Raw genomic sequence first — 57,671 nt, 5'->3', positions numbered from 1 at the left:
TTCGCGCGCGGGCGACCGTGGAGAGCAACGCCCGGGGTGACAAGCAGTCGATCGTCATCACCGAGATTCCCTACCAGGTGAACAAGGCGCGGCTGATCGAGAAGATCGCGGAGCTGGCCCGCGAGAAGGTGATCGAGGGAATCTCCGATCTGCGGGACGAGTCGGACCGCGAGGGGATGCGGATCGTCGTCGAGCTGAAGCGCGGCGAGGTGCCGGACGTCGTCCTCAACAATCTGTACAAGCACACGCCGCTGCAGAGCACGTTCGGCATCATCATGCTGGCGATCGTCGGCGGCCGCCCGCGCGTCCTGAGCCTGCTCGACATCCTCGAGCGGTTCGTGGAGTTCCGGCGCGAAGTGGTCCGGCGCCGCACCGAGTTCGAGCTGCGGAAGGCGGAGGCGCGCGCCCACATCCTCGAGGGATTGAAGATCGCGCTCGACCGCCTGGACGAGGTGATCAGGCTGATTCGGGGCTCGAGAACGCCCGCCGAGGCCCGCGACGGCCTCATGACGCAGTTCGGGCTCTCACAACTGCAATCGCAGGCGATCCTCGACATGCAGCTCCAGCGCCTCACGGGCCTGGAGCGGCAGAAGATCGTGGACGAGCTGCTGGAGCTGCTGAAGACGATCGAGCGGCTGCGCGCCGTTCTGTCGAGCGAGGAGCTGCTGCTCGGGATCGTGGTGCAGGAGCTGAAGGGGATCCAGGAGAATTACGGCGACGAGCGGCGCACGGAGATCATCGAGGAGTCCGGCGAGTTCCGGATCGAGGACCTGATTGCCGAGGAGGACATGGCGATCACGGTCACGAACACCGGCTACATCAAGAGGACGGCGATCTCGTCGTACCGCAAGCAGGGGCGTGGCGGCAAGGGGCGCATCGGCATGCGGACGCGTGAAGAGGACTTCGTCACCCACCTCTTCGTCGCCTCCACGCACGCCTACATCATGATTTTCTCGGACCGCGGTCGCGCCTACTGGCTGCGGGTCCACGAGATCCCGGACGTCGGCCCGGACGGGCGGGGGAAGGCGATCGCGAACCTGGTCTCCATGGAGGAGGGTGAGCGAATCGCGGCCCTCCTGGCCGTTCGCGAGTTCCCGGCCGACGAGGGCCAGGGCTTTATCGTGATGGGCACCCGGCACGGCGTCATCAAGAAGACCGGCCTGTCGCTGTTCCGGAATCCCAGGAGCGGTGGCATTATCGCCATGGGCATCGAGGAAGGGGACTCGGTGATGGCGGTCGCGCAGACCTCCGGCGCCGATGAAATTTTCATCGGCACGCGGGACGGAATGGCGATACGCTTTCCGGAGTCAGACGTTCGTTCGATGGGCCGGACCGCGTTCGGCGTCCGCGGCATCTCGCTGCGCGACGGCGACGAAGTGGTCGCGATGGAGGTGGTGCGCCAGGGGGGCACGCTGCTGACCGTGACCGAGCATGGCTACGGCAAGCGGACGGAAATCGACGAATACCGGCTGCAATCGCGCGGCGGGCTGGGCATCATCAACATCCAGACCACCGATCGGAACGGGCGGGTCGTCGGTGTGGCGTACGTCGTGAGCGGCGACGAGCTCATGCTGATCAGCCAGCAGGGCAAGGTGATCCGGATGTCGACCGACGACATTCGCATCATCGGTCGCGCCACGCAGGGCGTGCGCCTGATTGAGACGGAGGAGAACGACAAGGTCGTGTCCATCGCCCGCCTCGAGGAAGAAGCGGAACGCGAGGCGGACGAGGGCACGCAACCGCCGCCGGAGAACGGCGGCGCCTAAGGAGCGCCACGCGCGTCCTGGAGGAGGTTGTCATGCCGCGACGGTTCGTGCTCACGGTCGCTGCGGCGCTTGCCGCGGTCTCCGCACTCGTTTCTGCATCTGCCTGCTCGGGCTACTCCGGCGAGCAGCAGATTCTTCGGAAATACTTCCAGGCCAACCAGCTCCGCGACCAGTCCACGGTCGGGAACGTCGCCACCGTCGAGTTCGATGCGACGACGGACGGCACCGTTCAGAGCTTCGACGTCACCGGCGTCAGCGAAGAGCGGCGCCGGACGCTGAACATCCGCCAGTACGCGGAGGAGTTCCGGAAGGCCAAGGAGGACAACGACGCGTTCAGCAAGGAAGTCAACAAGTACCAGAAGGACAACGCACAGGAGATCGACCGCGTGACGCGCGCCGCCGGGCAGAACAAGCCGCTCCGCGGGAAGGATGCCGAGCTGCACGCGTCGTGGTCCAAGTGGGTGGCCGATCGCGTCGAGCACACGCAGCGGCTCGCCGAGACCCGCCGCAAGCTGTCGACGGAAACCAGGGTCGCCGAGCTGAGCACGTTCAACTCGCTCAAGCCGATCGACATGACCGAGTACGACGGCGAGCTGATCTCCAAGGACGTGACGGTCACCGCGAAGGTCAAGAAGCCGCAGGGGGAAGTCGTCGACCGCATCCTCGTGGTGACGATGGAGAAGGCGACGCTGAAAGGCCCGGCCGGCGAGCGCGACGGCCGCTGGATCATCACCGACATCAAGGGGAAATAGCCGTCGCGCGATCGCGCTGCGCGATGCTCGTGGCGCTCCTCACCGTGGCATGCGGCGGCCGCGCGGAAGAACACCTTCTGCGCGGCTACTTCGACGCGTGCGCCGCGGCGGACGACGTCGCGCTGGCAAACGTCGCCCTGGTCACGCTCGATCCGAAGCGCGATGGCGCCGTCGGGCATTTCCGCCTGGCCGGCATCAGCGCTCCGCGACGGCGCCCCGCCTCGACCAGCTCTCATGTCACCCGCCTGAGCCTGGCCGATCCCCTGCACTCACACGACGACACGACCGCCACCCTGGTCAGCAGGACGGTGACGCTGCGCGCGCAGGTCCATCGCGCGGGGACGGTCGCGGAGCGGCCGATCGAGGTCACGATTGAGCGCGCGGAGACGGGCGGCGCCGTCGGACGCTGGATTGTCGTCAGGCTCGTTCTAGACGGGCGTATCGTGCCAGCAGCTTCTTCTGGCCGACAGTCAGGAACCGCACCGTGATCTTCTCGTCGTCGTTATGGGCTTCGACGGACACCACGGTGCCCACGCCGAACTGCGGATGCCGCACCCGCATGCCGGCTTTCACGCCGGACAGCGACGACTGGTCCTCGTCCTCGTACACGTAGGTCCCCTTGGCGGCGGGTTCCTCGTGCCAGCGGTCCGGCCGGCGGCCGCGGCGCCCGTAGGGGTTGGTGCGGAACTCGTAATGTGAGTGCGCGAACGATTCCTGTGTGGGGGCGGCCCACGCCGGCGTCATGACCTTCAGCAGGTCCGGGGGCATTTCCGCGATGAAGCGGGACGGCTGCGTGCCCTGGTACTCGCCGAACACCCGTCGGCGCGCCGCGCCCGTCAGCACGAGCCGGGCCTGCGCCCGCGTCATGCCGACGTAGCAGAGGCGCCTCTCCTCTTCGAGCTCCTCGAGGTCGTCGCTCGATCGCGAGTGCGGGAAGAGTCCCTCTTCGAGGCCGGCGAGCACGACCACCGGAAACTCGAGCCCCTTGGCCGCGTGCATCGTCATCATCCAGACGCGGGCGTCGCGGTTGCCCGCCTCCTCGTCCGCTTCCGAGAGGAGCGACAGCCGGTCCACGAAGCCGCCGAGCGAAGCCTCCTGGTCCCGCGACTCGTACTCGCGCGCGGCGGAGACCAGCTCCATCAGGTTCTCGATTCGACCCTCGGCCTCCTCGGACTGCTCTTCGCGCAGCTCCCGAAGGTAGCCCGTCTGGTCGAGCATCTTTCCGATGGCGATCGAAACGGCCTCGCGTCGCGCGACCTCGGCAAGGCCCGCGATCAGATCGCGGAACGCGCGCAGGGACGCGACCGCGCGGGGCGGAAGCGACTTCTGCTCGATCGCGTACACCAGCTTCGCCCAGAGCGAGCGCGACGAGGAGGACTCCTGGAGGCCCGCCACCAGGAGCGGCGGCGTATCGCGCTCGATGTCGGACGGCTCGACGGCCTGCAGGCCGTCGAGCACGCTCTTGCCGATCCCTCGCGCCGGCACGTTGATCACCCGGCGCAGGCTCACGTCATCGTGAGGGTTGATGATCAGCTTGAGGTACGCGAGGGCGTCCTTGATTTCCTTGCGCTCGTAGAAGCGGACGCCGCCGATGATCTTGTACGCGATCCCCTCGCGCATGAGCGCGTCCTCGATCACGCGCGACTGTGCGTTGGTCCGGTACAGGACGGCAATCGTGGACTCGACATCCTCGGCGCGCGCCTGCCGGATGGTGCGCATGATGAAGTCGGCTTCCTCGATTTCGTCGCCGCCGCGGAAGTACGCGATCGGCTCGCCGCCCGAGCGGTCCGTCCACAGCCGCTTGTCCTTGCGGTTGCGGTTCCTGCCGATCACGGCCGACGCGGCGTCGAGGATCACCTGCGAGGAGCGGTAGTTCTGCTCGAGGCGCACGACCTTCGCCTCGGGGAAGTCCTGCTCGAAATCGAGGATGTTGCGCAGGTCGGCGCCGCGCCACTTGTAGATCGACTGATCCGGGTCTCCCACGACGCACAGGTTGCGATGGATTGCGGCGAGCCGCTTGATCAGCAGGTACTGCGGGCGGTTCGTGTCCTGGTACTCGTCGACCATCACGAACTTGAATTTCCGCGCGTACCTGGTCCGCACCGCCTCGGACGCCTCGAACAGATCCACCGTCCTGAGCAGCAGGTCGTCGAAGTCGAGCGCGTTCGCATCGGCGAGCGCGCGCACGTAGAAGTCGTAGATCTTCGCGATCTGCTCGTCGCGCAGGCTCCAGCCGCCGCCGCGCAGCTGCCCGGGGCTCTGCATCTGGTTCTTGGCGCTGCTGATCCGGCCGAGCGCCTGGCGCGGCTGCAGGCTCTTGTCGTCCATCCCGAGCTGCCGCATCGCCTGCTTGACGACGGCGACCTGGTCCGAGGAGTCGTAGATGACGAAGTCGCGCGTGAGGCCGATCGCGGGCGCCTCGCGCCGCAGGAGCCGCGCGCAGAGCGCGTGGAAGGTGGAGAGCCAGACCGTGCGGCTGTCGTCGCCGATGAGCGCCTGCACGCGCTCGCGCATCTCGTCGGCCGCCTTGTTCGTGAAGGTGACGGCGAGGACCTCCCCGGGTTCGGCGAAGCCGTTGCCGATCAGGTACGCGATGCGGTACGTAATCACGCGCGTCTTGCCCGATCCGGCGCCCGCCAGGATCAGCAGCGCGCCGTCGGTGTGCAGCACCGCTTCCTGCTGCGCGCCGTTAAGGGAGGACAGGAAATCCATCCAGGATCAGATCAGAAAGAGAACGATCGAGTATATCGTCTCGCGCCTCGCCACCAGCGTGTGAGCGCTGTCGCGGTCATTTCTGCCCTGCCGGCGGAACCACCACACAGCCGCACCTGGCGAGGCGGCGAATATTGCTTTCGCTGTTTCCCGACAGGTACGCAATTGCTGACATAACCCGCTCCGAACGTGCGGTCTGAGCTCGGCTGTCGCAAGGGCTGTGCCTGGCGGTCTGCGGGCCGTGCTACGATCATCCTTCAACCATGTCATCGACTCTCCTCCAGAAGGTCTGGCAGCAGCATCGCGTGCGCGTGCTGCCGAACGGGCACGACCAGCTGTTCGTCGGCCTCCACCTCGTGCATGAGGTGACGAGCCCGCAGGCGTTCGACATGCTGCGCGCGCGCGGGTGGAACGTGCGGTTCCCGGAACGGACCTTCGCCACGATCGATCACATCGTCCCGACCGAGGACCAGCGACGGCCGTTCGCGGATCTGATGGCCGAGCAGATGATGGCGTCGCTCGAACGAAACTGCCGCGAGCACGGCATCCCGCTGTTCGACATGGGCACCGGCCGGCAGGGAATCGTGCACGTGATCGGGCCGGAGCTGGGGCTGACGCAGCCGGGGATGACGATTGCGTGCGGCGACAGCCATACGTCCACGCACGGTGCGTTCGGGGCGATCGCCTTCGGGATCGGCACCTCGCAGGTGCGCGACGTGCTGGCATCGCAGTGCCTCGCGATGGAGCCGCTGAAGGTGCGGCGGATCAGCGTCACGGGCCGCCTGGCAGAGGGCGTGTACGCGAAGGACGTCATCCTGTCGATCATCCGCGAGCTGGGCGTGAACGGCGGCGTCGGCTACGCCTACGAGTACGGCGGCGACGCGATCGAGCGGATGTCGATGGACGAGCGCATGACGATCTGCAACATGTCCATCGAAGGGGGCGCGCGGGCGGGATACGTGAACCCGGACGAGACCACCTTCGCGTACCTGGAAGGACGGCCGTTCGCGCCGCAGGGAGACGCCTTCGAGCGCGCGAAACGGTGGTGGCGCTCGATCGCGTCGGATCGCGACGCGGCCTACGACGACCTGGTGCACCTGCGTGCAGAGCACATCGAGCCGACGGTCACCTGGGGCATCAACCCCGGACAGTCGGTCGGCGTGAGCCAGAAGATTCCCGCCGAGCGCGACGTGCCCCCCGAGCAGAGGGGCTCCACGGCGGAAGCGCTGGCCTTCATGGGACTGCCGGCCGGCGCGCGCATTGCGGGCACCCCGATCGACGTGGCGTTCATCGGGTCGTGCACCAACGCGCGGCTGTCCGATCTGCAGGAGGCCGCGCGCGTCCTGCGCGGCCGGCGCGTGGCGTCCCGCGTCCGCGCGATCGTCGTGCCGGGATCGCAGGCCGTGAGGGCGGCCGCCGAGCGAGAGGGGCTCGACCGCGTCTTCCGGGACGCGGGCTTCGACTGGCGCGCGGCCGGCTGCTCGATGTGCCTCGCGATGAATTCGGATCGATTGAACGGCCGGGAGATCTGCGCCTCCTCGTCCAATCGCAATTTCAAGGGGCGGCAGGGGAGCCCGACAGGACGGACGCTCCTCATGAGCCCGGCCATGGTGGCGGCCGCCGCGGTGGCTGGAGAGGTCGTCGACGTGAGAACGCTCCTGCTCCCGGCAGCGGAGGTGACCGCATGAGTGCCGTCGCGCGAGTGACCGGCCGCGCGCTGCCCGTGCGCGGCGACGAGGTCGACACGGATCGCATCATCCCGGCGCGCTTCCTGAAGGCGATCACCTTCGAAGGGCTCGAGCGACATCTGTTCGAAGACGACCGCGCGGCGCGCCCCGGTCATCCGCTGGATGACCCGCGGTTCGCCGGCGCGACGGTGATGATCGTGAACCGCAACTTCGGGTGCGGATCGTCACGCGAGCACGCGCCGCAGGCCATCTACCGCAACGGGATTCGGGCGATTGTGGGCGAGTCATTCTCCGAGATCTTCTTTGGCAATGCCGTCGCGCTGGGGCTCCCCTGCCTCACCGTCCGCAGGACGGATGCTGCGGCGCTCATGGACGCCATCGAAGCGGATCCGAGCCTCGTGGTGACCGTGGACCTCGAACAGGGTGCGGTCGCGGCCGGCACGCTGCGCGTCGGCGCAGCGCTCCCCGATGCGGCGCGCGACGCCTTCCTCACGGGCGCCTGGGACGCGACCGGACTGCTGCGGGAGCGCCCTGAGGACGTGCAGGCCCTGGCCGCCAGGCTCCCTTACTTGAGAGACTTCGCGGCCGTCTGAGCCGTCTCGAGAAACGCGGCCGCGGCGTGCGAGCGCTCGCCCGCCTGCCGGTAGATGAGCCGCACGTGACGGGCAATCCGGAGTTCCGGCACCCGTACCGCCGACAGCTGGCCCAGCGCCAGCTCCGACAGCGCACAGCGCCGGGGCAGCAGCGCCACGCCCATCTTCATTTCCACGGCACGCTTGATCGCATCGAGGCTCGGCAGCGCCATCGTGATGTTGACCGGCGCGTGCCGCTCCTCGTACGCGCGCAGGACGCGATCGCGCGCGGGAGAGGGGTCGTTGTGGGCGATGACCGAATCGCGGCCGACCTCCTCCAGCTTCACCGTCCGCCGCCTGGCGAACGGGTGCGAGGGAGACGTCAGGAGCACGAGCTCGTCGGACCCGATGACGAGCGACTGCAGGCCCCGCTCCCCGGGATGAAACGTGAGCACGCCGAAGTCGAGCGCGCGCGACAGCACCTCGTGCGCCATCTGCCGCGCGGGCACGCGCCGCACGTCCACCTGCACGCCGGGATACGCTCCCTGAAACACCGCGACGAGCGGCAGCAACGTGTGCACCGCCGCCTCGTTGGAGCCGATCAGCACGCGCCCTCGCTGGACGTCCCGCAGCTCCAAGATGGCGCGCTCCGCCTCGGCGGCCAGATCGAGCACGCGCTGCGCGTACTCCCGGAACGTGACGCCCGCCTCGGTCAGCGTCCCGTCGCGGGCGGAGCGGTCCACGAGCGGCTCCCCCAGTTCGTCCTCCAGGCGGCGGATCGCCTGGCTGATCGCCGGCTGGGTGCGACCGAGCTTGCGCGCCGCCCGCGAGAAGCTGCGCTCGGCGGCCACGGTGACGAACACCCGAAGTTCCTGGATTTCCATAAGGTAATTTTATCAAATATTAAACATTATAAATTTGCCAGCATGGCGGCGCCGGGCGTACAAACACTAGGTCATGAAAGAACGTCTGCTGGTGTTTGATACCACCCTCCGTGACGGCGAGCAGGCCCCCGGTTTCTCGATGCGCATCGACGAGAAACTGTCGATGGCGCGGCAGCTGGCGCGGCTGGGAGCCGACATCATCGAAGCGGGTTTCTCGATTGCGTCGGACGCCGACGCAGAGGCGGTCCGGCGGATCGCGCAGGAGGTGCGCGAGCCCCGGATCGCCGCTCTGGCGCGGGCGTGCGCCGCGGACATCGACCGCGCCGGCTGGTCGCTCGCGCCGGCCCGCGGCCCGCGGATCCACACCTTCATCGCCACCTCCGACCTGCACCTCGAACGGAAGCTCCGCATCTCGCGCGACGCCTGCCTCGAGGCGGCGGTCGCCGCGGTGCGTCGCGCCCGCCAGTTCACCGACGACGTGCAGTTCTCGGCCGAGGATGCCACGCGCAGCGACATGGAGTTCCTCTGCCGCGTGATCGACGCGGTGATCGAGGCGGGCTGCACGACCATCAACCTCCCGGATACCGTCGGCTACTCGACCCCCGACGAGATCTTCGACTTCTTCACCGCCATCCGCACGCGCGTGCCGGGCGCCGACTCGGTGATCTTCAGCACGCATTGCCACGACGACCTCGGCCTGGCGGCGGCCAACAGCCTGGCGGCGGTGCGGGCGGGTGCGCGGCAGGTGGAGTGCACGATCAATGGCGTCGGCGAGCGCGCGGGCAACGCGTCGCTCGAGGAAGTCGTGATGGCGACGCGCGTCAGGGCCGACCGCCATCCCTTCTCGACGGCGATCAACACGCCGGAGCTGTATCGGACCAGCCAGTTGCTGACGGATCTCACCGGCCAGCACGTGCAGGCGAACAAGGCCATCGTCGGCGCGAACGCGTTTGCGCACGAGGCGGGGATCCACCAGGACGGCATCCTGAAGGACCGCCGGACGTATGAAATCATGCGTCCGGAGGACGTCGGAGTTCCGGCCGCGACGCTGGTGCTCGGCAAGCACTCCGGCCGTCACGCGGTCCAGCGCCGGTGCGAGCAGCTCGGGATAGAGCTGTCGCGCCTCGAGCTGGATCGGGTCTACCGGGGCGTGATCGCGCTTGCCGACATCCAGAAGACCGTCAACGATGACGACCTCGTGATGGTCCTCGACCGCGTGCGGCAGGAAATTCACGCGTCAACGCCGGCCGCCGCGGCGACGCATGCCACGGAACACGGCTACGGGCACGGCGTGTAGCCGTACGGGAACCGGGATGCGGATCGTTCTTCTGCCGGGCGACGGGATCGGCCCGGAGGTGGTCGGCGCCGCCGAGCGGGCGCTCGCCGCGATCGCCGGCGCGTTCAACCAGCAGTTTGATTTCGAGCCGCATCCCATCGGCGGCGCGGCGCTGGCCGCAGGCCTTCCGCCGCTGCCGGCGCCGACACTCGAGGCGTGTCTTCGTGCCGACGCGATCCTGCTCGGAGCCGTTGGGGACCCACGCTTCGACCGCGAGCCGCCCCCGCGCCGGCCGGAGCGCGGCCTGCTGGACCTGCGAAAGGCGCTCGGGGCGTACGCCAACCTGCGGCCGACGCGCCTGTGGCCGGGCCTTGAATCCTTCAGCCCACTGAAACCCGAGGTCGTCACGGGCACGGACTTCGTCGTCGTCAGAGAGCTGACCGGCGGGCTGTATTACGGCGAGCCGCGGGGGTTCCTCGCGGATGCGGCCGTGAACACGATGCGCTACAGCAGCGCCGAGGTCGAGCGCATCGCGCGCGTCGCGTTCGCCGAGGCGCGTCGCCGCCGCCGCCACGTCGTCTCCGTGGACAAGGCGAACGTTCTTGAAGTGTCTCAGCTCTGGCGCGCGGTCGTGTCGCACGTCGCCGAAGAGTACCCGGACGTCCGGCTCGATCACATGTACGTGGATAACTGCGCGATGCAGATCGCGCTGAAGCCGACGCAGTTCGACGTGATCCTGACCGAGAACCTGTTTGGCGACGTGCTGTCGGACGAAGCCGGCGCGATCGCCGGCTCTCTGGGGCTGCTGCCATCGGCGAGCCTTGGCAACGGCCCCGGTCTTTTCGAGCCGGTGCACGGATCGGCGCCCGCGCTCGCCGGGCGCGATGTGGCGAATCCCATCGGCGCGATCGCGTCAGCGGCCATGCTGCTGCGGTACGGGTTGAAGCTGGAGGAGGAAGCGGCGGCACTGGAGGGAGCGTGCGAGTCGGCGCTGGCCGCAGGCGCGAGGACGACGGATCTTGGCGGCGACGCCCGCTGCTCGGACGTGACCGCCGCCATTCTCGGCGCTATTCGACCGTCACGCTCTTTGCCAGGTTCCGCGGCTGATCGACATCGCAGCCCCGCCGAATCGCGATGTGATACGCCAGCAGCTGGAGCGGCACCACCATCAGCACGGGCGTGAGCATCGGGTGCGTTTCCGGCACCACCATCAGGAAGTCGTTCGTCGAGTCGAGCAGCGCCTCCAGCTCGCGCCCTGACTCGTTCGTGATGGCGATCACCGAGCCGCCGCGGGCTTTGACCTCCTGCACGTTTCCCATCATCTTCTCGAAGACGTGATCGCGCGGCGCGATCGCGACAACGGGCATCTTCTCGTCGATGAGCGCGATGGGCCCGTGCTTCATCTCCCCCGCGGGGTACCCTTCCGCGTGGATGTAGGAAATCTCCTTCAGCTTCAGCGCCCCTTCGAGCGCGATCGGGTAGTTCAGCCCGCGTCCGAGGTACAGGAAGTCCGAACGCTGGTAATAGCGGCGCGCGATCTCCTCGGTCAGCGCGTCGCACCGGAGCGTCTGTTCGACCTGGATGGGGAGCTGGGCGAGCGCCTCGAGCTGGGGCCGCGCGGCTTCAGGCGTAATCGTGCCTCTGACCTGCGCCAGGTACAGCGCCAACAGGTGCAGGGCCACCAGCTGCGAGGTGAACGCCTTGGTGGACGCCACGCCGATTTCCGGCCCCGCGTGCGTGTACACCGTGCCCTCCGCCTCGCGCGTCGCCATGCTGCCAACGACGTTGCAGACGGCGATGCTGCTGGCGCCGTGCTTCTTGGCCTCGCGCAGCGCCGCAAGCGTGTCGGCGGTCTCCCCCGACTGCGTGATGACGACGGCGAGCGTTCTGTCGGTGGCGATCGGATCGCGATAGCGATACTCCGATCCATAGTCCACTTCAACCGGCAGCTTCGCGATGTTCTCGATGAGGAACTTGCCGATCAGCCCGGAGTGCCAGGAGGTGCCGCACGCGAGGACGACCACACGGTCGATCTGGCGGAGCCGCGCGTCCGGGATCTGAATCTCGTTCAGGAAGACCGTGCCGGTCTCCGCTGAAACCCGGCCGAGCACCGTCTCCTTGACCGCCCACGGCTGCTCGAAGATCTCCTTCTGCATGAAGTGCTTGTACCCGGCCTTCTCGGCCATCACCGGATCCCAGGAGACCCGCGTGCTCGCCTTCGATACCGAACGGCCGGAGTAATCGGTGAAGTCCACGCCGGCCGGCGTGATCACCGCCATCTCTTCATCGCCCAGGAAGATCACGTCGCGCGTGTGCTGCAGGATGGCCGGGATGTCCGACGCGACGAAGAACTCGCCGTCCCCGAGCCCGACGACAATCGGCGGTCCGTTGCGGACCGTGACGATCTTTCGCGGGTCGTCGGTCGAAATCAGCACCAGCGCGAACAGCCCGCGCAGCAGCAGCAACGCCCGGCGCACCGCGTTCTCCAGGCCGTCGTCCTGCATCTCCCGTTCGACGAGGTGCGCGACGACCTCGGTGTCGGTCTCCGTGAGAAACGTGTGCCCTTCCCGCTGCAGCTGGTGCTTCAGCTGGAGGTAGTTTTCGATGATCCCGTTGTGGACCACGACAATGCGGCCGGTGCAGTCGCGATGCGGGTGGGCATTTTCCTCCGTCGGACGGCCGTGCGTGGCCCACCGCGTGTGCCCGATGCCGTAGTCACCCTCAACCGGGTTCCTGCCGATGACTTCCTCGAGCCGGGAGAGCTTGCCCGCGCTGCGGCGAAGCTCGATGCTCCCGTGCCGTACGACGGCGACTCCCGCCGAGTCGTAGCCGCGGTACTCGAGACGCCGCAACCCGTCCAGCAGAATCGGGACGACTTCCCGCTGCCCGATGTAGCCGATGATCCCGCACATGGCCTTCTACCTTTTACCTTTTTCCTTCTTCCTTCTCTCGACCCACCCGTCCTTGTTCACCTGCGTGCCGCGCGCGATCGCGAGCGCGCCGGGCGGCACGTCCTTCGTGATCGAGGAGCCTGCGCCCACGTAAGCCCCCCTGCCGACCTTGACGGGAGCCACGAGCTGCGTATCGCTGCCGATGAACGCGCCGTCTTCGATCACGGTCGGATGCTTCTTCTCGCCATCGTAGTTGCAGGTGATGGTGCCGGCGCCGACGTTCACCTTCTCCCCGATCGTGGCGTCCCCGAGGTACGTCAGGTGGTTGGCTTTCGATCCACGGCCGACCGTCGTCTTCTTCAGCTCGACAAAGTTGCCGATGTGCGCCCCTTCCATGACGTGCGATTCCGGGCGGACGTGCGCGAATGGCCCGACGCGCACGCCGTCACCGATCATCGACGATGTGATGACGCAGTGATTGAGGATGACCGCTCCGCTGCCAATCGCGGAATCGACCACGCGGACGCCGGAGTGGATCTCGCAGCCCTCGCCAATGCTGGTCGCGCCCTCGAGGTACACGTTCGGGTGGATCGTGGTGTCGGCGCCAACCGTGACGGTCGAATCGATGTAGGTGGCGGCCGGATCGACGATGGTCACGCCGGCCGCCATCAGTTCCTCGCACCGGCGGCGGCGAACCGCCGCGCTGGCTTCGGCAAGCTCCGAACGGCTGTTGATGCCCTGCACTTCGCGAACGTCTCCTGTCTCAACGGTCTCGACGCCGAGACCACGGCTCCGGTAGATGGCGACCAGATCGGGCAGGTAGTACTCGCCCTGGGCGTTGGCCGCGCCGATCGCGTGAAGCGCGGCGAACAGCGGGGCGACGTCGAAGGCGTAGATGCCCGTGTTGATTTCGCGAATCCGCCGCTCCTCCTCGCCGGCGTCGCGATGCTCCACGATCCGGAGGATCCGTCCCCCGGGTGACTCCCGGACGATCCGACCGTAACCCTCCGGCTGGTCCACGCGCGCGGTCAGCACCGTGGCGGCCGCGCCGGCCGCGTCGTGCGCGGTCACCAGGCGACGCAGTGTGGCTGCCTTGAGCAGCGGTACGTCGCCGGAGAGCAACAGTACGATGCCGCTGGCGCCCTCCAGTAGAGGCTCTGCCTGCAGCAGAGCATGCCCCGTGCCGAGCTGCGGTTCCTGCAGTGCAAACCGCAGTCCCGGCCGAGCTGCGAGAGATTCGCGGACAAGATCGGCGCCGTAACCAACGACGAGGGTCACCGATGAAGGAGAAAGTTCCGCGGCGAGGTCCAGAACGTGGTCGATCATCGGCCGGCCGGCGACCCGGTGCAGGACTTTGGGCACGCGCGATTTCATCCGGGTGCCCTTCCCGGCCGCGAGAACGACGAGATGGACAGACGGCACGTTCAGCGGCCGTTGCGAGACTTGCGCCGTCGAGCAGGCGCCGGCGCTTCGAGCATCTGGCGGAAGGCTTCGAGGTCGTGAAGCGCGTCCAGATCGCCGTCCTGGCGGGCCAGCGTGCGGTTCTCCGGATTCAGTTCGATGGCCCGGCGCAGCCTGGCGACCGCCGCCTCCGGATCCCCCTTGGCGCAATAGACGACGGCAGCCATGTACTCGGCGAGGTCGCTCTTGGGGTCGTCTCGGAGCACGTCATCGAGGAGGCTGAGCGTCCGCGCGTGGTCGCCGGCATTGAGAGCGACGGTCGCGGCCACCAGCCTCTCTTCGTTCGTGCGCGGCGTGGCCGACGCGGCAAGTTCCCGTTCGCAGACGCGCAGGTACACCTGCGCGCGCTCCTGAAGCTCGCGCTCTTCGGGGAACCGGGACATGAGGTCGCGGAACGAATCGGCGGCCGCCTGGTAGGCGCGACGCTGCAGCGCGGCGATGCCGCGCTCGTAGGTGGCCACCGCAGCCGGGTACGTGGATTGGCGTTCCGGCTGTGCAGGGGCGTCCTGAACGGCGACGCGCTCGGGCCGCTGTGGGGGCGGCGCGGATGTCGTGCGTTTGGCGGTTGGTTTTGGGGCGCTCCGTGGACGCGCCCGCCGCGCTTTTGCCATCGGCCTTCTTAAGCCGAGTAACGTTAGCAAATGGCAATCGGCCGGTCAAGAACGCATGGTCGTACGACCTAACGGCGTTTTGACGCGGCTGCCCGGTAAACTTCGTTCACTGGCAAGCCATAGCGCGTTGCGACAACACGAGCAGCTTCTCGCGTGGAGAGCTGGTCGTTTTCTGTCAATAGACCCATTTCTACAACTAGCTCATCAGCTGACGGTAGGCTTCGGGGCAGACTAACAGCTTCCTGGCTCGGCACGATGACCGTAAATTCCCCGCGCGGATTGTCGAGCAGTTCAATGTGCGTCGATATTGGTTGTTCAACCAATATCTCGTGAATCTTGGTGAGCTCGCGCCCAATTATAATTGGTCTATTGCCCAATATATTCAGCATCGCCGTCAGCGTCGAGCCGATCCGATGCGGCGCCTCAAAAAACACAGCCGTTACGTGGCTGCCACCCAAGTGCGTCAAGACCCATTTTTTTAGGGCTTCAGACTTACGCGGGGGAAAGCCGAGGAACGTGAACCGGTCTGCCTCCACACCCGCCGCAGACAGGGCGGCCATGATGGCGCTCGGGCCAGGCACGGACACGACCGTGAGGCCGGCCTGCCGTGCGGCGCCGACCAGGTGGCGTCCGGGGTCGGAGATGAGCGGCGTGCCGGCGTCGGACACGAGCGCGATGTTGTCTCCGGCCCGCAACCGATCGATCAATCGCCCGGTCTTCTGCGCCTCGTTGTGTTCGTGCAGGCTCGTGCTTGGCGTCGTGATCGAGTAATGCGTGAGGAGCCTGGCCGTACGGCGGGTATCTTCGGCCGCAATCAGCTGCACCTCACGCAGCACCCGCAGCGCACGCAGGGTGATGTCTTCGAGGTTGCCGATCGGCGTGGCCACCACGTAAAGGGTGCCCGGCAAGGGCTTTATTGTACCATTGCGAGGTAGATGCATTCTTCCGAGCCCCTGCCGCACTTCGTGGACGACTACCTGTCGTACCTCTACGAGCGGCACCCCACCAGCGCAACGTTCGACGGGGTTCACACGCATGACGACCTGCTCGAGGATTTCAGCCGCGGGTCCATCGATGCGCAGGCCCGCGAGCTCGGCGATTTCGGGCGCCGGCTGGCGGCGATAGACGCCGCGGGACTCAACGACCTCGAGCGGCTCGAGAAGCCGGTCATCGAAGCGAACATCAAGTCGCGACTGTACGAGCTCGAAACCGTTCGCTCCTGGGAGCGGAGCCCGCAGCACTACGCGGACGTCATCGCCACGAGTCTTGCCGGCCAGGTATTGTTCGATTACTCCCCTGCGGCCGAGCGCGCGCGGCGGATTCACTCGAAGCTCCGGCAGGTTCCGCGTTTCGTGCAGAGCGCGCGCGACAACATCAAGGATGCGCCCGGCATCTTCATGAAGGTGTCGCTGGAGACGCTGCGCGGCACGGTCCGCTTCATCGAGGAAGACCTGCCGCTGGCGCTCGCCTCGGTCGACGATCTCCACCTCCTCGGCGATCTGGCTGACGCGTCTCACGAAGCCTCGGCGGCGCTTCGCGGCTACGCGGACTACCTGGAGCGCGACCTCGGTCCGAGGAGCAAGGGCTCGTTCCGCCTCGGCAAAGCGGCGTTCGAGGAAAAGCTGCGGCTCGAAGAGGGGCTCGCGATCGACTCGTCGAAGCTCCTCGAGATCGCGATGCGCGAGCTAGGCGCGGTGCAGGAGGAATTCAAGCGCGTGGCGGGGCGCCTGGAAGCCGGGGATCCGGTTGACGCCTGGCGCCGCATCAAGAACGAACACCCGGACGCCGGCGCGCTGGTGGGCGTCGTGGAGGGGCAGCTTGCCGACCTCCTCGCGTTTATCGAGCGCGAGAGGCTGATCTCGGTGCCCGATGGCGAGCGGGTGCAGGTCGCCTCCACGCCGCGGTTCTATCGCTGGACGTTTGCGAGCATGTGGACGCCCGGACCGTTCGAAGCGCGCCCGCTCCGCGCGTACTACTACATCACCGACGTCGATCCCGCGTGGCCCGCGGAACGCCAGAGCGAGCACATGCGCGATCTGAACTTCGGCGCGCTCTGGGCGATTTCGATCCACGAGGTGTATCCGGGGCACTTCCTGCATTACCAGCACCTGCGCCGCGTCGAGTCCAGGCTGCGCAAATCGATCCTGTTTGCGTCGGCGTCGTTCATCGAAGGATGGGCGCACTATGCCGAGCAGATGATGGTCGAGGCGGGGTTCGGGCGCGGCAATCCCGCCGTTCAGCTCGGGCAGCTCGCCGAAGCCTTGATCCGGCTCTGTCGCGTGATCGTCGGGATCCGGCTGCACGCCGAGGATTTGTCGGTCGAGCAGGGAGTCCGGTTCTTCCGCGACGAGGCGTACATGGAGGAAGGGAGCGCGCGGCGCGAAGCCGAGCGCGGCACGTTCGATCCCGGCTATGTCGTCTATGCCATCGGAAAGCTGATGCTGCTGAAGCTCCGCGACGAATTCCGCGCGCAACAGGGAGGGACGTTCTCGCTGCGCGCGTTTCACGACGCGCTGCTTGGCCACGGGACGGTCCCCTTCCGCCTGCACCGCCAGTTGTTGCTCGGGGCCGACGACCGGGCGCCCCTGATCGAGTGAAGTAGAATCAACAGATGCCGCTGTACGAATATGAGTGCGAAGCGTGCGGCCATCGCTTCGAGGTCATCCGAAAGTTCTCCGATCCTCCGCTCGAGGACTGCCCCGCCTGCGGGGGCAAGGTCCGCAAGCTCCTGTCCTCGCCCGCGATCCAGTTCAAGGGAAGCGGGTGGTATGTCACGGACTACGCCCGGAAAGGTTCGACGGGTTCGGGCGGTTCGACGGGTTCGAGCGGTTCGACGGGTTCGGGCGAGTCGAGTTCCGGGTCCGCCTCCGAGTCCGAGTCGCCGCCGCCTTCAAAACCCGCCGACGGCAGCAAGTCGTCCTGACCGAACCCTGAACCCTTAAACCGGCACCGACTTCTTCCCCTTCCCGGCTGGATCGGCGTCAGCCGAGCGCAGGTACTCGCGGAAGGCGTCGGCCAGATCCGGGCGGCGCAACGCGAAATACACGACGGCCTTGAGAAAGCCCAGCTTGTTTCCCGTGTCGTGGCGGACGCCGGAGATTTCGCACGCGTACAGGGGGCGTTTCTGCAGCAGCCGGCGCAGGCCGTTGGTGAGCTGGATCTCGCCGGTGCGGTCTGCGGCGGTCGCTTCGAGCGCCGGAAAGATATCCGGCGTGAGGATGTAGCGGCCGATGATCGCGAGGTCCGAGGGGGCCTCGTCGCGCGCCGGCTTCTCGACGAGATCCGTGATCCGGAACACGCCATCGCGCACCGGCTCGTACGCGATGACGCCGTAGCTGCTGACCTCATCGCGCGGTACGCGCTCGACCGCCAGCACGGGCCCGCCGACGTGGTGAAACACGTCGATCATCTGTCGCAGGGCCGGCGGCGTGGCGTCAATCACGTCATCGCCGAGGAGCACCGCAAACGGCTCGTCGCCCACCAGCGCCCTGGTGACGAGGACCGCGTGTCCGAGGCCGAGCGGCTCTCCCTGCCGCACGTACGACACGTTGATGAGGCTCGAGATCTTCCGGACCTCGTCGAGTTGCTCCTTCTTGCCGCGCGTCTCGAGAAACGTCTCCAGCTCCACCGACACGTCGAAGTGATCTTCGATCGCGTTCTTGCCGCGGCCGGTGACGAGGATGATGTTGTCCACCCCCGAGGCGACGGCCTCTTCGACGCCGTACTGGATGATGGGCTTGTCCACCAGCGGCAGCATCTCCTTGGGCTGCGCCTTCGTCGCGGGAAGGAAGCGGGTGCCCAGGCCGGCGGCGGGGAAGACGGCTTTGCGGATCTGGTCAGTCACACGTGCTCCGGACGTTAGGATATAGGATTTAGGCCATGCTCGATGCGGCATTTGTACGGCAGAACCTCGACGAGGTTGCGCAGAGGCTCGCGACCAGGGGCGGCGTCCCCGCGGACCTCGAGATGTTTCGCGAGGCGGAGGCGGCGCGACGGACGCTGACGCCGCGCCTCGACACGAAGCGACAGGAGCAGAAGACGCTCAGCCGGAAGGTCGGCCGGCTGATTGCCGCAACGCAGGACCACGGGGCCGAGGCCGAAGAACTCAAACAGCAGTCACGGTCGCTGGCCGCCGAGATCGCGGCGCTCGAAGAACAATTGCGCCAGGCCGAGGCGACGCGAGACCAGGCGCTGCTGCGGATCCCGAACCTTCCCCACGGGTCTGTTCCGCGCGGCACGACCCCCTCGGACAACCGCGAGGTTCGTCGCCACGGAGAGCCGCCGGCGTTCGCGTTCGAGCCGAAGGCACACTGGGACCTGGGGCCGGCGCTCGGCATCCTCGACTTCGAGCGTGCGACGAAGATGTCCGGCGCACGCTTCTCCGTGCTGATGGGCGCGGGCGCACGGCTCGCGCGCGCGCTGATCGACTTCATGCTCGATCTGCATACCAGCGAGCATGAGTACACAGAGGTCGAGCCGCCATTTCTGGTGAATGCCGCGACGCTGACCGGCACCGGCAACCTGCCGAAGTTCGAGGGCGATCTGTTCAAGATCGCCGGCGACTGGGACCTGTACCTGATCCCCACCGCGGAGGTGCCGCTCACCAACCTGCACCGCGGCGAGATCCTCGACGGCCGCGAGCTGCCGATCCGCTACGCCGCCTACACGCCGTGCTTCCGCAGCGAGGCGGGGTCCTACGGCGCGGACGTGCGCGGCCTCATCCGACAGCATCAGTTCGACAAGGTGGAGCTGGTGAAGTTCGCGCGCCCCGACCAGTCGTACGACGAGCTGGAGTCGCTCACGGCCAACGCCGAAGAGGTGCTGAAGCGCCTCGGCCTCGCCTATCGCACGGTGCTGCTCTGCACCGGCGACATGGGCTTCGCGTCGGCGAAGACCTACGACATCGAGGTGTGGCTGCCGGGCCAGAACGCCTACCGCGAGATCTCGTCCTGCAGCAACACCGAAGCGTTCCAGGCACGAAGGGCGGGCATCAAGTTCCGTCCGGACGGCCAAGGCAAGCCGGAGTTCGTGCACACGCTCAACGGCTCAGGGCTGGCGGTCGGCCGCACGCTCATCGCGATCCTGGAGAACTATCAGCAGAAAGACGGCAGCGTCATCGTCCCGGAGGCGCTGCGGCCGTACATGCGCGGGCTGGAAGCGATCGAAAAGCGGTAAGCAGAAACAGCCCGCCTTCGCCAAGGCTACGGCGGGCAACCCTTCGCGTGAGACATGAGCGAAGGCTGGCGGAGAGGGAGGGATTCGAACCCCCGGTGCCTTGCGGCACAGTGGTTTTCAAGACCACCGCCATAGACCACTCGGCCACCTCTCCCGCTCGGTCAATTATCGCATGGCGAAGATCCTCGTCAGCGCCTGCCTCCTCGGCGAGAAGGTCCGGTACCACGGCGGGGAAGCCACGCTCGATCACCCCATCCTCGAGCGGTGGCGCCAGGAAGGCTTGATCGTCCCGGTTTGCCCCGAAGTCGAAGGCGGGCTGCCAATACCTCGACCGCCCGCCGAGATGCAGGGGGGCAGGGGAAATGACGTCCTGCACAAGGTCGCGTTTGTCCGGCGCCGTGACGGCGTGGACGTGACCGCCGCGTTTGTTCGCGGCGCCGAAGCCGCGGTCGCCCTCGCGCGCGAGCACGGTATCACCGTCGCCCTGCTCAAAGACCTCAGCCCGTCGTGCGGCTCGACGATGGTGTATGACGGCGGATTTTCGGGGCGCCGGATCAGCGGCGAAGGGGTCGCGGCGGCGGCGCTCAGGCGCGCCGGCGTGCGCGTCTTCAGCGAGAAGCAGATCGAAGAGGCGGATGCGATCGTGGAGTCACGGGGTAAGAGGTAAAAGGAAAAAAGGGGAAAGGTTCGTTTAGCTCTCTGGCGAATAGGAGACGAGGGCCTCTTCGACGCCGCGGCCGCGGACCGCGGTGACGGTCACGTTCAAGCGGCCGAACGCGACGATGTCACCCACCTTCGGCGGCCGTCCGAGCAGCATCAGCACGAGGCCGCTGACGCTCTCGACGTCGCCGTGCTCGACATCCAGATCCATCTTCTCGCCGACTTCCGTGAGGCGCACGGTGCCGAGCACGCGCAGGCGGCCGTCGGCCTCCACGCGGATATCAGGAACGTCCGTGGCGCTCTCGTCGATCTCGCCGACGACCTCCTCGAAAAGGTCCGCGAGCGTGATGGTGCCCGCGGTCCCGCCATGCTCGTCGATCACCAGCGCCATCGGCGATTCTTCGCGGCGCAGCACCGCGAGCACGTCGTCCAGCGGGGTGGTCTCGGGCACGACCGGCAGCGCGCGCAGGCGCACGGATGAGAGCGGCGCGTTCGCCGTCAAGACGCGCAGCAGGTCCGTGATGTGGATGCCGCCGAGGACGTGGTCGAGATCCTCCTCGTAGACCGGATATCGCGTGTGCGGCGACTCGCGGATGATGTCGCGCAGCTCGTCGTGGTTCGCGTCGATGGGGATGCCGACGACGCTGACGCGCGGCACCATGGCGCCACCGGCCGTCAGGTCACCGAACTCGAACAGCTCGAGCAGCATCCGCCCTGACTCGCCGCGGATCGCACCCCCTTCCTCGCTCTCTTCGACGATCAACTGCAGTTCCTCTGGCGTGTAGTAGTGCTCGCGCGCGGTGATCTGCCGGTGCACGCCGGCGATCCGCAGCAGCCCGTTGCCGATCCCGTTCATCGCGATGACAACGGGCATCACGGCGAACTGCAGCCATCGCATCGGGGGCGTGATCCAGAGCGCCGCCGCCCCGGCGTGCTGGAGCGCGATGGACTTCGGCACCATCTCGCCAATGACGATGTGCAGATAGGTGAGCAGCGCGACGGCCATGACGCTCGACGCGGCGTGCACCGCGACCCAGCGCGCCGCACCGAGCTGTTCCAGGTGCGGCGCCAGACGGTCCGCAATCGCGTGCTCGCCGTACATGCCCAGGCCCAGGCTGGCGACGGTGATGCCGAGTTGCGCCGTGGCGATGAACCGATCCTGCCGCCGCGGGTCGTGGAGGACCCTCTGGACGCCGCGCGCGGCCGTGCTTCCCTGTGCGGCCAGCCGATCGATGGCCGCCCGCGGGGCACCGACGATGGCGAACTCGGCGGCCACGAACAGGCCGTTCAGCAGAACGAGCGCCAGCACGATCAGGTACGGATAGACGTCAGGCACCGGCCGGCTTCGCCCCCTTTCGAGCGCCGCCGAGGAGATCGGCGAGCACGTCCTGCAGCGTCACCAGTCCTGCGACGCGTCCCTGGTCGTCGACCACCACCGCCTGGTGCGCGCGCTGTTCCCGCAGGAACGCGAGCAGCTTGTCGGCCGCGAGATCCTCGCGCACGCGCGGCATCGGGCGAATGAGAGGTTCCAGCCGGCCTCGAGGCCCCGCCGTGACGAAGTGCACGGCCACGTCCTTGGTGCGGACCATGCCGACCAGGTTGTCGAGCGTGCCGCGGTACACAGGCAGGCGCGTGTCAGGAGTTGTCGCGGCCACCTGCACGACCTGGTCGAACGCCAGCTCGACGCTGATGGCCGCGAGCCGCTCGCGCGGCACCATCAACTGCTTCGCGGTGCGCAGCCCGAGCTGCAGGGCGCGGTGCAGGCGGACCTGCTCGTCCGGCTCGAGCAAGCCTCCGTCGCGGCTCTCCGCAATCAGCAGCGCGATTTCGTCGGGCGAATGAATATGCCGATGGCCCGCGTTGCGCACGCCGAACAGCCGCAACAGCAGCACGCCGCTGCCGTTCAGGAGCCAGATGAAAGGGGCGAACACGCGCAGCGACCAGCGCATGGGGAGGAACGTGCCAACGGCCGTGGCGGTCGGATACTGCAGCGCGAGCGATTTGGGGACCAGCTCGCCGAGGATGACGCCCAGCACGGTGAGCGATACCAGGACGAGGCCGGCCGCGCTCGATTCGGCGGAGTCAGGCTGAACGCCTGCGCGCACGAGCCACGGCGCCACGCTCCCGGAAAGCGTGGCCTGCCCGTATGCGCCGAGAATCAGGCTGCCCAGCGTGATCCCGATCTGCGATGCCGCGATATACCGGTCGAGGTGACGCGGGTCCTGGACCAGCGGTAACAGTTGTGCGGCGAGCGTGTTGCCGTCCTCGGCGAGCCGCCGCAGCCGCGACCGCCGGACGCTCACCGCGGCGAACTCGGCCGCGACATACAGCGCCGTCATCAGGATCAGGGCGAAGATCACCGTCCAGATCACGAGCATCGTGCCCAAATGGTACCGCAGCCCACCGAGTTCGCATAAGATCCGGCAGAGGACGGAGGGACATCACGTGCGGAAGTTCGCTCTTTCCGGGGCATTTTTGGCGATCCTCGCGGCGATGACCACCAGCGCGCAGCAGCGCGGCGGCCTGCCGCTCGACCAGGTCACGCTGCCGCCCGGGTTCACCATCGACGTGTTCGCCGCTGGCGTCGACAACGCGCGCCAGATGGCGCTCAGCCCCTCGGGCGTCTTGTTCGTGGGCTCGCGCGGCGCCGGTCAGGTGTACGCGATCGTCGACGCCGACAAGGACCACCGCGCGGATCGCGTGGTCACGATCGCCTCGGGCCTCTCGATGCCGAGCGGCGTGGCGTTCCGCGACGGCGCCCTGTATGTCGCCGAGATCAGCCGCGTGATTCGCTTCGACAGGATCGAGTCACGCCTCGACAACCCGCCCGCGCCGGTCGTCGTCAACGGCACGTTTCCCACCGAGCGTCACCACGGTTGGAAGTTCATCGCGTTCGGGCCGGACGGACTCTTGTACGTGCCCGTCGGCGCGCCGTGCAACATTTGTGAGAGCAAGGACCCGCGGTTTGCGTCGATCACGCGGATGAAGCCGGATGGCAGCGGCTTCGAGGTGTTCGCGAGCGGCATCCGCAACAGCGTGGGCTTCGACTGGCATCCGCAGACCAGGGAGCTGTGGTTCACCGACAACGGCCGCGATCTGCTCGGCGATGAGGCGCCCAGCGACGAGCTGAATCGCGCCCCGAAGGCGGGACTGCACTTCGGGTATCCGTACTGTCATGCCGGGTCGATCAAGGACCCGGAGTTCGGCAGCGCGCGCGCGTGTGGTGAGTTCACGCCGCCTGCCCAGAAGCTCGGCCCGCACGTCGCCGCGATCGGCATGCGCTTCTATACCGGCCAGATGTTCCCCGCCGAGTATCGCAACCAGGTCTTCGTCGCGGAGCACGGCTCGTGGAATCGGAGCACGCCCATCGGCTATCGCGTGTCGCTGGTGAAGGTGCAGGACGGGAAGGCGGTCAGCTACACGCCGTTCGCGGAAGGGTGGCTGCAGGGGTCGAAACCCTGGGGGCGCCCCGCGGACGTCCTGGTGGCGCCCGATGGCGCGTTGTTTGTCGCGGATGACTTTGCGGACGTGATTTACCGCATCAGCTACACGAAATAGCATTCCTGCGCGGACACTTCTTCAGAAGGGGCGGCGTGTGCGCACACGCCCGCACACGCACGTGTGTCTCCAGCGCCTGGAATCGCATCCCTATCTTCTCCAGCGACTTCCGTCACCGGGGAAGCTCTGCCACGATCTTCTGCCACGGCCCGCAGTCGCAGTTCAACACGCCAGGCCCGCCGCATGAATACGGCGCCTTGCGCGCCGTTCAGACTAAGTAAACGCGGTCGCCCCGGCGTGCTGCGATGCCCCGCCCGGTTTCACGCCGCCTGCCGGCCGCGACTCCTCGTCACGCAGCGACCAGCCCTCTTTGCGCGTTCTCTCCGGGGATCGTGTCAGGTGGAGCGTGAAGACGTGCGTGTCGCTGCGGTAGTGGATGATCGCGGTTTCCACCGCGCGCCCCTCCCGATCCCTGATCAGATAGTCGACACGCAGCAGCGGCGCGCCCACGCGCACGTCGAGCCAGTGCGCGAGCGACGCGTCCGCCAGAGTCGCGCGCACGCGCTCCTCGGCGTCCCCCAACTCGACGCCGAGCTTCATCTCGATGGACCTGAGCAGAGAACCCCGCTCCCAGTGGGCGCGGCCGATGCGGCGCCCCAGCTCCGGGACCACGTTGTTGACGATGTGGCAGTACGGCTCGTCCTTGTAATACCGCAGACGCTCCGCCCGCATGATCGTGCGCGTCCCCGCCATGCCCAGCGCCTCGGCCTCGTCCGGGGGCAACTCGACCTCGCGGAGTTCGAGGAGTCTCGGCGCGGTGGCCACACCCATGGCGATCAGGCCGTTCAGCGTACCGTCTATCTGCTGTGTGCCGGTAAAGGCGGGCAGGCCGGCCACGAAGCTGCCGCGGCCGGCCTCGCGGCGAATCAGGCCTTCTTCGTCGAGACTGCGCAGCGCCTCGCGCACGGTCATGCGGCTCACGCCGTATGTCCTCTCGAGCTCGGTCTCCGACGCCAGCTTTTCCCCCAGGCGCCGGCGTCCCGAGACGATCTCCTCTCTCAGCACGGTGGCGAGCTGATAGTAAAGAGGAACGCCGCTGCGCACGAGCCGTCGAACTTCCCGGGGCTGCTCCTGACGCGGTCGGCGGCCGGAGCGTTTCCTGACGTCCTGCGGCGTCACGCGCCCTCCCGTGGAGCGCACGAACCGTCGTCGGATTTCCCGCTCTTCGTGATGCCGCACATTGTCCAGATAATAGCACCTTCATCCGGCATCTCACGCGCCGGCCCGCGCGGCCGGTTGCGTGCCGAGACGGTCCAGCGCGGCGCGAAACTCATGGGCCGACTGAAAGCGCGATGCCGGCCCAGCCGCGAGCGCCCGATCGAAGAATCGACGGAGCGCCAGCGGCAGCCGATCGCGGCCACCGCACGCCTCCAGCAGGACGGTCGAGAGACCCCAGAGATCCACAGCCGTGTTCGGGTCGCCGCCTTCGAGAGCCTCGGGCGGCAGGTACCCCGGCGTGCCGGCGAAGGCTCCCTCTTCACTGGCGAGGCCGAAGTCCAGAAGCTTGGGCGCGCCGGTTCCCGTCAGCCCGATGTTGCTCGGCTTGACGTCACGGTGAAGCACGCCTCGTTCGTGCATGTAGGCCAGGCCGCCAGCCAGACGCGTCCCGAGGGCGATCACCTCGCGCGGCGACAGCGGTCCCCGCGCGAGCCGTTGACGCAACGTTCCATCGGGAAAGTACTCGACGACGAGGACGGGCGTGCGGCGCCAGATCTCCAGACCGTAAATCGTCGCGACCGCTTCGTGATTCAGCGCGGCCATCGCGCGCGCCTCTTCGGTCAGCCCCGACACCCCGCCGTCGCGCAGTTCGGGCAGCGTCTTCAGGGCGACGTCGCGGCGCAGTCGGCTGTCCCGACCGAGATACGCCACGCCCATGCCGCCCGAGCCCAGCCGGCGCACGACGGTGAATTTCCCGGCCACTCGGCGGGGAAGCGCGGCCGTGACCGCGCGCGCTTCGCAGCCGCAGGGCAGCGTCTCCGAAGCTGACACCCTTCCGCAGCGCGGGCACTCCAGAGCCGGCTCGTCGTCCTCCGTTGGCGAGGCCGGTTGCACGCCGAGCGACGCCCACGCGACAGCCGCGCCGGAGAGCAGCGTCGAGACGAACCACCGATCCCGGCCGCCAAATGACGCGCGGCCGCGTTTCGCGCCCAGTCCGACCAGCGCCGCGACGGTGCCATCGCGAAGCTTCAGGGCTCCAATCAGCGTGATGCCGCCGGCCTCGAGCCATTCGCGGTCGTGCCGCGGCATCAGTCGAAACAGGCTTCCGTCTCTCGACATCTCCAGCACGGCAGTGGATTCAGCGAGCATGGGCATGAGAGCCGTGTCGGACGGGAGCGCGCCCCTGTCGAGGATTCGAACGGCACCGGCGCCGACGCCGAACTGCAGTTCCCGCTGGAGCAGGGCAACGAGCTCACGGGCGCTGCGCGCGTGGCGCACGCGTTCGAGTGCCGCCGACAGTCTTTCACGATGCTTCATCCGCCAGCGCGATCGCCGCTTGCGCGTCCACCGGCTCATGGGCCACGGCGGCGCGAACTGAAACTCGAACGGCCGGTCCGCGATGACCGCGAGCGTCGTGAGCACGGGCAGAGCGGCCAGCGCGCCCACCACGGGAACGTCAAACCAGAGGCGCTGCTGCGGGCTCGCCGCCTGCAGCCAGCCGTCCACGCCAGGCAGCGCCATCCGGGCGACGCCGGCCAGCAGGAATGGAGCGGTGCCGGCGGCAATCGCCGTGGCGAACCGCGCGACCCGTCGCTGCTCCGGAGGAGGCGCCCACCGCGACCGCGCGAGGATCGCCACCACGGCGCCGAGCGCCGTCACTGTAAACAGGTCCCAGAACAGATTGCCGGCATGATCGCGCCCGAGCCTCACGACGTGCGCGCCGTCCATGACGCGATACGCCAGCGCCAGATTCACGAAGAAGAGGACCGCGCCAACCACCCAGGCGACGGCAATCGCCCGCCTCGCGAACAGATCAAACGGCGTAAACCGGCGCACGTGGGGAAAGACCACGGCAAAGTGCCAGAGGGCCGCCGGCGCAAAGGCCTCCGGAAATACGCCACGGAACGCGGCGTCCAGCGCGGCGGGCCACATCAGCGCGGGCCCGGCCGGCACGGCGCGCGCGAACGCACTCGCCGAGAGGACAAACGTGGCGAGCAGGAAGAAGCTGCGCCTGTCGCGTGACGAGGCGGCTCCCAGGAGGAGGCCCGCGCCAGCGAACGCGAGGGTTGGGAGAAGCGTGGAGGCCAGCTCCATCAGCGGCCGGCCGGCGCCGACCGCCATCCCCGCTGCGCCGAGCCGAACCGCGACCTGCAGCACGGCCGCTGCAACCAGACAGCGCAGGAATGGAAGACTGCGCCCGGGACTTCCGGCAGGGAGTCCATCACCGCTCGGCCGTCCACGCAGGCGATCGAGACGCTGGAGGTCCTGGACCGCCGCGCGGTCGCGCGAATCACGCACGCGCGCGATCAGGGCAGTCCAGTCGACCGGCACGCGATCGACAAACGCGTGCCCGACATCGGTGGGAAGCCGCGGCGCGTCAGCAATCGCGCATGAGCGCCGCCAGCCGCTCAATCGCGCGGCACAACGCCATCCTCGCGGCATGTGGTGACCGGCCAATCATGCACCCGAGCTGCTCGTGGCTGTAGTCGAGCTCGATGTGCGCCACGATCAGCTCCCGATCGCGCGGTTTCAGACGGGCAAGCGCCATCCGATAGCGGCGCTCCGTCTCGTTCCCGAGTGTGGTGTCAAACGGCGAGGCCGAGCGCGCGGCGAGCGTGTCGGGAAGCGCCGCCGGCATTCCCCAACACGCCGAGCGGCGGTGCTCGTCGCGAATCCTGTTTCGGACCGCCTTGCGCAGATACGCGGCGAGGGCGTGGCGTCCCTGCGGCTGGAATGCGTCGAGCCGTGCGAGCGTGCGGACGATCGCGTCCTGAACCAGATCGGACGTGTCCGCGGCCGAGCGGACCCACCGGGGAAAACGACCGTGCGTCCACCTGCGGAGGGAGGGAATGCAGCGCTCGATGACTCGCCCGAGCGCGCTCGAATCGGACCGGTGAGCCCCGGCGAGCACACGCCAGGATGCCGGCCCGCGGCGCGCGCGCACCACCGCAGTCGAAGACGCCCCTGAGGGCACCGACACCCTCCTCCCGGCAGCGATATTACGCCGGCCGGCAAGGATATATAGGTGCCCTCAGAGCCGCCGAAGACCACATATGCAGGGTGGCCCGATGAGGTTCGCTTGCCGGATAGTCGGACGTCATGCGAGACAACCCGCCCGACGCCCGGCGCCTCGCCCGGCTCCGCGTGGGCAGGAACGTGAGACATCTCCGGCGACTCCGCGGGTTCAGCCAGGAACAACTGGCGGAACTCGTCGGCAATACCGACAAGCACATCGGTCAGGTGGAGCGCGGAGAGGTGAACGTCGGCATCGACATCCTTCTGGGGATCGCCTCCGCCCTCTCAGTGAACGTGGCGGACCTGTTTGCCGGCGTGCATACAGCCGACGCGCGCGCCCGCGTCGTGCTCATACCTGAACGCGAGCTGGACCGCCTCGAGCAATCTCTCCAGGCCATACGAGCGCTGCGCCGCTCGAACCCGCCGGCCCGCCGCCGCGGCTAGCGCGCCAAGGCCGCCTCCCGGCCTCCGCCCCCCACGAAATGGTCTACCACTCATAAGTACCATTTATCTTGACATCACCATCTATCGATGTCATCGTCGTCCGGCTCTGTGCCGGGGTGAGGCTTCGAGCTACCGGGACGAACGGCGCGGGGCGCGGGAGGGCGCGGGGGAGCGCGGTTGCCGCGCGAGCAGTCGGCCGACAGCGTCGGTCAACGTGGCGAGGGCCGCGTTCACGTCTTCCAGCTCTGCGACTGGCAGTCGGGAGGGCGCGTCACCAGTCGGCGTGATGGGTTCGAACAGCTCGCCGACGGGGACCGACAGCGCGCGCGCGAGCCGGACGAGGACGTCCGCGCCGGGATCCGCCTTACCCAGCTCGATGCGGCCGACGTACTTGTAGCTCAGGCTGGCAAGCTCGGCGAGAGCTTCCTGCGACATTCGGCGATCCAGCCGCAGGCGACGCAGTTGAGCGCCGAGAGGCCGGAGTATCGCCGGGCGCGAACGAGGCTTGGCAGTCGGCCTCCGGGATGACACACGCCGTTGTGTATCGCACTGCCGCGATCGGTGGAACCATCTATAAGGGGTAAGTATGTATGATGCTGACATCTATCGGTGGTATCAACCCTGCGGCGGTTGGCAAGAATGACGAAGAGCTGATGCACGAGTTGCGCGCCGGCAACGGCGATGCGTTCGAAGCGCTGTTTTCCCGCTATGTGCGACTGGTCTACCGCGTTGCGGCCGGCATTCTCAGCGACAGGGCGGAAGCGGAGGACATCACTCAGGAAGTGTTCCTGGAGGTGTACCGGAAAGCGTACTTGTACGACGCGGCGCGTGGATCGGTCAAGACATGGCTGCTGCAGTATGCCTACCATCGCACGCTCCGGCGCAAGGCGGCGCTGCAGCGACGGGTCGCGTACGCGGGAGAGCCGCTCGAAGCGGCGGAGAGCGCGGCCGCCGGCGAGCGTCCACGCCTCACGCGGGAAGAAGGGCGCTGGCTCCTGCGGACCGGCCTGGCGCGACTGCCCGATCGCCAGCGCACGACGATCGAGCTGGCCTGCTTCGAGGAACTCACGCTGCGCGACGTCGCCAAGCGCCTCGGCGTGTCGGTCGGCTGCACGCGGCACTACTACTACCGGGGGCTCGCGCGGCTGCAGGCATGGGCACGCCCGGCGGGCGAGCGCCTGACCGGCGATCGATCGCAGAAATCGATTCTCAGCTGCGCGTTCGGTAACCGACGCCGGAGCGCTTCAGAAGGCGATAAAGCTGGTGGCGTGACACACCGAGCGCCTTCGCTGTGCGCCCGAGCGTAGCGCCGTTTTGTGCGAGCGCCGCCAGCGCGTCCTGCACCGGCGGCAGCGCGTGGCGGCCCGGCCCGGCGGCCGGATTCGGGGTTGCACCGAAATCGTCCGGGAGGTGCCGCACCGTCAACACGACATCGGCGGGTGCCGCCGCCACGAGCATCCGTTCCAACGTGTTTTCCAGCTCCCGGATGTTCCCGGGCCACCTGTGGCGCGCCAGGACGTCGAGCACCTCGGAGTCCAGCCGGGGCGCCGGGCGGTGGCGGCGCTCGGCAAGACGCGCCAGGATCGCGGCGGCAAGCACGCGGATGTCGCCGGGGCCTCGCGAGCGCAGCGGCGGCACTCTGATCTCGTACACCTTGAGCCGGTAGTACAGGTCCTCGCGGAACCGGCCGCTTGTCGTGGCGAGCGCCAGGTTCACGTTTGTCGATGCGATGATCCGCGCGTCGAACCCGGTTTCCTGCCTGCCGCCCAGCCGCTGGACCGTCCGGGACTGAATCGCCCTCAACAGCTTCATCTGAAGATCGATCGCGAGGTCGCCGACCTCGTCGAGCAGCACCGTTCCTCCGTTTGCCCGCTCGAACGGGCCCGCGCGGTCGTCGAACGCACCCGTGAACGCCCCGCGGACGTGGCCGAACAGCTCGTCGCCGGCAAGCGTCGCGGTCAGCCCGGCGCAATCGACGATGACGAAGGGGGCACGGCAACGGGGGGAGGCGCGATGGATGGCGCGCGCGATGCGGTCCTTTCCCGTGCCGGACTCGCCGAGGATCAGCACGGTCACATCAGGGTCGCGCGCCACGCGCGACAGGTCCTGTTTCAACCCGCGGATCTCGGGACACGCGCCGTCAATCTCGGGAAACGGATCATCGGGGACGAAGACCTCAGCCGGAAAACCGCGCCCCAGGCCCACGTGGATCTAAACGCGCGACATACCCGATCCGCACACCCCTTCGACACGATTTTTCCCGCGCTCAGCGGGTTCGAAAAAGCGACACCGCGGCCAGCCCGAATGCCAGGCCTGCGTAGAAGTACGCAGTATCTGACACACACTGGAGTTGAAGGGCTGCCTGTTCGACGCGGTCGCGCGCGTTGATGTCGGTCGCCGCCGTCCGCAAGGCCTCCCGCCAGGCCTTTCGCGCCGGCCGCAGGTCGAGGTACGCGTGCGCGACGGACTCGATCGCCGTGAACAACTCGTCCTCGCCGCGGCACGTGGGATCGAAGATTCCCCGGGACGGCACCTTGACGAGCGCCAGCGCGAGCAGCTCGCGCAGCGCTTCGGCGTGTCCGCCCGTGCATTCGCGCTCGGCGGCGAGGATGATCTGACGGAGAGCAAGGGGCCACTCGACAGCACTCGCGGCCCGCGCGCGACGGCGACGCATGGGGAGCCTCCTTCGACGGCAATCACCGCACGAAGGAGCAGTCCGGTCGTGGCAGAATAGGACCAGACCGCCGACCGTGCGGCGAAGGTTGGCGGTTTAGGTCCGGCAGCGTGTTTGCGCGCGTTGCCGGACCGATTTCAGGTACGGACGCTCACAGGTGTGCCAGTGGATGGTGAGCGCCGGGATGTGATGAAGAGTCGTGGGCGCTCACGAAAGAACGAGCAAGCGAACGCGCTCAGGCTACCGTCATCCGCGTTCAAACACAAGAGAGAAGGTCGTGCCAACCTCCTGCCGGCCGGAGCGGTCTTCCCTCTGGCGCCAACCTCGCGCGCGCATGCGCGCGCCGCGCGAAATCCCGCGCGCAAGTTCAGCGCTCTCGCGTTTTCCCGATAAACACACGCACCGATCCGCGGCACGTCCATTGCGATGGGCGCCGCCCGAGTGCCTCTCATGCACGCGGATCGGCTTCGTCCATCGCCTGCTGTTCGAGCGTCGATCTCCACCGACGGTCTCGTGCTCCTCGACGCCAGCGGCGGGTTCGTGTGGTCGTCGAACCAGGTCGGCGCGCGAATCTGGCAACTGATCGAGCAGCGGCGCAGCGGCGCTGAGATCGCGCTGCAGCTCGCCGGCGATTACGGCATCGCGCACGAGCGCGCGCGGGGCGACGTGGCGGCCTTCGTCGCCGCGCTCGTGGAGCGCGGTCTCCTCGTACAGGACTGACGGCCGTGGCGTGGCAGGCGCAACGCGGACTCCGCTTCATCGCTCTCGCCGCCCACGCGTGGCTGCTGCTGGCCGCGTTCGATCTCGCCCGGCACGCCGGGTTCTCTCACATCTGCAGTTGGCTCCGCCGCCTGCGTCCTGCGAGCCGCCGCTCGTGGGCGGGCGCAGACGACATCGTCTGGGCCGTGGACGAGGCGTGCGTGTGGTACGTGAAGCGCGCCGCCTGCCTGCAGCGCTCGGCCGTCGCCACCTGGCTACTGCGGCGGCACGGCCTGCGCGCGGAAACGGTCATCGGGTGCCGTCCTCTTCCATTCGAGTCTCACGCGTGGGTCGAGGTCGACGGCCGCGTCGTCAACGATCGCCCGCAGTACCAGAACGCGTTCACCGTCCTCGATCGCCTCTGAGGAGCCGCCATGGTGACGCAGTCCGGAGTCTTTTTCTTCGATGGCCGGCCGAACGCGAGCACCAGCGGCTGCCGTCGCGGGGAATCAGGGCTCGCGATGACGTGGGACGGCCGGCTGGACAACCGCGAGGACCTGCTCCTCCAGATCGGCGGCACGCTCCCCGGCTGCGCGACGGACGCGGAAATTACGCTCGCGCTCGTCGAGCGGCGCGGGCTCGACGCGTTCCGGGATCTGATTGGCGACTGGAGCGCGGCGGTCTGGGACGAGAGGAACCGGTGCCTGCACCTGGCGCGCGATTACATGGGCGCGCGGCCGCTCTACTACCACGCCGGCAGCGACTCGGTGTCGTGGTCGAGCAGCCTCGGCGAGCTGGTGGAGCGGTGCGGCTTCCGCGACGCGCTCAGCGAGGCGTTCGTCGCGCGCTTCATGTCGCTGCGCCCGTCGCCCGAGGACACGCCCTACGAGAGCGTGCGCGCGGTGCCGGCGGCGACCTGCCTGTCGTTCGATGCCCGAGGCGCGATCGCCCGCCGCAGGTTCTGGTCGCTCGAGCCGTCGCTGATCCGCTACGCCGACAAGCGCGCCTACGAGGAGCACCTGCGTGCGCTGTGGCGCGACGCGGTCGCCTCGAGGCTGCGGGCGCGCGGCGTCATCTGGGCGGAGCTCAGCGGCGGCCTCGACTCATCGTCTGTCGTGTGCATGGCGGACCGCCTGATACAGAGCGGCCAGGTGGGGGCGACCTCCATCCGCCCCGTGTCGCACGCGACGCTGCGCTCGCCGGAAGGCGACGAGCGGCGTTTCATCGCGGAAGTGGAGCGGCAGCTCGGCGTGCGCAGCGAGATCGTCGGCGTCGAGGAACACCAGGACTGCCGCGACGAGGCGTGGGACTGGGTGTCGCCGTACGCGCTGCACGGCGTGGGCCTCGAGTGCGTGCGCCGGGTGCGCGATGGCGGCGGCCGCGAGGTGCTCTCGGGGCGTATGGGCGACGCGGTGATGGGATGTCAGCCCGACAACGGCGCCGCCGTCTTCGACGACTTCGCGCGGTGGCGGGTGCGCGATGCGCTCGCCAACATGCGCGCCTGGAGCCGCGCGACGCGCAAGCCGTTCGTGGAAATCGCGTGGAGGCTCCTCGTCGCCGCCGATGAAGACCGCGCCGATCCGGGAACGGGCCTGCTGACCGCGAGACTGAAGGAATTCACGGGCGGCAGCGATCCATTTCAGGAGTTGCTGCGGGGCATTCGCCCTGCCAAGCGGGCGCTCGCGCGGATGGTGTTGGGCTACTCAGTTGGCGCGCGACTCGACGTGCCCGTTCTTCCGCCAGGCATCACGTACACCTATCCGTTCTCTCACCGCCCGCTCGTCGAGTTCATGCTGGCCATCCCCGGCGAGGAATCGAGCGCGCCCGGCGATACGCGATCGCTCATGCGCCGCGCGTTCGCCGGCTTCGTGCCCGATCGGGTCCTCCGCCGAACATCCAAGGGCTACTACCCGCCCGCCGCCTTTCGCGCGGCACGCGAGGCGGTCGCGTCGCTGTCGCGAATCGAGGACCTCGAGGTCGTGCGGCGCGGCTGGATCGATCCGGCACGCCTGCGCGAGGCGATCCGCGCGCTGACCGACGGCGGGGGAGCGACAGGCGGAGAAGTTCACTCCGTCCTGCGCCTGGAGAAGTGGCTGCAGGCGCGGCAACACGCGCCCGCAAATTCACAACGGAGGGAGGTGAAGACCAATGAAGTACTCAACGCCTGAACTCGTCGTCGTCGGCACGGCGGCGGTCCTGGTGCAGGGGATCCCGGGTGGAGTGCTCGACAGCGGGGCGACGAACATGAGTCGTCCGGCAGAGGGCATTGGACTGGGCCTGGATGAGTAGTACGTGCCAGCGCTCAGCCGCACCAAATAATGAAAGGAGGTGACGACCATGAAGTACGCAACTCCTGAGCTGGTCGCGCTCGGCCAGGCGTCGATTCTCGTGCTTGGCATCAAGCCAGGCCTGTTCGACCACGGCGACTCCACAACCTCGAGGCCGGTGGAAGGCATCGCGCTCGGTCTCGACGACTGACGCGTCGGCAACACCCTCGCCCCCGGACAGCGGACGCCGGGGGCGAGGGCCCCGAGCCGTGTCCATGCCCCACGTTCTTCACCTCCTCGTCGTCGATCGGAGCCATCGCGCTGCGCTCGCAGCCTGGCAGGGCACGCGCTGGCTGCTTCCCGCGCTCACTTGTCCAGAGCGCGCACGTGTCGATTCACTCATCGTGCGCTGCTTCGAAGAGCAGGGACTGCGCGGCGACATTGCCGGGCGCTGGCTCGGACGGCTCACGCCTTCGCAGGACAGCATGGATTGGCTCGTGGCGATCGACGCGCTGCCCGGTTCACGAGCGACGAACAGTGGTCTCAGTTGGACGCCCCTCGATACTCTCGCCTCAGGGACGTCGCTGCTCGACTACCAGCAGTGGGCCGTCGCGGCGACGCTGCGGCAGAACGGTTTGCCGTCCGTACGAGGGCCGTTCGGCAATCTCACCTGGCTCGGAGAAGTCAGAGACTGGGTAGGCGAGGTGGTGGGTGAGCCGCGCGTGGGGCCGGTCACTCCCTACCGCGTCACCTCTCACGAGGTCGTGCTCAGCGCTGAAACCAAGCGCGGGCGTGTCTACTTCAAAGGTCTCACAGCGGACAGGACAGCCGAGCCTCGACTCACACGCGTCCTGTCAGGGCTGGAGCCGCGCGCGTTCGCGCGAACGCTGGCGTTGGAAGAGAGGCCGGACGACGCCGTGTGGTGGCTCGCCGCGGAGTGTCCGGGCAAAACGCTCGCAACGCGGCCTGACGCGGGAGCGGCCGCCATCGTCGCCCGCGACCTTGCGCGCGTGCAGCGTCGGGTCATGGCGTCGGCACAGGTGCTCGGGGAACTGCAGGAAGTGGCTCTTCCCAGTGCCGCTGCCTGGAGCGCTGGCCTGCTGAGCGACCGCGCGTGCCGCGCCGCTGTCGAACGGGCGTGCGACGAGGTGCGATGCGCGGACGTACCCCGAAGCTGGATCCCGCTCGATCTCGATCCGGTCAACGTGCTCGTAGATGATGACGGAAGGATTAGCTTCATCGATCTGGACGACTCGTTCCTTGGACCGGCGCCGCTCGCGATGGCGATGTTCGCCAGACGATGTCACGATGACTCGGCCTGCCATTCCTACCGGGAGGCGTGGTCTCCGCCATTGAAAGAGGTAAGTTGGCCGGCCTTCGATCTGGCAGCGGCGGTCCTTGAAGGCTGGCTGGGCTGGAAGCGGGTCGAAAAGAGCACCGACCGTGGCGAAGCGCACGGCGTGCTCGACGTAGCCACGGCGCGCCTCGCGCAACGTCTTGTGCGTGCGGTCTACCGCCGGTAGATCGCGCTCGCGACCGCAATCGGGCGATCCCTCGGCTTTCTAGACTTCGGCCTCGGGTCCCACGGGTAGGCAGACTCGTCGCGTTCGACCGCGCGGTCGATCAGCTCGATGAGGAGCGCCGGCATTTCGGCGTTCGCCTGAACCGGTGCGGAGTCGATGGCTCCGACCGTCTCGGCCCACCGCGCGCCTGGAGCGCGCGAATCCTTCGACTCGTACTGCCGCGCAGTGCCGGTGGCGATGATCTCGTCGAGCACGAACCCTCCGTCCGCATTGGGAAACGGCGCGGGGCTGACTGCCGCAACCCAGCGTCCCGGATTCGGCTTGCGCACGACCATCGTGTGCTCAGGCCCGGCAGGGAAGGCGATGTCGTACGAGAAGCACTCGCCTGAAGTGCAGTCGTACAGGTACAACTCGACACCGGTCGTGGGCGGATTCTCGCGCCGCACGTGCAGCGACATGGTTGCGGCGTCTTCGGGCACGTCGATATCGAACACGTGGGGCAGCCCGTTGGGGAGGAAGTCCCCACGATGAGTTCTGAGGACGGCCCGCGACACGGTCAGGACCGGCTCGCGCACCGTGCTTCCCAGATTCGTCACCTCGACTGCGGCCGAAAGCCCCGACGCCGGGGCGGGGCGAATCGACGCACTCAGAACGCGCACCGTCACGGCGTATTCCCCGTCTCCATCATCCGCCGGCGCTTCGTCGGGCAGGTGAAGCCACGCCGAGTCGTTGCCAATGAGGATCGTCCACGTGCCAGGTCCCGGATTGGGCAGCGTGATCGCGTGTCTGCCCCTCGCCAAGGAACGGATATTCGACGGGTGTACGTGCAGGTAATAGCTCCGGAAGAGGCCATGGACGGGCAGGATCGTCGGTCTGACAACCCCACCGGACACCTCCAGCTCGAACGTGATGGCGCGGGTGCCCTGTGGCACCTCGATGTAGTGCGCGTTCGTTCGCATCAGGCCGACGCGTCCGGTGAAGCGCACCGATCCGGTGGAGGCGTCGAGGCGCTCGGCCGCGACGATCGTGGCCTGCGTCCGAAAGACGATGGCCTTTGACGCGTCGTCGTGCAGGTTGAGGAGCGCGCTGTGGGCTCCCATCGTCTTCGGCGCGATGGTCACAGGGACGGCGATCGTCTTGTCGAGCGGCAGCGTCACCGACGGAGCGGTGTGAAACGTCCCGTCGTTGCCGGTCCAGCTCAGGCGATAGGTGACCGGGAAGTCCGGGCCGGACTTGCGCCGGAACCGGATCTCGCGAGCTGCCTTCACGCCTGCCGTCCAGCCTTCGAACTCGAGGATCCCCTGGCCGTCCGCCCCACGTGCGGCGTATTGCGCCAGCGGATGAACCACTCTTGCCGAGGCGACGATGCGCGGCGGCTCGACGGAGCGGGTCAGCTCGCGCCACGCGGCGCGGATGTCCAGCAGGCCGTTCCCCTGCTCGTGACTCCCAAACCCTGGGAGAAAGCGCGCGGAGATCTTCATGGCGCGCGCGAGGCTGTCGACCGAATACGGCCACCGCATCTGTTTGGCACCGCTGATCAGGAGGGCGACGACGCCGGCGGCATAGGGCCCGCTGGCCGAGGTGCAGCAACTGATCTGGTAGCCGTTGGGGAGGCGCCACGCGGGAACGGTGCGCGGCACGGCCGCGATGCCCCGGTTCCACGGAAGATCGGTCGAGAGGCGCTCCACCGGCGCGATGAAATCCGGCTTGATCGCCCCGTCGAGCGCGGGTCCGGCCGATGCCGTTGGGTGCACGATGATCCGCTCGAGCGGACGCCCCCCGTGCAGGGCGGCGTACGTCTCCGGGCCAAGAGATCCTCCCACCGAGAGGAGACCTCCAAGCGCGAGCGACGTCCCGAGCTGAAGGTGATGGTTCAGCGCGCCGTTCAAAATCGGCTTGCGGTACACGCTCACCAGCCGATCGAAAAGGACGCCGCCGAAATCCGCGGCGGTGTCCGGGATGAGGCTGATTCCACCCGAGGAGCTGACGATGTCGACCTCCGGCCGGCCGGCCGCCTCAATGAATCCCTCGAGCACGTCAGCCAGCAGGTACTCCATCGTCGAATTTCGCACCAGCAGCAGCCGGGCCGCCGGCGCTACGCCGTACGCCAGGCTCTCGTCCGTCCTGCTGCCGGCGACCATGCTGAGAGTCATCGCCTCGTGACTGGCCCGGCTCACGTAGATGTGTACGACGCGCGGTCCGGATCCGCGGCCCATGACGAAGCTCACGTCGGCATTTCGCGGATGCCTCAGCTTCAGGAACCGCGGCTCGAACCGCTCGTTGACGTCGGGAACTGGCGATTCGTCCTGGAAGGATGCATCGCCGTTTGCGTCAATCCACACCTTTCCGGTGCGCTTGTCTTCGATGACACCGAACTGGTGCACCACGTTGGAACCGGCGGTCAGGACGAACCTGCCGAAGAAATACCCGCCAGGCCTGGGCAGGATGTACGTGCGGCTGCCGATCCGCGCCCAACTGGTGCCGGGCGTCACCTCGGTGTCCAGCACGACGCGCGTGTCGTCCGCGTGGGCCGGATCGATCGTGTTCAGGATGCCCGCGATCTTCGGGATCTCGCGGCCATCAAGTGCCTTCGCCGCACGAAGCGTCGGATCGACCAATGACGGCTGGGCGCCCTCGACCAGCGCAATCGTCACGCCGCGGCCGTCGAACGTCGGATGCTCCGCCAACCACTGGCCAATCCCGACATCGTTGTCCGCCGTGTAGCCAGGAGCGCGCGACGCGGCGTTCGAGAGGAGCGGAAGCTCGGCATGTGCGTCGTTCGGCTCGCCGGCAGCGACCGGTGTGACCTCGAAGCTGCGGAACATCTCCGCGTTCAACAGCGGCGGGCCATCCCGGTACCACGTCCCTTTCGAGAGAGAAGAAATCTGATAGGCCTCGAGCGCGGGAGACCCGACGAGTTCGAGCACCCGCCCGGTCGGAACTTCCACGCGGAGGTAGCCGATGTCGGCTTTCGTCCGCAGCACGCGCCCGCCGAGGCGGTTCACATGCGCGGCGATCTCTTGCACGTGAACGCCAAAGCTGCCGCCGGCGGTCTCGCTGCTGGCGAGTACGAGCAGCTCAATCGATTTCAGCCCGCTGACGACGGCGCGGTTGAGCAGAAGGCGGTTATGGAAGGACATCCGCCGCGCAACCGTTGTGGCCGGCGTTCGGAGGCCCTGCTCGCCGGAGGCGGCGAGCACGATGATGACAATCAGGAGCATCGCGATCCGCATGAGGCCTCTCGCTACTAACGCAGGTAGATCGCCGACCCGAGCGCCACCGGGCGATCCCTGAGCCGCATCCGCTCGGGCACCTCCGGACGGGGGTCCCACCGGTGAACGGCCTCGTCCCGCTCGGCCGCGGCGTCGATCAGTTCGATGAGCAGTAGCGGCGCTTCAGGGCCCGCCGGCGCCGGGGCGGGGTTGAGGCTCTCGATCGTTTCGGTCCACCGCGCGCCTGGAACGCGCGCGCCCCTCGAGTTGTAACGCCGCGGCGTCCCGGTGGCGATGATCTCCTCCAGCACGAATGCGCTGCCGGCTGTGGGGAACGGCGCCGGGTTCACCGCCGCAACCCACCGCCCGGCGTTCGGTCGCCGAACGACTATCGAGTGCGCACCGGCGGCAGGGAACGCGATGTCGTACGCGAAGCACTCACCGGTCGTGCAGTCGTACAGATACAGCTCCACGCCGGTCGCCGCCGGCTGCTCCGAGCGCACCCGCAGCGACAACGCCGCGGCATCTTTCGGGACGGACATCTCGATCGTGCGCGGCAGGCCGCTCCCGAGGAACTCCGCTCGGTGAGTCTTCAGAGTGGCTGGGGACACCATGAACACCGGCTCGCGAATGGCGCTTCCAAGGTTCGTCGCCTCAATCGCGATCGAGCCGGCCGATGACGCGGCCGGGCGAACGGCCGCGCCAAGGATGCGCATCGTCACCACGTACTCCGCGTCGCGGTCGTCGGCCGGCGTCGGATCGTCGGGAAAGCGCGGATGCAGCGAGCTGTTGTCGAGGTGAATGGCCCACGTGCCTGGCTCCGGGTTGGGGATGAGGACCGTGTGCCTTCCTTTGCCGACGTACCGGCCTGCGGCAGGGTGCACGTGGGGGTAGTAGCCGGGAAAGAGACCGTGCGCCGGCAGAATGGATGGCGCGACAACGCCCTGAACTACATCGACATCGAAGCTGATCGCGCCGGCGCCGGCCGGCACGTGGATGTACTGCCGGTTGATGCGCGCCGGGCCGACGCGCCCCCTGATGCGAACCGATCCGCTGGATTCGTCGATGCGATCGGCGGCTACGATGGTGGCCTGCGTGCGGAAGACGACCGCGTTCGACGCGTCACGCAAATTGAGGAGCGCGCTGTGCGCTCCTGTCGTCCTTGGCGCAATCCTCACGGGCACGGCGATCGTCCTCCCGAGCGGCAGCATCACCCGCGGCGCCGTGTGAAACGTCCCGTCGTTGCCGGTCCAGGTCAGTTGGTAGCTGGTCGGCGACTGAGGTCCCGACTCCCGCCGAAGCCGGATCTCCCGCGTGCCGCTCATCCCGGCCGTCCATCCTTCGAACTCGAAAATGCCCTGGCCCTCGGATCCGCGGGCGGCGTACCGCGCCAGCGGGTGGACGATGCGCGCGGAGGCGATGATGCGCGGCGCCTCCACGTAATCGATCAGCGCGCGCCAGGCGGCGTTGACGTCGAGCACGCCGTTCCCCTGCTCGTGGCTGCCGAAGCCGGGCAGGAACCGGGCCGACAGCCTCAGGGCGCGGGCCAGACTCTCGGCCGAGTACGGCGCCTTGCGCTGCTTCGCCGCGCTGATGAGGAGCGCCGCGACGCCGGCCGCGTACGGGCTGCTGGCCGACGTGCAGCATGAGATTTGATAGCCGGCGGGAAGCCGATGCGTGGGGGCGTTCCTGGGCACCGCCTCGAGGCCGCGGTTCCAGGGGAGATCGACGGCCAGCCGTTCCATCGGCGCCAGGAAATCCGGCTTGATCGCGCCGTCGATCGACGGTCCGGCCGCACTGATGCGGTGAACCATCAAACCCTCGAGCGGCCGTCCCCCGTGGAGGGCGGCGGCGGTCGCTGGTCCGAGAGAGCCGCCCACAGTGAGAGCTGCGCCAAGCGCCTTCGACGTCGCCAGCTCGGAGTGCGTGTTGCCGGCGCCCAGGAGGACAGGCTTTCGGTACACGTCGGCCAGTCGCTGGAACAGGAGACCGCCAAAGTCCGCTGCCGTGTCCGGCACCATCGTGATGCCCGCCGACGAGCTGATCACGTCCACGTCCGGGCGTTTGGCCACGTCGATGAAGCCCTCGAGCAGAACGTCCAGCTCGTAATCCGATCCGTGGTTGCGCACGAGCAGGACACGAGCGTTCGGCGCGACGCCGTACGCGAGGCTCTTCTCCGTCCTGCTTCCCGCGGCCACGCCGACCGTCATGGCCTGGTGGCTGCCCCTGCCGATGTAGATGTGAACCGTGTTCGGTTCACGCCCGCGACCCATCACGAAGCTGACGTCCGCTTTTCTCGGGTGCGTCAGTTTCAGGAACCGCGGCTCGAACCGCTCGTTGACGTCGGCGAGCGGCGTCTCGTCCTGGAACGACGCGTCGCCGTTCGAGTCGATCCAGACCTCCCGCGTCTCTTCGTGCTCGAGAACGCAGAACTGGTGCACGAGGTTCGACCCGGCCGGCAATCTCAGGAGTCCGGCACGGTACGCGCCGGGCCGCGGCAGGACGTACGTCCGGCTCCAGACGCGCGCCCAGCTCGTATCAACCTGCACTTCGGTATCGAGGAGGACCCGCGTGTCGTCGCGGTCGGCGGGACCGCGCGTGTTCAGGATGCCGGCGATCTTCGCCACGTCGCGCCCGTCCAGCGTCTTTGCCGGCCGCAGCGTCGGATCGGTGAAGGAGGGGAGCGCGGTCTCGACGAGCGCGATCGTCACGCCCCGTCCGTCAAAGGTTGGATGCTCCGCCAGCCACTCGCCGATCCCGACGTCGTCGTCGGCTGTGTAGCCCGGCTCGCGCGACGCGGCCGTGGAGAGCGGCGGAAGGCCGGCGTGCGTGTCGCTCGGCTCGCTGGCCGCGATTGGCGCGACCTCGAAGCCGCGAAACATCTCGGCGTTCGACATGGGCGGCCCGTCCCTGTACCAGCTCGCTTTCGACAGCGACGCGATCTGGTACGCCGCGATCGCCGGCGATGCGACCAGTTCGAGAAGCCGCTCGGTGGGCATCTCGATCCGGAGGTACCCGATATCTCGTTCCGCACGGACAACGCGCCCGCCGACGTGCCTGGCGAGGGCGGCGATCTCCTCGGTGTGGAGGATGAACCCATCGGGCCGGGCATCGCCCGCGGCCAGCACCAGTACTTCGATCGATTTCAATTTGCTCACAACCGCTCGGTTCAGCAGCAACCGGTTGTGGAACGACATTCGGCGGTCGCTCTCCGGCGTTGCGCGGTTGGTGGATCGGATTCCGAGCGCGTGGAAACCGACCAGAACGAGGACGATGGGCAGACACACAAGACGCATTACCTGCTCCCGGGTAGAGCGCCACCATGCTGATCGAGCGTGGGCGGCGGAATCTCCGTGCCGGTGTCGGCGTCGTACACGACACCGTCGACAACCGTGTAACGGACGTCGATGGTATTGAGGACGTCAGCGAGCGGGTCGGAGCCCAGGATCACGAGGTCGGCGATCTTGCCGGGCTCGATCGAACCAAGATCGTCGAGATAGCCCGCCTTCTCGATGCCGGTTCTCGTCGCCGCGCGGATGATTTCCTCGGGCGCCACACCGCCTCTCCAGAGCAGCCACATCTCGGCGTGGACGAGGACTGCCGGCGCATTGTGGCCGCTGACCGCTATGCTTCCGCCCGCGCGAACGAGCGCGGCGCACGCCTGCGCCACCTTGAAGGCGCGCATCCGCTCGAGCGGCTTGTCCGTGGGAGTCATCCACTTCACGTAGGTGCTGTTGCTTGTGTATCGCTGAATCCGGGCGAGGCGATCCGGCTTCCGGCGCTGCACCTCCGCGAAGTACAGCCGCAACGGCTCATCGTCCAGACTCGACGTGCCGTCGGCGAGCTGCACCTGCGGCGTCAGGATCGTCTTCGTTCGGGCCAGAAGCTGGAGAACGTCCTGCTCGAGCGGTACCGAGAAGCGCGGATGATCGATGCCCGTGTATCCGTCCATCACTCGCGAGAGCGCCTGTCCGAGCCCCTCGAAGTGTCCAACGATGCCGAGCCCTTCCGCCCTTGCCGCGTCGGCAAACCATCGCCGGGTCCGCCGGCTCAGGACGTTGTAGTCCTTGAGCAGGTCGACGCCCAGCGTGCCGTGCATTCTGGCGCTGTGTTGCGCGTCCTCAGGCCCACGTACTTGTCCGCCGGCGTGTTCGACGGATCGGCCGGCGAAGAACGCGCGCGGGCCACGGAGCCGGCCTGCTCCGCGCATCTCCTCTGCCGCCTGGCCCATGTCCCCGTATCCGGAGATGGCGTCCCACGCCGAGGTGAGGCCGAAGGGGATCGCGCTCGGGTCCTCCCGCGGGCGGAAGCCTGCGTCCTGGCCGATCCAGTGGTAGTGCGCATCGTGGAACCCGGGCAGCAGTGTCATGCCAGCGACGTCGATGACTCCCGCGTCGCGAGGGACTTCGACCTGAGACGCAGGGCCGACGGCAGCAATCCGACGCCCGCGCACGATCACCGTCGCGCGCTCCACAATTGGACCCGCGCCGCGATCTCCCGCGACGGTGATGACGCGGGCGTTGACGAGCGCGAGCGTCGCCCTGCTTTCGTGGCGCGGCGCCTCGAGGTGAAGCGTCGTGACGGCGCGTGGTGTCCAGTCAGGCGCCGCGAGCTGCGCGACCGCGCGGCTGCTTGCGACGAAGAGCGCCCCTGAGTCGCGCCAGGTCAGGGACGTCGTCGCGTCGTTGCCAATCGGCGTCGCGTGCGCGGGATCCGGACGAAGCGTGACAGGCGGAGCGCCCGGTTCCTGCATCGCGAGCCACAGATCTCCATTCCAGCCCACGAACGCAACGCGGCGGCCGTCGTTCGAGGAAATCGCCCCGAGAACGTCGCGCCCGGCTGTTGCGATCGTCCTGCGAGAGCTTCCGTCCAGCGTCGCGGCGAACACCGCGATGCGCGTCAATTCGGGCTGGCCGGTGCACAGCAGCTCCTGGCCGTTCTCCGAGAACGAGACGTGCACCGCGAAGGGTGACGGAAGGACCGGCCCCTTCGGGAGAACCGCAGCGACGGTTGTCGTCCCCTGCTGGAGGTCGAGCCAGCCGTACTCCAGGACGCTCGACCGTGGATCGCGTTGCGGCCCGCTCGGCCGTCCGGAACGCACGAACGCGATCTTCTTTCCGTCACGCGACCACGCCGGCGCGAAGTACTCGAACTCGCCGCCGAGGAGGGTCCGTTGCGCGCTGCCGTCGACGGCGGCGAGAACCACTTTTCCGTGCGCGGCGTGAAGATCGTGGGAGACATACAGGACGCTTCGCCCATCCGGCGAGATCGCCGGCATGTGGTCGAAGGTCGCGCTCGCGTTGACTCGCCGCGGTTCACCTCCCGGCAGCTCCTGTGTCCAGATCGATCCGAGCGCACTGAACGCCGCGCGGCGGCTGTCGCGCGAAAACGAGGGCCACCGGATCGCGCGCACATCGAGCGGGCCGTCCTTGATCCGGCGGCGCGCGGCGGCTCGTGGCGGGATGTCGAATGTTGCCGAGGCGCGGAATGGAATCTCCGTCGGTTGGCCGTCGCTGATCGATACTCGGTACATCCGGCCGCCCGTGCCAACGACGAGTGCCCGCTCGTCCGGTGTGAAGGCGAATGTGGGCATGGGATCCCCACGGTCTCCCCACCGATAGGGATCGTCAGCATCGGGCACCTCGACGAGCAGCCGGTCGCCGCCCGTCTCGAGGTCGCGCAGTCGAAGCTCGGTGACCCCGTCTTGCGCGCGATAGTAGGCGAGCAGCCGGCCGCTCGCCGAGAGCTGTGGCTTCGATTCGTCATGCGCCTGGGCCAGGTTCGTCAGGGTGCGCCTGGATGCGTCGCGTGGGTCGAAGCGCACGAGCACGCTTCTGGATCCGTGCTGGAACCCGGGCCTCGGATGCACCACGTGGATCTCCGAAAAGAAGACCACGCCGTCCCTGCCAGCCACGCCGGACGTGGCGGCAAGATAGTTGTAGGTGAACGGAGCGTCGGCCAGCGCACCCGCCGGATGCGCTTCGAGCGGCCTCACCTCGTGGGAATCGACCGTGACCACCTGAAGGCGCGATGCCACACCGCGCGTGCCGAACAGCAGCTCTCGCCCGTCTGAAGACCACGATGGCGTGCCGGCGACGGGTTTGTCGCTGTTGGTGACTTGCGTCGGACGATGGGTGGCGAGAGAAACGACCCAGATGTTTTCTATACCGCTGCGGTCGCTGACGAAGGCGGCCATCGTCCCATCGGGCGAGAACCTCGGCGCCTGATCCCAGTCCGGCCCCGCAAGGAGGGGCGTCGCTGCGCCTCCGGTTATCGGCATCAGGTAGAGATCGCCCAGCAGATCGAACACAACCGCCCGTCCGTCCGGCGAAACATCGACGTTCAGGAAAGTGCTGCGCGTCAGCTCGAACGACAGGCCGCGTGGCTGCGCCGCGGATGGAGCCGTACGTCCCCGCGTGGGTAAAACGGTGACCAGCACGCCGGGGATGACGAGCGTTGCAGTGATCCCGCGCAGCACGGCTCTCAGGAGACCAGTCATGGCAGTGAAGGAGAAATGGGCGCCTGGATGCCGGCGTGCGATCATCCAGGGCGCCCGTCCGGTCCAGCCTAGAACGACGCGCGAATGACGATCTGGGCCGATCGGGGAGACTGCCGAAATGTCGTGTGTCCGAAGAACGGGTTGAACGTCTGGTTGGCCAGGAACTCGAAACCGAGGTCGGCCCCGTTGTTCGTGACGTTGAAGACGTCCAGGTCCGCGTCAACCTTCACCGTTCCGATGGCGAAGCGGCGGCCGGCGCGCAGGTTCCACGCGTGCAGGTTTGGCGTTCGGAGCTGCCCCTCACCGCGGGTCGGGTACGCGAACCGGAGCGTCGTCGCAAGAGGATTGCTGACCACTCGCCCGTTCGGGAGCCTCACGGTGGGCGGCCCGAATGCCGGGTCCGGCGCCGCGATCCGCGTGATGGTCGGACCGGACCACGTTCCAGACTGGAACGTGTAGTTGGTGGAGAAGAGCAGCGCCCACGGTCCGGTGAGCGACAGCGCCGCCCTGGCGACATGGTCCTGCCACTGCGCGCTCGCGGTCACAACCTGCGTCATGTGATACCCGCTCAGGCTGTTGGTGTCGAAGTTGGCCGTGGCCGTGCCTATCGAGCTGCCGATCCCCTTGTCGTTGGCAAATGCGTTCGGCTGGATGATCGCCGCGGGATCCCCCGGTTGCCACGTGCCGTCGATGTGCCGCCATTGCCGGACGTAGCTGGCCAGCGCCTGTACCCGGGCCGTCTGCTTCGTCAGCGACAGCTCGAGCGAGCTGTACACCGGCGTGTTCCACCGGTTGTTGGTCGCCAGGAGGAAATCGTTGAACCTCTCGTCCGCATAGCCGGTGAAGACGCCTCCGTCATAACGGGCGTTGCTCTCGACGAGCGTCGGGCGGTCCACGAACCGGCGGTTGACGAAGTCCACGTTCACAGCCACGCTGCCCTCGAACTGCCGGCTGAGCCCGGCGCCCCATTCCTGCACGAACGGCTGGTGGAGGTCGGGATCGATCGCCCGATTCGCGATCGCGGCCGCCGTTGGGGGTGTGACGAACACCGTCTCGAACGTACCGTCGCCGTTCAGGTCGTACAGATCCCGCTGGCCCAGGCTCGGGTTGCCCGTCGTGGTCACGAGTCCGGGCTGATCATGGACGCGCACCCAGTGCGCGCGGGCCACGTTGCGGCCGTCAGCGGTCATCCCGTAGTTGACTCCGAAGCGGGGTCCGATCTCGAGGCTGCGCTGGGTCGTGATGTCGAACACTTTGTCCTCGAACACCACGTGATCGAGGCGGACGCCGGCATTGACGGTGAGCCGCGGGGAGGGGCGCCACGCGTCCTGCACGTAGCCGGCGAAGTCGCGCCCGCGCTGCTCGAACGTGGTCAGCTCCGTGCCGTTCACGATCAGCCGGTGAAACGGGATCGCGCCCCCTTCGAGCACGCCCGGCGTGCGAAGCACCTGCTCCTCCATCGTGAATCCGCCGTTGACGTAGGAGAGATGGTGGCCCTGCACGCGCGGCTGACCGAAGACGCCGGCCTGCAGCTCGTGCGAGCCGGACCGGTGTCGCGCGTACAGAGTGGTGTCGAGCGAAACTGTCAACTTGCGGTTGGGCTGGCTGGGCCGTGAGAGGACCGGCGAGCCAAGACTTGCGAGCAGTCCGTTGCCGAGCAGCCTTCCGGCCGAGGAAAAGGTGCGGCTGAAGAGCCGCACGTTGGGGCCTTCGACACCGGCATTCTTGCCGTGCCGGCGCTTGTCGTTGTAGCTGGCGCTCAGCCGCGAGGTCAGCCGGTTCGACCAGGCCGAAGAGAGACGCACCGCCGCCGCGCCCCCGCCGCCGGCCTCGCCGAACGGATGCTGTCCCGTCGCCTGCACGTCAAACACCGGGTTCACGTCTCTCTGGTAGAAGCCGACGAGCTGGTGGCCGGAGGCGAGCTGCGCGGTGCCTTTTGCCATCCAGAAGTTCGCGTCGTTCGTCCGATCGATCGGCTCGTAGCCGCTGACGAGCGCCCGCATCACCGCGAGCTGCGCCGGCGTGCGGCTGACGCCGGTCGTGATGTCCGTGCGGCGATACGAGCCGAACCCCCAGACCCGATCCTTCACGATCGGGCCGCCGAACGACAGATCGACTTGTGTCTGCTCGATCGCCGTGCTCGTGCCCCCCGGCTGGTTCGAGTCGTTCCACCGTCTCGGTTGGTAGAAGAGACCCGCCGCCCCCTTCGGCTGGTTCGTGCCGCTTGCCGTCGCGATGTTGATCACGCCGCCGTTGCCGAGCGGTGCGGACGCGTCGATGCCGGAGGTCTGGATCTGGATGTCATCGATCGCGTCGGTGTTGAGATTCAGGTAGGTGACGCCCGACTTGGCGGCCGAGGTGACGTCCGCGCCGTCCATCTGAATCAGCGTCGCGTTCGAGTCCGCGCCTCTCACGTAAAACAACTTCGATGAGGAGTACTCGGCGGTCACGACGCCGGGCGCGATCGCGAGCGCGCTGAACCACTCGCGGCGCTCGCTGAGCGGCACGCTGCGCAGCAGCTCGCCGCTCACGTTCACCGCCTGGCCGCCGCTGCGCGTCTCGAGCAGCGGCGTCTCCTCGCGCACTTCCACCGTCTCGCCGATGCCGCCGACCCGCATCTCGACATCGATCGTCAACGTCAGTCCGGTCCTGACGACGACGGCCGGCCGGCGGAACGTTGCAAACCCGGCCAGCTCCGCGACGATCTCGTATTCGCCCGGCGGCAGATCGGCCAGCCGGTACGCGCCCACGCCGTCGGTGACAGCGCGGTACACGCCCGGCACCGTGGGGCTCGTGGCCCCCACCGCCACGCCCGGCACGACTGCCCCCTGCTGGTCCCTGGCAATCCCATGAACACTTCCGGTTGCCGGCGTCTGCGCGCCGAGCGGCGACGCCACCCACGCGACAAAGACAGGCACGATCAGAATCCGGCGCATGTGCAGGCACTCCTCTGGATGAAGACGGGGGTGGAAGGATCCGCCGCGGTTCGGCAAGCTCACCGCGGCGGCTCGAGCCGGATGGCTAGACGGGCTCCGGTACGCGCACGCCGCCACGCACGGAGTCCTCGTCCTCGCGCGACGAATCCTCTGCCTCGGGAGGGCGGCAGTACTCGTACGCGAGCGGCGTGCTCTGCGCGCGCACCGTGCAGTCCTCGCGGATTGCCTGGAACGCCCGCATCAGGGCATCGCGATCGACGAGGCCGGCGCGGTTGCCATAGAAGTCGGCGAGCGCGCCCAGATGCCGGCCGTTGTCGCGCATGCGCTGGCCGTGATCCGCCCAGCGCCTGACCCCGTCAGGGTGCGCCAGGATCCGCTCGAAGTTCGGACGGAGACGTTCGATGAGCGCGTCGAGCGCATCCGGCTCGATCGGCAGCCGGCACGCGGCGCGCAGCTCACCCACGCATTCCTTGATCGCGATATCTGGCAATCGCCTCATCATCGGTGGACCTCCTCCGGGGTGTTTCACCCTCGGAGGAGCATGCCCCTCGGAGGCGGGAGGTGTACCGCCGGGCGTTCACGAACGACGGGCATACCCGTTGCGTTCCCCGGGGCAGAGAGCGATCCAAGTAAAATCAGAGATGTCATGAGCCGCACCCCGTTCGATTCGATCTATCGACACGGGTGCGTTCGCATCGCGGTCTGCGTTCCAACTCTCCGGCTCGGAAACCCGATCCAAAACGCCGCGCAGAGGATCGAGTTGGCCGCGCGCGCCGACAAGCTGCACGCGGCCGTGGCGGTGTTCCCCGAGCTCGGGCTGTCGGGCTATTCGAATGAGGATCTGTTCCACCAGGACGCGCTGCTCGAGGCGAGATCCACCGCGGCGACATCCTGGGCGTCACGCGAGGTGCCGGACGGCGCGCGTGCCACCGGGAGGGGATTGACCGAGTGGCGCTCGCCCACTCAACCAGGAGACCAACACATGGCTGATACGATTCGCGGCGTCGACTACTTCTACCTGACGGTGCCGGACAAGCCGGGTGAAGGTGCGCGCGTACTCAACGTCCTGAAGGAGGCCGGCGTGAATCTGCTGGCGTTCTCGGGGTTTCCCGAGCGTCGCCGGACGCAGCTCGACTTCTTTCCGGAGGACCCGGCGGCCTTCAAGCAGGCCGCCAAACGAGCCAAGTGGCGGGTCGTCGGCCCCAAACGAGGCTTTCTGGTGCAGGGCGACGATCGCGTCGGCGCGGCCGCGGAACTGCTGGAGCGCCTGGGCGCGGCGAGGATCAACGTGACCGCGATCGACGCCGTCTCGGTGAACGGGCGCTACGGAGCCATCTTCTGGGTGGCGCCGAAAGATGTGAAGAAAACAGCAGCGCTGCTCGGTGCCGCCTAGTCGCGACCGCGCAGCGGCGCACGTCCAGGTACTGATGGTGCTGGATTCTCCGACACCGCGGGATTTGTGTGTTCCCACGAAGACGTCGTCGCGGCCTGGCTCAGATTCGCCTCACGTGGGGGTGTGGTGTCACACGATACTGCGCTCGCGCTGTACGAATTGGCGCCGTCCCGCTCGCACGAGATCCACCTCACACTGCCTCGCGACCGCCGTCCCCGCACCCCACAAACGACAACCGCCGTCACTTTGCACACGACAACCGTGCCGCTGCGACGAGAGGAGGTCACAAGCCGCTTCGGCGTCCAAGTCACGTCTCCCGCTCGTACCGTTGCCGATGTCGCCGACATTGGCGCCGATCCCAGCGTGGTTGTCGAGGCGACATCTCGCGCACTCGCGACAGGTCTCGTATCAGCGAACGAACTGCGGACGGCCGTAACGCGCAGGTCGGCACGTGTTCGACAGCTTGTCGAACGAGCAATCGAGGAGGCCGGCAAGCGTGCGTGAGTACGCGACGCCCGCCGGCTTTCGCGCTGCGGTCGAGGCCACGCTGCGCGACCGGGCCCGTCGTCTCGGCGTTCCCGCATACATCATCCGTCGCCAGGCCGCCCTGGAACGCGTGATCGTACGACTCACGAAAGTTGCGCCGAACCGATGGGCGGTCAAGGGAGGCATGGCTCTCGAGACCAGACTTGGTGAGCATGCCCGAGTCTCGGTGGATTTGGATGCGGATCACGCTCGGGTGGACGCCAGGCTCCTCAAGGACGTCATTCGGCGCGTGTTCGACCGACGTGCTACGCACCCCGTCCCCGATCGGCTGCCGCCCCCTCTGCGCGAACTTGCAGTCAGCTATCGGAGGGAAGCAGAGCGCGTTGGCCTGCCGACAAACCTTGACGATGTCCACCGGTTACTGGGCGCCTGGCTTGACCCCATCCTCTCAGAAGTTCGGTCACGGTGACGTGGATGGCCGCGAGATGTGGGGCTTCAATTCGGTGCGCGAACGCACGGCAGGCGCCCTCACGGGAACTGAAAGAAGCGTCCATACTTCGTGTTCGCTTGAACCGCCGCCGGCCGTACAGAGGTCTGGGGACATTTTGGAGACGGGGAACGTCTCCGAAGGAAAGGTCAATGGATAGAACAACTTAACTGGCGGTGAGGCAGGGATTCGAATTCTACGAGCGGCCACATCTAACTTGTTGATGGCGCGTCACTTCTGGCTCTAAGAGTTTGAGTCCCAACGCCTTGTTGCCACGCGTCAGTTCTCGGCAGTCGACCGCAATCCTCCGGATTCCACCGGAGTTTTGGAGACATTTTGGCAACGCTCTGGAGGCCTCGGACGGGTCAACCGTCCCGAGGCCATCGTTCAGCGAATCGGCGTGTTTGTTATTAATGAACACATCCAGATTCTGAACATCCTTCATTCTCGCTTTCGACTTCCACGGTTGCGTAGACGATGAGATCGTTGTGGTGAGTTCACCATGCGGATCGTCGCGCTCAGTGACCAGCACGGATTTCTGCCTGACATCCCGCCGTGCGATCTCTTGATCGTTGCTGGCGATATCTGCCCGGACCGCTTCGGCCCGTTCGTGGCACGGCACGATCCTCATCAGCAGAAGGCTTGGTTCGACCAGAAGGTTCGTCCGTGGCTGGCGAACGCGCCCGCGACGCACAAGATTCTGACGTGGGGCAATCATGACTGGTGCGGGCAGGCGTGTAGCTTTCGCTCCGACTCCCCAAAACATGCGCGCTCGACGGACATGCAGATCCTGGTTGATGAAGAGACGACCATGCCTGTGCCCGGGGCTGGCCAGATCTCTGTGTGGGGCACTCCGTGGTCGAACACGTTCCTGCAATGGGCCTTCATGAAGGAGGCCGGCGACCTCGAACCTATCTACGCGGCGATTCCGTTCGGCATCGACATTTTGGTGTCGCATCAGCCACCTTGTGGCTACGGCGACCGTGCGTTTGATCTCGACGCCGGTCAACTGCGGCATGTGGGAGCTGCTAGCGGCGGTCGAGAGGGCCCGGCCCAAGATCGTGATCTGTGGCCACGTTCATGGTGGCTACGGTCGATACGAGCATCAAGGAATCCCCATCCACAACGTGAGCCTCGTCGACGAGCGGTACAGGCTTGTGCATCCGCCAACAGTCATTGACTGTTAGCCGCGCACTCGCGTTGGACGACAGGAGCACGTGTAGCGCTGCTCACGAAATCAAAAACAGCACGTTGAGGGAAATGCCGACGTTCATTGCCTCCGAGCTACAGCCCGAGAATGTGGTCCAGCGGCGACCCAAACGTCGTCGGTGATTTTGGCTCGCTTCGTTGTTTCTAGGAAATCGGTGCAGATCGTTGGACCGTCTCCGGTCAGGACGGGCCCTTTCGTGCGCAGCGGTCAAGTTTTCGGGAGGCGGGCAAAGATACTGGCGTGGCTTCAGCACCTAGCGACTGAGCATGCGCTTCGCCCTGTCGATTCGCTGCTTTAGACCGTCCTGAAACGTCCGTTCGTGCCGACGCTTTTCCACATGATCGGCGATGGCAGCGCGAATCACCTCCGCAATGGACTGATCATCGACCGTCGCGATCGTTTCTAGCGCCTCCGCTTGGTCCGCTGAAAGACGGATCGTCATCGACTTGGCAGGTTTCATGGCCCCATTTTGGGGGATGACACCACGGTTGTCAAGTATCATGGTGTCATGGTATCGTAGTATCACAACAGGAGGAAGCGATGCCCCAAGACGAGAAACCCCATGGTCCTCAGCAGTTTCAGATCCAGATTGATCGTGTTCATTACACCGTCACCAAAGAGCAAATGACCGGCAGTGAGCTGCGAAGTTTGCCCACAACGCCCGTCGGCCCCGATCGCGACCTGTTCCAGGTCGTCCCCGGGGGCCAGGACAAGAAAATCGAAAACAACGAGGTCGTTGATATTCGCAACGGCCTGCGGCTTTTCACGGCGCCGTCGCAAATCAACCCTGGTCGCCATCAGAGGTGAGGTTCGATGAGTCTGCCGGCTGAAGACCGCGCATACCTCGAGGGACGCGGTCAGACATACGAAGTGGTCCCCGAGGCAAACATGATCTGCGTTGTCTTACCAGGCTTTCCTTTGCCACCTGGCTACGACCGTCGCGAGTCCGATCTGTTGCTCCGACTAAGTCCTGGCTATCCGGACGTTCCGCCGGACATGTGGTGGTTTGGGCCGGCCGTGAATTTGACGAATGGGCAACCGATTCCAGCTACCAATTGCGTTGAGCAACATCTCGGCCGGTCGTGGCAGCGGTGGTCAAGGCATTTCAACGGAGGCCAGTGGAAGTCAGGGGTCGATTCGTTGGAGAGCTTTGTGGCGTTGATTCGACAAGAACTCCGGCGATACACGGGCAATCACAGCTGATGGCGGTCACTCTTGTTCTTCCCTCGTCTATGGCGGGTGAGCTGGAGAAAGCGGCCTGCCAACCTTTGGAATCAGGCGGAGTGTTAACCGCTAGGATTCTTGATTCACCAAACGGTGATCTGAGATTACTCGGTCGCGAGTTTCACAGCGTTCACGATTCGGCCTATTTGCGGCGCGAAACCGATGGTCTAACGGTCGCCTCCGAAGGGTATGTACACGCGCTCGGACGAGCGGAGGAAGATGGCGCTATAGCGATATGGGTGCACACGCATCCAGGCGTCGATTCATGGCCGAGACCTAGTCCGCACGATCGCATCGTAGACACGCAGCTCGCAGATTTGTTTCGGCTACGGACCAACAGTGACTACTACGGGGCACTGATCCTGTCTCCGCGGGAGCGAGGCTTGTGTTTTACGGGCCAACTGCATGGTCACGATGGCCGCACGCCGTCAATCGATCGACTGTGGATTGTCGGCGATCGCCTGCGCCTATATCGAACCTTCGATGCTGAGCAGACCGGCCTATCGCCATCGTTCGACCGTAATGTTCGGGCCTTTGGCAAGGCCGTGCAAGAGACGCTATCAGACTTGCGCATCGGGATAGTCGGATGCGGGGGCACAGGTTCAGCGGTTGCAGAGCAGCTTGTAAGGCTTGGCGTCACGCGATTCACGCTGATTGATCCTGACCACTTGTCAGAAAGCAACGTAACGAGAGTTTACGGTTCGTTCCCTCGACAGGTTGGCCGACCAAAAGTCGATGTCCTGTCGGCGCATCTCAGGGCTGTGGCGGAAGGCGCGCAAGTGGAGGCAGTGAATGCCATGTTGACGACGCGCGACGCTGCTCAGACATTAACCGGTCTCGATGTTGTGTTCGGCTGCACTGACGACAATGCTGGGCGGCTCGTGCTATCGCGCGCGGCGACTTACTTGCTCATGCCTGTTATCGACTGCGGCGTGTTGCTGACCAGCACTACCGACGGGACACTCTCGGGAATTGACGGCCGCGTGACAGTGTTAACTCCGGGTCAGGCATGCCTCGTATGTCGTGGGCGAGTCGACCTGAGTCGAGCGGCCGCCGAACTTCTGACCCCCGCGGAACGAGTGCGCCGGGCCGACGAAGGGTATGCGCCAGCTCTCGGAGCGGTGGAACCAGCGGTTGTGACGTTCACCACGGCAGTGGCGTGCGCAGCGGTTGCTGAATTACTTGAGCGGCTCATCGGGTACGGGCCAGAGTATCGGCCAAGCGAAATCCTGCTCCGACATCACGACCGGGAAATTTCAACGAATAGCGCCGAGCCGCGCAAGAACCACTATTGCGATCCGATCACGCGAAAGATCGGCCTCGGACGCACTGAACCCTTTCTGGAGCAGGCGTGGGCGGTCTAGGCTGGCGCGATTGGTGGCGACGCCTAACTGGGCCGACCTGGCGAATCGTCAGCGTCGTCGAAGCTGCCGATGAAGTTCCGGAACGATTAAAGGACGGTGCTGTCATTCTCGTGCAGTCCGGCGAGACGCCGAAGTGGCTGGTTTTCGACTGTGCGTGCGGTAGCGGCCATCGCATCTTCTTGAACCTTGACAGGGGGCGATGGCCGCATTGGCGGTTTCGGCAGTCGGACGTCTTGACGGTGTGGCCGAGCGTTGATTTTGACGCTCCGGAGAAACGCTGCCACTACATCCTTCGAAGGGGTCGAGTCATTTGGGTTCCTGATAGGAGTCACAAGCATGGCAAGCGTAAACGATGGTGACGTTGCCGACGTGAAGGTGCAGAATTCCGGGGAGGTGCCACCCACTCCAGATGTTCCGCCGCTCCAGCCAACCAAAACGCCGATGTTTCAGGCGCTCAACGCGCCACGCTATCAAAGACAGGCGCTTCTTAAGAAGATTCGCGAGTCGTACGGCACCTACCTTGTGTGTTTTGTGAGCGGCAACGCGGCCTCGATCGATCGGGATGACATTGTGTTTTTTGTGGACCTCCTCCATAACGTGGAAAGGGGTCGCGATCTGGACTTGTTGCTCCACACTGGCGGTGGCGATATCGACGCAGCGGAAAAGCTGATAACCCTGGTTCACACGTGCGTGGGCACTGGGCGCTTGCGCGTCATCGTTCCAGATTTTGCCAAGAGCGCAGGGACGCTTATGGCGCTCGGCGCCGACGCCATTGTCATGAGCGATACGTCAGAGTTGGGGCCGATCGATCCGCAAGTAATTCTCCGCGATGGCAACGGAAACGCCATTCGTCACTCCGTACAGAACTACCTTGACGCATATAGGGCGTTCTCTGACACCTTGCAAGACGATCCGGAGGACATCGCGGCCAGGATCATGCTGAGCAAGTTTGATCCCGCGACCTTGAAGCTCTTTGAGGCCGTGCGAGAGCGAGCCCGCAAATTCGCGGAAGATCAACTGAGGACAGGGATGTTCAGGTCAACAACCGGCAACTTTACGGCGATAGCTGCCGAGTTACTGAACACCGAGAAGTGGTTGACACACGGCCAGATGATTGGCTGGGAAGCCGCTAGTCAAATCGGCCTGACCGTCGAGCGCCTTGAGCCTGCCACGGAGCGCTGGCAGTCATACTGGCAGCTTTACTGCCTCCAGCGTCTGGCGATCAAGGATCGCGACAAGCTATTCGAGTCAGAGTACGCGTCACTGCCGACTGAAAGCTCCTCTTGATCGAGAGTGCCGTGAACGATTTGGCGGACCCGTAAATTGATCGGTCCATTGCCGCGGAGGGTACCTTGCGCGTAACCGACGACACCGTGGTGTTGGCCGCGACAGACTTGGCGAATTTTCTTGCCTGTAAACACCGAACGGGATTGGACCTGGCTGCGGCCATGGGCACAATCGATCCTCCAGAGACTCGGTTGGACGCCGCGTTGCAGCTTCTGCGTGAGCGCGGCATCAAACACGAGCGAGCCTATGTCGATCACCTTCGCGGCCAAGGGCTGAACATTGTCGAAATTGCGACAGACGAGTCGCCAGACGTCCGCGTAGCGCGAACGCTCGAAGCGCTCAAATCTGGCGCGGACGTGATCTATCAGGGGGCTTTCGCGGGGAAAGGCTGGACGGGTTATGCGGACATTCTGCGCAAGGTTCCGTGTGGAACCGGCGTGCGCACGAGCCTCGGCGAATACCAATACGAACCGTACGACACCAAGCTCGCACGTGAGACGCGCGGCGGCACGATTCTCCAGCTCGCGCTTTATACGGAGTTGCTCGCCGAGGTCCAGGGCGCCACTCCGCAACGGTTCTTCGTAGTAACCCCTGGCAATCCGTTTGCGGTGCACGAGTACCGTTTAGCGGATTACGCAGCGTACTTCAGGTTGATTCGCGCTCAGATGCTGGAAATGCTCGCGAAGGGACCAGATGCCCTCCTTGCCGAGAGCTACCCTGAGCCCGTGGAACATTGTGACGTTTGCCGGTGGTGGGACCGCTGCAACAGCCAGCGTCGAGCCGACGACCACCTGTCGTTTATCGCCGGTGTTGGCAGCTCTCAGCGCGTTGAACTGGTGTCTCAAGGCGTAACTACGCTGGCGGCCGCCGGGACATTGCCGGTGCCCGTCACGTTCAAGCCATCCCGAGGCGCAAGGGAAACCTACGATCGAATTGCCGAACAGGCGCAGGTGCAACTGCAACAGCGGACGCGCAACGAGCCAGTGTTCAGGATCTTGCCGGTGTCGGCTGGTGAGGGACTGTGCCGATTACCCGAACCTTCCTCTGGGGACCTGTTTCTAGATCTTGAGGGCGCACGGTTTGTCAGGGAAGGTGGTCACGATTATTTGTTCGGGCTCGGACATATCGGCGGCGGTAAAGAATTCACATATCGCTCGTGGTGGGCGATGGATCCGCTCGAGGAGCAGCACGCGTTCGAGACGTTGATGGACGTGATCGCCGAAACCCGGGCCAGCGATCCCGGCCTGCACATCTATCACTTCGCCCCTTATGAAACGACCGCTCTAAAGCGCCTCGCAGGCCGCTACGCGACCCGGCAAGATGCGCTCGACGAGTTACTACGTGAAAAGCGGTTCGTAGATCTGTACGCGATCGTGCGACAGGCGGTTCGCGCGGGCGTCGAGAGCTACTCCATCAAGGAACTGGAACAGTACTACGAATATTTACGCAAGGTCCCGTTGCGTGATGCCGCCACGCACCGAATCGCGGTCGAGATGGCGTTGGAGGCCCGAGATCCCGCGTCGATAGCGGAAGCGACACGCGTGATCGTCGAGGGGTATAACCGTGAGGATGTCGAATCAACTCACCTGTTGCGGCGTTGGCTGGAAGAACTCAGGACGAGACAGCTAGATGCCGCGGTGAACGTGCCGCGTCCGCCGATTGAGGAGCCGAAAAAAGAAGCCCCAAGTGAGCGAACCGCTGCCGCTGACGTCTTGAGGGCGACGCTCCTTACGGAGGTCGCCCCAGAGGCGAGTCAGCCAGGAAATCCACACCATGAACGATGGCTG

Annotated in this window: 49 protein-coding genes and 1 tRNA gene (1 of these 50 only partly in view); 28 read left to right on the top strand and 22 right to left on the bottom strand. The window is 66.7% G+C overall.

The window, feature by feature from the left end:
- The 3 genes in view from gyrA to HYU53_04470 are tightly spaced (at most 32 nt apart) and all read left to right on the top strand, a layout consistent with a single transcriptional unit that may run on beyond the window.
- Window positions 1-1,766, top strand: the 3' portion of a protein-coding gene (gene gyrA, locus HYU53_04480) for a DNA gyrase subunit A (protein MBI2220441.1). The gene continues 736 nt to the left of window position 1, outside the view; the window shows 1,766 of its 2,502 coding nt (coding positions 737-2,502); its start codon lies beyond the left edge, outside the window; its stop codon occupies window positions 1,764-1,766.
- Between the two features lie 32 nt (window positions 1,767-1,798).
- Window positions 1,799-2,518 (top strand): hypothetical protein, encoded by a 720-nt coding sequence (locus HYU53_04475; GenBank protein MBI2220440.1) that lies wholly within the window; start codon window positions 1,799-1,801, stop codon window positions 2,516-2,518.
- Window positions 2,519-2,541: 23 nt separating this feature from the next.
- Entirely contained in the window at window positions 2,542-3,006 is a 465-nt protein-coding gene (locus tag HYU53_04470) for a hypothetical protein (GenBank protein ID MBI2220439.1), read from the top strand.
- On the opposite strand, the gene HYU53_04465 is transcribed toward HYU53_04470, so the two are convergent.
- Window positions 2,936-5,230 (bottom strand): UvrD-helicase domain-containing protein, encoded by a 2,295-nt coding sequence (locus tag HYU53_04465; GenBank protein ID MBI2220438.1) that lies wholly within the window; start codon window positions 5,228-5,230, stop codon window positions 2,936-2,938. The genes HYU53_04470 and HYU53_04465 overlap by 71 nt on opposite strands.
- Before the next feature lie 263 nt (window positions 5,231-5,493).
- Here HYU53_04465 and leuC point away from each other — a divergent pair, with 263 nt between their 5' ends.
- The gene (gene leuC / locus HYU53_04460) at window positions 5,494-6,918 is read left to right on the top strand and encodes a 3-isopropylmalate dehydratase large subunit (protein MBI2220437.1); all 1,425 of its coding nucleotides are present in this window, start codon (window positions 5,494-5,496) and stop codon (window positions 6,916-6,918) included.
- On the top strand, window positions 6,915-7,511 hold the full coding sequence (locus HYU53_04455) for a 3-isopropylmalate dehydratase small subunit (protein MBI2220436.1): 597 nt from the start codon (window positions 6,915-6,917) through the stop codon (window positions 7,509-7,511). The genes leuC and HYU53_04455 overlap by 4 nt, the downstream gene beginning before the upstream one ends.
- On the opposite strand, the gene HYU53_04450 is transcribed toward HYU53_04455, so the two are convergent.
- Window positions 7,484-8,374, bottom strand: a complete 891-nt coding sequence (locus HYU53_04450; GenBank protein ID MBI2220435.1) for a LysR family transcriptional regulator — start codon at window positions 8,372-8,374, stop codon at window positions 7,484-7,486. The two genes, HYU53_04455 and HYU53_04450, sit on opposite strands and share 28 nt — an antisense overlap.
- Window positions 8,375-8,447: 73 nt before the next feature.
- Here HYU53_04450 and HYU53_04445 point away from each other — a divergent pair, with 73 nt between their 5' ends.
- Both HYU53_04445 and leuB read left to right on the top strand, forming a co-directional pair.
- Window positions 8,448-9,671: a 2-isopropylmalate synthase gene (locus HYU53_04445; GenBank protein MBI2220434.1), complete on the top strand. Its 1,224-nt coding sequence runs from the start codon at window positions 8,448-8,450 to the stop codon at window positions 9,669-9,671.
- A gap of 16 nt (window positions 9,672-9,687) precedes the next feature.
- On the top strand, window positions 9,688-10,833 hold the full coding sequence (leuB, locus tag HYU53_04440; GenBank protein MBI2220433.1) for a 3-isopropylmalate dehydrogenase: 1,146 nt from the start codon (window positions 9,688-9,690) through the stop codon (window positions 10,831-10,833).
- Here the strand turns inward: leuB and glmS are convergent.
- From glmS to rsmI, 4 genes are all read right to left on the bottom strand, one after another.
- The gene (gene glmS / locus HYU53_04435; GenBank protein MBI2220432.1) at window positions 10,718-12,562 is read right to left on the bottom strand and encodes a glutamine--fructose-6-phosphate transaminase (isomerizing); all 1,845 of its coding nucleotides are present in this window, start codon (window positions 12,560-12,562) and stop codon (window positions 10,718-10,720) included. The two genes, leuB and glmS, sit on opposite strands and share 116 nt — an antisense overlap.
- 6 nt (window positions 12,563-12,568) lie before the next feature.
- Window positions 12,569-13,915 carry a bifunctional UDP-N-acetylglucosamine diphosphorylase/glucosamine-1-phosphate N-acetyltransferase GlmU gene (gene glmU / locus HYU53_04430; GenBank protein ID MBI2220431.1) on the bottom strand — a complete coding sequence of 449 codons (1,347 nt, stop codon included), beginning with the start codon at window positions 13,913-13,915 and terminating at the stop codon, window positions 12,569-12,571.
- Window positions 13,916-13,965: 50 nt separating this feature from the next.
- Window positions 13,966-14,463 carry a tetratricopeptide repeat protein gene (locus HYU53_04425; protein ID MBI2220430.1) on the bottom strand — a complete coding sequence of 166 codons (498 nt, stop codon included), beginning with the start codon at window positions 14,461-14,463 and terminating at the stop codon, window positions 13,966-13,968.
- 218 nt (window positions 14,464-14,681) lie between these two features.
- A complete protein-coding gene (gene rsmI / locus HYU53_04420) occupies window positions 14,682-15,554 on the bottom strand; it encodes a 16S rRNA (cytidine(1402)-2'-O)-methyltransferase (protein MBI2220429.1) in 873 nt (290 codons plus the stop codon).
- Here rsmI and HYU53_04415 point away from each other — a divergent pair.
- Together HYU53_04415 and HYU53_04410 are read left to right on the top strand one after the other, a co-directional pair.
- Window positions 15,549-17,210, top strand: coding sequence for a DUF885 domain-containing protein (locus tag HYU53_04415; GenBank protein MBI2220428.1), 1,662 nt, complete (start codon window positions 15,549-15,551; stop codon window positions 17,208-17,210). The two genes, rsmI and HYU53_04415, sit on opposite strands and share 6 nt — an antisense overlap.
- Window positions 17,211-17,224: 14 nt before the next feature.
- Complete coding sequence (locus HYU53_04410; protein MBI2220427.1) at window positions 17,225-17,536, top strand: zinc ribbon domain-containing protein; 312 nt, start codon at window positions 17,225-17,227, stop codon at window positions 17,534-17,536.
- 15 nt (window positions 17,537-17,551) lie between these two features.
- On the opposite strand, the gene galU is transcribed toward HYU53_04410, so the two are convergent.
- Window positions 17,552-18,508 (bottom strand): UTP--glucose-1-phosphate uridylyltransferase GalU, encoded by a 957-nt coding sequence (galU, locus tag HYU53_04405; protein MBI2220426.1) that lies wholly within the window; start codon window positions 18,506-18,508, stop codon window positions 17,552-17,554.
- On the opposite strand from galU, the gene serS reads away from it, so the two are divergent.
- Window positions 18,493-19,788, top strand: coding sequence for a serine--tRNA ligase (serS, locus tag HYU53_04400; protein ID MBI2220425.1), 1,296 nt, complete (start codon window positions 18,493-18,495; stop codon window positions 19,786-19,788). The genes galU and serS overlap by 16 nt on opposite strands.
- A gap of 66 nt (window positions 19,789-19,854) precedes the next feature.
- Here serS and HYU53_04395 read toward each other — a convergent pair.
- Window positions 19,855-19,942: transfer RNA gene (locus HYU53_04395), tRNA-Ser, on the bottom strand.
- Window positions 19,943-19,960: 18 nt separating this feature from the next.
- Here HYU53_04395 and HYU53_04390 point away from each other — a divergent pair.
- A complete protein-coding gene (locus tag HYU53_04390) occupies window positions 19,961-20,455 on the top strand; it encodes a DUF523 domain-containing protein (protein MBI2220424.1) in 495 nt (164 codons plus the stop codon).
- Window positions 20,456-20,479: 24 nt separating this feature from the next.
- On the opposite strand, the gene HYU53_04385 is transcribed toward HYU53_04390, so the two are convergent.
- Complete coding sequence (locus tag HYU53_04385; GenBank protein ID MBI2220423.1) at window positions 20,480-21,784, bottom strand: HlyC/CorC family transporter; 1,305 nt, start codon at window positions 21,782-21,784, stop codon at window positions 20,480-20,482.
- On the bottom strand, window positions 21,777-22,826 hold the full coding sequence (locus HYU53_04380) for an HlyC/CorC family transporter (GenBank protein ID MBI2220422.1): 1,050 nt from the start codon (window positions 22,824-22,826) through the stop codon (window positions 21,777-21,779). The genes HYU53_04385 and HYU53_04380 overlap by 8 nt, the downstream gene beginning before the upstream one ends.
- Window positions 22,827-22,941: 115 nt before the next feature.
- On the opposite strand from HYU53_04380, the gene HYU53_04375 reads away from it, so the two are divergent.
- Window positions 22,942-24,006: a sorbosone dehydrogenase family protein gene (locus HYU53_04375; protein MBI2220421.1), complete on the top strand. Its 1,065-nt coding sequence runs from the start codon at window positions 22,942-22,944 to the stop codon at window positions 24,004-24,006.
- 213 nt (window positions 24,007-24,219) lie between these two features.
- Here HYU53_04375 and HYU53_04370 read toward each other — a convergent pair whose 3' ends face one another.
- From HYU53_04370 to HYU53_04360, 3 genes are read right to left on the bottom strand one after another with little or no spacing between them, the layout of a single operon-like run.
- On the bottom strand, window positions 24,220-25,185 hold the full coding sequence (locus HYU53_04370; GenBank protein ID MBI2220420.1) for a GntR family transcriptional regulator: 966 nt from the start codon (window positions 25,183-25,185) through the stop codon (window positions 24,220-24,222).
- 33 nt (window positions 25,186-25,218) lie between these two features.
- Window positions 25,219-27,576, bottom strand: a complete 2,358-nt coding sequence (locus tag HYU53_04365) for a serine/threonine protein kinase (GenBank protein MBI2220419.1) — start codon at window positions 27,574-27,576, stop codon at window positions 25,219-25,221.
- The gene (locus HYU53_04360; protein MBI2220418.1) at window positions 27,542-28,138 is read right to left on the bottom strand and encodes a sigma-70 family RNA polymerase sigma factor; all 597 of its coding nucleotides are present in this window, start codon (window positions 28,136-28,138) and stop codon (window positions 27,542-27,544) included. Before HYU53_04360 ends, HYU53_04365 begins: the two co-directional genes overlap by 35 nt.
- A gap of 125 nt (window positions 28,139-28,263) precedes the next feature.
- Between HYU53_04360 and HYU53_04355 the strand changes: the two genes are divergently transcribed.
- Window positions 28,264-28,623, top strand: a complete 360-nt coding sequence (locus tag HYU53_04355; protein MBI2220417.1) for a helix-turn-helix domain-containing protein — start codon at window positions 28,264-28,266, stop codon at window positions 28,621-28,623.
- Between the two features lie 129 nt (window positions 28,624-28,752).
- On the opposite strand, the gene HYU53_04350 is transcribed toward HYU53_04355, so the two are convergent.
- The gene (locus tag HYU53_04350; GenBank protein MBI2220416.1) at window positions 28,753-29,058 is read right to left on the bottom strand and encodes a helix-turn-helix domain-containing protein; all 306 of its coding nucleotides are present in this window, start codon (window positions 29,056-29,058) and stop codon (window positions 28,753-28,755) included.
- Window positions 29,059-29,213: 155 nt separating this feature from the next.
- Here HYU53_04350 and HYU53_04345 point away from each other — a divergent pair, with 155 nt between their 5' ends.
- The gene (locus HYU53_04345; GenBank protein ID MBI2220415.1) at window positions 29,214-29,930 is read left to right on the top strand and encodes a sigma-70 family RNA polymerase sigma factor; all 717 of its coding nucleotides are present in this window, start codon (window positions 29,214-29,216) and stop codon (window positions 29,928-29,930) included.
- Here HYU53_04345 and HYU53_04340 read toward each other — a convergent pair.
- Window positions 29,833-30,828, bottom strand: coding sequence for a sigma-54-dependent Fis family transcriptional regulator (locus HYU53_04340; protein MBI2220414.1), 996 nt, complete (start codon window positions 30,826-30,828; stop codon window positions 29,833-29,835). The two genes, HYU53_04345 and HYU53_04340, sit on opposite strands and share 98 nt — an antisense overlap.
- Before the next feature lie 61 nt (window positions 30,829-30,889).
- A complete protein-coding gene (locus tag HYU53_04335; GenBank protein MBI2220413.1) occupies window positions 30,890-31,297 on the bottom strand; it encodes a hypothetical protein in 408 nt (135 codons plus the stop codon).
- A gap of 450 nt (window positions 31,298-31,747) precedes the next feature.
- Between HYU53_04335 and HYU53_04330 the strand changes: the two genes are divergently transcribed.
- The 6 genes from HYU53_04330 (at window position 31,748) to HYU53_04305 (ending at window position 35,786) form a co-directional block, all read left to right on the top strand.
- Entirely contained in the window at window positions 31,748-32,017 is a 270-nt protein-coding gene (locus HYU53_04330; GenBank protein MBI2220412.1) for a PqqD family protein, read from the top strand.
- Between the two features lie 5 nt (window positions 32,018-32,022).
- On the top strand, window positions 32,023-32,421 hold the full coding sequence (locus tag HYU53_04325; protein ID MBI2220411.1) for a lasso peptide biosynthesis B2 protein: 399 nt from the start codon (window positions 32,023-32,025) through the stop codon (window positions 32,419-32,421).
- Window positions 32,422-32,430: 9 nt separating this feature from the next.
- Complete coding sequence (locus tag HYU53_04320) at window positions 32,431-34,164, top strand: hypothetical protein (GenBank protein ID MBI2220410.1); 1,734 nt, start codon at window positions 32,431-32,433, stop codon at window positions 34,162-34,164.
- Window positions 34,145-34,285, top strand: a complete 141-nt coding sequence (locus HYU53_04315; GenBank protein MBI2220409.1) for a hypothetical protein — start codon at window positions 34,145-34,147, stop codon at window positions 34,283-34,285. The genes HYU53_04320 and HYU53_04315 overlap by 20 nt, the downstream gene beginning before the upstream one ends.
- A 48-nt stretch (window positions 34,286-34,333) precedes the next feature.
- The gene (locus HYU53_04310; protein MBI2220408.1) at window positions 34,334-34,474 is read left to right on the top strand and encodes a hypothetical protein; all 141 of its coding nucleotides are present in this window, start codon (window positions 34,334-34,336) and stop codon (window positions 34,472-34,474) included.
- 286 nt (window positions 34,475-34,760) lie between these two features.
- Window positions 34,761-35,786, top strand: a complete 1,026-nt coding sequence (locus HYU53_04305) for a phosphotransferase (GenBank protein MBI2220407.1) — start codon at window positions 34,761-34,763, stop codon at window positions 35,784-35,786.
- Here HYU53_04305 and HYU53_04300 read toward each other — a convergent pair.
- The 5 genes from HYU53_04300 to HYU53_04280 form a co-directional block, all read right to left on the bottom strand.
- A complete protein-coding gene (locus HYU53_04300; protein MBI2220406.1) occupies window positions 35,774-39,019 on the bottom strand; it encodes a S8 family serine peptidase in 3,246 nt (1,081 codons plus the stop codon). The genes HYU53_04305 and HYU53_04300 overlap by 13 nt on opposite strands.
- A 14-nt stretch (window positions 39,020-39,033) precedes the next feature.
- The gene (locus HYU53_04295) at window positions 39,034-42,294 is read right to left on the bottom strand and encodes a S8 family serine peptidase (protein MBI2220405.1); all 3,261 of its coding nucleotides are present in this window, start codon (window positions 42,292-42,294) and stop codon (window positions 39,034-39,036) included.
- On the bottom strand, window positions 42,294-45,497 hold the full coding sequence (locus HYU53_04290) for a PD40 domain-containing protein (GenBank protein MBI2220404.1): 3,204 nt from the start codon (window positions 45,495-45,497) through the stop codon (window positions 42,294-42,296). Before HYU53_04290 ends, HYU53_04295 begins: the two co-directional genes overlap by 1 nt.
- A 68-nt stretch (window positions 45,498-45,565) precedes the next feature.
- Window positions 45,566-48,433 carry a TonB-dependent receptor gene (locus tag HYU53_04285; protein ID MBI2220403.1) on the bottom strand — a complete coding sequence of 956 codons (2,868 nt, stop codon included), beginning with the start codon at window positions 48,431-48,433 and terminating at the stop codon, window positions 45,566-45,568.
- Between the two features lie 85 nt (window positions 48,434-48,518).
- Window positions 48,519-48,935: a hypothetical protein gene (locus HYU53_04280; GenBank protein MBI2220402.1), complete on the bottom strand. Its 417-nt coding sequence runs from the start codon at window positions 48,933-48,935 to the stop codon at window positions 48,519-48,521.
- A gap of 258 nt (window positions 48,936-49,193) precedes the next feature.
- Here HYU53_04280 and HYU53_04275 point away from each other — a divergent pair, with 258 nt between their 5' ends.
- From HYU53_04275 to HYU53_04265, 3 genes are all read left to right on the top strand, one after another.
- A complete protein-coding gene (locus HYU53_04275) occupies window positions 49,194-49,826 on the top strand; it encodes a hypothetical protein (GenBank protein ID MBI2220401.1) in 633 nt (210 codons plus the stop codon).
- 451 nt (window positions 49,827-50,277) lie between these two features.
- Window positions 50,278-50,781 (top strand): nucleotidyl transferase AbiEii/AbiGii toxin family protein, encoded by a 504-nt coding sequence (locus HYU53_04270; protein ID MBI2220400.1) that lies wholly within the window; start codon window positions 50,278-50,280, stop codon window positions 50,779-50,781.
- 520 nt (window positions 50,782-51,301) lie between these two features.
- Window positions 51,302-51,979, top strand: coding sequence for a metallophosphoesterase (locus HYU53_04265; protein ID MBI2220399.1), 678 nt, complete (start codon window positions 51,302-51,304; stop codon window positions 51,977-51,979).
- A 283-nt stretch (window positions 51,980-52,262) separates the two neighbouring features.
- Here the strand turns inward: HYU53_04265 and HYU53_04260 are convergent, their stop codons facing one another.
- Window positions 52,263-52,511: a ribbon-helix-helix protein, CopG family gene (locus tag HYU53_04260; GenBank protein MBI2220398.1), complete on the bottom strand. Its 249-nt coding sequence runs from the start codon at window positions 52,509-52,511 to the stop codon at window positions 52,263-52,265.
- 38 nt (window positions 52,512-52,549) lie between these two features.
- Between HYU53_04260 and HYU53_04255 the strand changes: the two genes are divergently transcribed.
- The 5 genes from HYU53_04255 to HYU53_04235 all read left to right on the top strand — a co-directional run.
- Window positions 52,550-52,816: a multiubiquitin domain-containing protein gene (locus HYU53_04255; GenBank protein MBI2220397.1), complete on the top strand. Its 267-nt coding sequence runs from the start codon at window positions 52,550-52,552 to the stop codon at window positions 52,814-52,816.
- A gap of 6 nt (window positions 52,817-52,822) precedes the next feature.
- A complete protein-coding gene (locus HYU53_04250) occupies window positions 52,823-53,212 on the top strand; it encodes a hypothetical protein (GenBank protein MBI2220396.1) in 390 nt (129 codons plus the stop codon).
- Window positions 53,212-54,597, top strand: a complete 1,386-nt coding sequence (locus HYU53_04245; GenBank protein ID MBI2220395.1) for a ThiF family adenylyltransferase — start codon at window positions 53,212-53,214, stop codon at window positions 54,595-54,597. The genes HYU53_04250 and HYU53_04245 overlap by 1 nt, the downstream gene beginning before the upstream one ends.
- A 336-nt stretch (window positions 54,598-54,933) precedes the next feature.
- Window positions 54,934-55,884 (top strand): hypothetical protein, encoded by a 951-nt coding sequence (locus tag HYU53_04240; protein MBI2220394.1) that lies wholly within the window; start codon window positions 54,934-54,936, stop codon window positions 55,882-55,884.
- Between the two features lie 65 nt (window positions 55,885-55,949).
- Window positions 55,950-57,671: TM0106 family RecB-like putative nuclease (locus HYU53_04235; GenBank protein MBI2220393.1), on the top strand; the 1,722-nt coding region annotated here is incomplete at its 3' end.

This window comes from Acidobacteriota bacterium (genome assembly GCA_016184105.1).
Taxonomy (GTDB): domain Bacteria; phylum Acidobacteriota; class Vicinamibacteria; order Vicinamibacterales; family 2-12-FULL-66-21; genus JACPDI01.
This window is presented reverse-complemented; position numbering and strand designations above follow the sequence as displayed.

Excerpts from the sequence above, each read along its gene's own strand:
- HYU53_04475 (MBI2220440.1), top strand. The coding sequence starts at position 1,799 with ATGCCGCGACGGTTCGTGCTCACGGTCGCTGCGGCGCTTGCCGCGGTC.
- HYU53_04470 (MBI2220439.1), top strand. The coding sequence starts at position 2,542 with ATGCTCGTGGCGCTCCTCACCGTGGCATGCGGCGGCCGCGCGGAAGAA.
- HYU53_04465 (MBI2220438.1), bottom strand. The coding sequence starts at position 5,230 with ATGGATTTCCTGTCCTCCCTTAACGGCGCGCAGCAGGAAGCGGTGCTG.
- leuC (MBI2220437.1), top strand. The coding sequence starts at position 5,494 with ATGTCATCGACTCTCCTCCAGAAGGTCTGGCAGCAGCATCGCGTGCGC.
- HYU53_04455 (MBI2220436.1), top strand. The coding sequence starts at position 6,915 with ATGAGTGCCGTCGCGCGAGTGACCGGCCGCGCGCTGCCCGTGCGCGGC.
- HYU53_04450 (MBI2220435.1), bottom strand. The coding sequence starts at position 8,374 with ATGGAAATCCAGGAACTTCGGGTGTTCGTCACCGTGGCCGCCGAGCGC.
- HYU53_04445 (MBI2220434.1), top strand. The coding sequence starts at position 8,448 with ATGAAAGAACGTCTGCTGGTGTTTGATACCACCCTCCGTGACGGCGAG.
- leuB (MBI2220433.1), top strand. The coding sequence starts at position 9,688 with ATGCGGATCGTTCTTCTGCCGGGCGACGGGATCGGCCCGGAGGTGGTC.
- glmS (MBI2220432.1), bottom strand. The coding sequence starts at position 12,562 with ATGTGCGGGATCATCGGCTACATCGGGCAGCGGGAAGTCGTCCCGATT.
- glmU (MBI2220431.1), bottom strand. The coding sequence starts at position 13,915 with ATGAAATCGCGCGTGCCCAAAGTCCTGCACCGGGTCGCCGGCCGGCCG.
- HYU53_04415 (MBI2220428.1), top strand. The coding sequence starts at position 15,549 with ATGCATTCTTCCGAGCCCCTGCCGCACTTCGTGGACGACTACCTGTCG.
- rsmI (MBI2220429.1), bottom strand. The coding sequence starts at position 15,554 with ATGCATCTACCTCGCAATGGTACAATAAAGCCCTTGCCGGGCACCCTT.
- HYU53_04410 (MBI2220427.1), top strand. The coding sequence starts at position 17,225 with ATGCCGCTGTACGAATATGAGTGCGAAGCGTGCGGCCATCGCTTCGAG.
- serS (MBI2220425.1), top strand. The coding sequence starts at position 18,493 with ATGCTCGATGCGGCATTTGTACGGCAGAACCTCGACGAGGTTGCGCAG.
- galU (MBI2220426.1), bottom strand. The coding sequence starts at position 18,508 with ATGCCGCATCGAGCATGGCCTAAATCCTATATCCTAACGTCCGGAGCA.
- HYU53_04390 (MBI2220424.1), top strand. The coding sequence starts at position 19,961 with ATGGCGAAGATCCTCGTCAGCGCCTGCCTCCTCGGCGAGAAGGTCCGG.
- HYU53_04380 (MBI2220422.1), bottom strand. The coding sequence starts at position 22,826 with ATGCTCGTGATCTGGACGGTGATCTTCGCCCTGATCCTGATGACGGCG.
- HYU53_04375 (MBI2220421.1), top strand. The coding sequence starts at position 22,942 with ATGACCACCAGCGCGCAGCAGCGCGGCGGCCTGCCGCTCGACCAGGTC.
- HYU53_04355 (MBI2220417.1), top strand. The coding sequence starts at position 28,264 with ATGCGAGACAACCCGCCCGACGCCCGGCGCCTCGCCCGGCTCCGCGTG.
- HYU53_04350 (MBI2220416.1), bottom strand. The coding sequence starts at position 29,058 with ATGTCGCAGGAAGCTCTCGCCGAGCTTGCCAGCCTGAGCTACAAGTAC.
- HYU53_04345 (MBI2220415.1), top strand. The coding sequence starts at position 29,214 with ATGATGCTGACATCTATCGGTGGTATCAACCCTGCGGCGGTTGGCAAG.
- HYU53_04335 (MBI2220413.1), bottom strand. The coding sequence starts at position 31,297 with ATGCGTCGCCGTCGCGCGCGGGCCGCGAGTGCTGTCGAGTGGCCCCTT.
- HYU53_04330 (MBI2220412.1), top strand. The coding sequence starts at position 31,748 with ATGCACGCGGATCGGCTTCGTCCATCGCCTGCTGTTCGAGCGTCGATC.
- HYU53_04320 (MBI2220410.1), top strand. The coding sequence starts at position 32,431 with ATGGTGACGCAGTCCGGAGTCTTTTTCTTCGATGGCCGGCCGAACGCG.
- HYU53_04315 (MBI2220409.1), top strand. The coding sequence starts at position 34,145 with ATGAAGTACTCAACGCCTGAACTCGTCGTCGTCGGCACGGCGGCGGTC.
- HYU53_04310 (MBI2220408.1), top strand. The coding sequence starts at position 34,334 with ATGAAGTACGCAACTCCTGAGCTGGTCGCGCTCGGCCAGGCGTCGATT.
- HYU53_04300 (MBI2220406.1), bottom strand. The coding sequence starts at position 39,019 with ATGCGGATCGCGATGCTCCTGATTGTCATCATCGTGCTCGCCGCCTCC.
- HYU53_04295 (MBI2220405.1), bottom strand. The coding sequence starts at position 42,294 with ATGCGTCTTGTGTGTCTGCCCATCGTCCTCGTTCTGGTCGGTTTCCAC.
- HYU53_04290 (MBI2220404.1), bottom strand. The coding sequence starts at position 45,497 with ATGACTGGTCTCCTGAGAGCCGTGCTGCGCGGGATCACTGCAACGCTC.
- HYU53_04285 (MBI2220403.1), bottom strand. The coding sequence starts at position 48,433 with ATGCGCCGGATTCTGATCGTGCCTGTCTTTGTCGCGTGGGTGGCGTCG.
- HYU53_04280 (MBI2220402.1), bottom strand. The coding sequence starts at position 48,935 with ATGATGAGGCGATTGCCAGATATCGCGATCAAGGAATGCGTGGGTGAG.
- HYU53_04265 (MBI2220399.1), top strand. The coding sequence starts at position 51,302 with ATGCGGATCGTCGCGCTCAGTGACCAGCACGGATTTCTGCCTGACATC.
- HYU53_04260 (MBI2220398.1), bottom strand. The coding sequence starts at position 52,511 with ATGATACTTGACAACCGTGGTGTCATCCCCCAAAATGGGGCCATGAAA.
- HYU53_04255 (MBI2220397.1), top strand. The coding sequence starts at position 52,550 with ATGCCCCAAGACGAGAAACCCCATGGTCCTCAGCAGTTTCAGATCCAG.
- HYU53_04250 (MBI2220396.1), top strand. The coding sequence starts at position 52,823 with ATGAGTCTGCCGGCTGAAGACCGCGCATACCTCGAGGGACGCGGTCAG.
- HYU53_04245 (MBI2220395.1), top strand. The coding sequence starts at position 53,212 with ATGGCGGTCACTCTTGTTCTTCCCTCGTCTATGGCGGGTGAGCTGGAG.
- HYU53_04240 (MBI2220394.1), top strand. The coding sequence starts at position 54,934 with ATGGCAAGCGTAAACGATGGTGACGTTGCCGACGTGAAGGTGCAGAAT.